The organism is Bacillus sp. G402 (genome assembly GCF_051172515.1).
GTDB classification, from domain to species: domain Bacteria; phylum Bacillota; class Bacilli; order Bacillales; family Bacillaceae; genus Bacillus; species Bacillus altitudinis.
This window is the reverse complement of record NZ_JBPIZC010000001.1, coordinates 743,378-800,396: the sequence shown is the minus strand read 5'-3', so window position 1 is coordinate 800,396 and position 57,019 is coordinate 743,378. Positions and strand designations below refer to the sequence as shown.

Annotated in this window: 59 protein-coding genes (2 of these 59 cut by a window edge); 47 read left to right on the top strand and 12 right to left on the bottom strand. The window is 38.4% G+C overall.

What is annotated here, in order from left to right; all coding sequences use genetic code 11:
• The 3 genes from ACSBQP_RS04290 to glnA all read left to right on the top strand — a co-directional run.
• Positions 1 to 627, top strand: the final stretch of a protein-coding gene (locus ACSBQP_RS04290; RefSeq protein WP_048002222.1) for an aminotransferase class I/II-fold pyridoxal phosphate-dependent enzyme. The gene continues 654 nt to the left of window position 1, outside the view; 627 of the gene's 1,281 nt are visible here — the last part of the coding sequence; its start codon lies off the left edge, out of view; it ends in the stop codon at positions 625 to 627.
• Between the two features lie 91 nt (positions 628 to 718).
• A complete protein-coding gene (locus tag ACSBQP_RS04285) occupies positions 719 to 1,129 on the top strand; it encodes a MerR family transcriptional regulator (RefSeq protein WP_007499423.1) in 411 nt (136 codons plus the stop codon).
• A 60-nt stretch (positions 1,130 to 1,189) separates the two neighbouring features.
• On the top strand, positions 1,190 to 2,524 hold the full coding sequence (gene glnA, locus ACSBQP_RS04280; protein WP_007499421.1) for a type I glutamate--ammonia ligase: 1,335 nt from the start codon (positions 1,190 to 1,192) through the stop codon (positions 2,522 to 2,524).
• 122 nt (positions 2,525 to 2,646) lie between these two features.
• Here the strand turns inward: glnA and ACSBQP_RS04275 are convergent, their stop codons facing one another.
• Both ACSBQP_RS04275 and ACSBQP_RS04270 read right to left on the bottom strand, forming a co-directional pair.
• Entirely contained in the window at positions 2,647 to 2,907 is a 261-nt protein-coding gene (locus tag ACSBQP_RS04275) for a YesK family protein (RefSeq protein ID WP_125588815.1), read from the bottom strand.
• Positions 2,908 to 2,941: 34 nt separating this feature from the next.
• The gene (locus ACSBQP_RS04270; protein ID WP_024720408.1) at positions 2,942 to 3,361 is read right to left on the bottom strand and encodes a hypothetical protein; all 420 of its coding nucleotides are present in this window, start codon (positions 3,359 to 3,361) and stop codon (positions 2,942 to 2,944) included.
• 191 nt (positions 3,362 to 3,552) lie between these two features.
• On the opposite strand from ACSBQP_RS04270, the gene ACSBQP_RS04265 reads away from it, so the two are divergent.
• The 4 genes from ACSBQP_RS04265 (at position 3,553) to ACSBQP_RS04250 (ending at position 7,186) form a co-directional block, all read left to right on the top strand.
• Complete coding sequence (locus ACSBQP_RS04265) at positions 3,553 to 4,398, top strand: SMI1/KNR4 family protein (RefSeq protein WP_435028217.1); 846 nt, start codon at positions 3,553 to 3,555, stop codon at positions 4,396 to 4,398.
• 405 nt (positions 4,399 to 4,803) lie between these two features.
• On the top strand, positions 4,804 to 5,913 hold the full coding sequence (locus tag ACSBQP_RS04260) for a RapH N-terminal domain-containing protein (protein WP_046526677.1): 1,110 nt from the start codon (positions 4,804 to 4,806) through the stop codon (positions 5,911 to 5,913).
• Positions 5,914 to 6,130: 217 nt separating this feature from the next.
• Positions 6,131 to 6,376, top strand: coding sequence for a hypothetical protein (locus ACSBQP_RS04255; protein WP_017367298.1), 246 nt, complete (start codon positions 6,131 to 6,133; stop codon positions 6,374 to 6,376).
• 474 nt (positions 6,377 to 6,850) lie between these two features.
• On the top strand, positions 6,851 to 7,186 hold the full coding sequence (locus ACSBQP_RS04250; protein WP_050827287.1) for a hypothetical protein: 336 nt from the start codon (positions 6,851 to 6,853) through the stop codon (positions 7,184 to 7,186).
• Between the two features lie 131 nt (positions 7,187 to 7,317).
• On the opposite strand, the gene ACSBQP_RS04245 is transcribed toward ACSBQP_RS04250, so the two are convergent.
• Complete coding sequence (locus ACSBQP_RS04245; RefSeq protein ID WP_136944349.1) at positions 7,318 to 8,304, bottom strand: YhdH/YhfP family quinone oxidoreductase; 987 nt, start codon at positions 8,302 to 8,304, stop codon at positions 7,318 to 7,320.
• A 112-nt stretch (positions 8,305 to 8,416) separates the two neighbouring features.
• Between ACSBQP_RS04245 and ACSBQP_RS04240 the strand changes: the two genes are divergently transcribed.
• On the top strand, positions 8,417 to 8,836 hold the full coding sequence (locus tag ACSBQP_RS04240) for a MarR family winged helix-turn-helix transcriptional regulator (protein WP_435028216.1): 420 nt from the start codon (positions 8,417 to 8,419) through the stop codon (positions 8,834 to 8,836).
• A 634-nt stretch (positions 8,837 to 9,470) separates the two neighbouring features.
• On the opposite strand, the gene ACSBQP_RS04235 is transcribed toward ACSBQP_RS04240, so the two are convergent.
• Positions 9,471 to 10,349 (bottom strand): LysR family transcriptional regulator, encoded by an 879-nt coding sequence (locus tag ACSBQP_RS04235; protein WP_435028214.1) that lies wholly within the window; start codon positions 10,347 to 10,349, stop codon positions 9,471 to 9,473.
• 261 nt (positions 10,350 to 10,610) lie between these two features.
• Between ACSBQP_RS04235 and ACSBQP_RS04230 the strand changes: the two genes are divergently transcribed.
• From ACSBQP_RS04230 to ACSBQP_RS04210, 5 genes are all read left to right on the top strand, one after another.
• Positions 10,611 to 10,889 carry an ArsR/SmtB family transcription factor gene (locus ACSBQP_RS04230; RefSeq protein WP_146270291.1) on the top strand — a complete coding sequence of 93 codons (279 nt, stop codon included), beginning with the start codon at positions 10,611 to 10,613 and terminating at the stop codon, positions 10,887 to 10,889.
• A 354-nt stretch (positions 10,890 to 11,243) separates the two neighbouring features.
• Positions 11,244 to 11,810, top strand: coding sequence for a flavin reductase family protein (locus ACSBQP_RS04225; protein ID WP_146270293.1), 567 nt, complete (start codon positions 11,244 to 11,246; stop codon positions 11,808 to 11,810).
• 308 nt (positions 11,811 to 12,118) lie between these two features.
• Complete coding sequence (locus tag ACSBQP_RS04220; protein WP_435028311.1) at positions 12,119 to 13,267, top strand: MFS transporter; 1,149 nt, start codon at positions 12,119 to 12,121, stop codon at positions 13,265 to 13,267.
• Between the two features lie 202 nt (positions 13,268 to 13,469).
• A complete protein-coding gene (locus tag ACSBQP_RS04215; protein ID WP_435028213.1) occupies positions 13,470 to 15,395 on the top strand; it encodes a T7SS effector LXG polymorphic toxin in 1,926 nt (641 codons plus the stop codon).
• Positions 15,396 to 15,400: 5 nt separating this feature from the next.
• Entirely contained in the window at positions 15,401 to 15,883 is a 483-nt protein-coding gene (locus ACSBQP_RS04210) for an immunity protein YezG family protein (RefSeq protein ID WP_008343959.1), read from the top strand.
• 69 nt (positions 15,884 to 15,952) lie between these two features.
• Here the strand turns inward: ACSBQP_RS04210 and ACSBQP_RS04205 are convergent, their stop codons facing one another.
• Entirely contained in the window at positions 15,953 to 16,414 is a 462-nt protein-coding gene (locus ACSBQP_RS04205; protein ID WP_435028212.1) for a macro domain-containing protein, read from the bottom strand.
• 165 nt (positions 16,415 to 16,579) lie between these two features.
• Here ACSBQP_RS04205 and ACSBQP_RS04200 point away from each other — a divergent pair, with 165 nt between their 5' ends.
• Together ACSBQP_RS04200 and ACSBQP_RS04195 are read left to right on the top strand one after the other, a co-directional pair.
• Positions 16,580 to 17,122 (top strand): GNAT family N-acetyltransferase, encoded by a 543-nt coding sequence (locus ACSBQP_RS04200; RefSeq protein WP_035391969.1) that lies wholly within the window; start codon positions 16,580 to 16,582, stop codon positions 17,120 to 17,122.
• 140 nt (positions 17,123 to 17,262) lie between these two features.
• Positions 17,263 to 17,844 carry an undecaprenyl-diphosphatase gene (locus tag ACSBQP_RS04195; protein WP_035391967.1) on the top strand — a complete coding sequence of 194 codons (582 nt, stop codon included), beginning with the start codon at positions 17,263 to 17,265 and terminating at the stop codon, positions 17,842 to 17,844.
• Positions 17,845 to 17,902: 58 nt separating this feature from the next.
• Here ACSBQP_RS04195 and ACSBQP_RS04190 read toward each other — a convergent pair whose 3' ends face one another.
• Positions 17,903 to 18,274: an iron chaperone gene (locus tag ACSBQP_RS04190; RefSeq protein WP_046343602.1), complete on the bottom strand. Its 372-nt coding sequence runs from the start codon at positions 18,272 to 18,274 to the stop codon at positions 17,903 to 17,905.
• A 384-nt stretch (positions 18,275 to 18,658) separates the two neighbouring features.
• Between ACSBQP_RS04190 and ACSBQP_RS04185 the strand changes: the two genes are divergently transcribed.
• The 5 genes from ACSBQP_RS04185 to ACSBQP_RS04165 all read left to right on the top strand — a co-directional run bounded on the left by ACSBQP_RS04185 (position 18,659) and on the right by ACSBQP_RS04165 (position 22,917).
• On the top strand, positions 18,659 to 19,312 hold the full coding sequence (locus tag ACSBQP_RS04185) for a CotZ-related putative spore coat protein (protein ID WP_035392640.1): 654 nt from the start codon (positions 18,659 to 18,661) through the stop codon (positions 19,310 to 19,312).
• Between the two features lie 74 nt (positions 19,313 to 19,386).
• Positions 19,387 to 19,731: a DUF3992 domain-containing protein gene (locus tag ACSBQP_RS04180; RefSeq protein ID WP_008343952.1), complete on the top strand. Its 345-nt coding sequence runs from the start codon at positions 19,387 to 19,389 to the stop codon at positions 19,729 to 19,731.
• A gap of 44 nt (positions 19,732 to 19,775) precedes the next feature.
• Positions 19,776 to 20,876: a BclA C-terminal domain-containing protein gene (locus tag ACSBQP_RS04175; protein WP_435028211.1), complete on the top strand. Its 1,101-nt coding sequence runs from the start codon at positions 19,776 to 19,778 to the stop codon at positions 20,874 to 20,876.
• Positions 20,877 to 21,120: 244 nt separating this feature from the next.
• Positions 21,121 to 22,233 carry a tetratricopeptide repeat protein gene (locus ACSBQP_RS04170; protein WP_008343950.1) on the top strand — a complete coding sequence of 371 codons (1,113 nt, stop codon included), beginning with the start codon at positions 21,121 to 21,123 and terminating at the stop codon, positions 22,231 to 22,233.
• 462 nt (positions 22,234 to 22,695) lie between these two features.
• Positions 22,696 to 22,917, top strand: a complete 222-nt coding sequence (locus ACSBQP_RS04165; RefSeq protein ID WP_008343948.1) for a hypothetical protein — start codon at positions 22,696 to 22,698, stop codon at positions 22,915 to 22,917.
• 39 nt (positions 22,918 to 22,956) lie between these two features.
• On the opposite strand, the gene ACSBQP_RS04160 is transcribed toward ACSBQP_RS04165, so the two are convergent.
• Together ACSBQP_RS04160 and ACSBQP_RS04155 are read right to left on the bottom strand one after the other, a co-directional pair.
• A complete protein-coding gene (locus tag ACSBQP_RS04160) occupies positions 22,957 to 23,652 on the bottom strand; it encodes a YoaK family protein (protein ID WP_008343947.1) in 696 nt (231 codons plus the stop codon).
• Between the two features lie 34 nt (positions 23,653 to 23,686).
• Positions 23,687 to 25,552 carry a DNA ligase D gene (locus ACSBQP_RS04155; RefSeq protein ID WP_335358077.1) on the bottom strand — a complete coding sequence of 622 codons (1,866 nt, stop codon included), beginning with the start codon at positions 25,550 to 25,552 and terminating at the stop codon, positions 23,687 to 23,689.
• A 115-nt stretch (positions 25,553 to 25,667) separates the two neighbouring features.
• Between ACSBQP_RS04155 and ACSBQP_RS04150 the strand changes: the two genes are divergently transcribed.
• Positions 25,668 to 26,516, top strand: coding sequence for a Ku protein (locus tag ACSBQP_RS04150; protein WP_008343945.1), 849 nt, complete (start codon positions 25,668 to 25,670; stop codon positions 26,514 to 26,516).
• Positions 26,517 to 26,544: 28 nt separating this feature from the next.
• Here the strand turns inward: ACSBQP_RS04150 and ACSBQP_RS04145 are convergent, their stop codons facing one another.
• A complete protein-coding gene (locus ACSBQP_RS04145) occupies positions 26,545 to 26,988 on the bottom strand; it encodes a DUF2188 domain-containing protein (protein ID WP_007499382.1) in 444 nt (147 codons plus the stop codon).
• Between the two features lie 159 nt (positions 26,989 to 27,147).
• On the opposite strand from ACSBQP_RS04145, the gene ACSBQP_RS04140 reads away from it, so the two are divergent.
• The 13 genes from ACSBQP_RS04140 to ACSBQP_RS04080 all read left to right on the top strand — a co-directional run bounded on the left by ACSBQP_RS04140 (position 27,148) and on the right by ACSBQP_RS04080 (position 39,626).
• On the top strand, positions 27,148 to 27,621 hold the full coding sequence (locus ACSBQP_RS04140) for a VOC family protein (RefSeq protein ID WP_008343944.1): 474 nt from the start codon (positions 27,148 to 27,150) through the stop codon (positions 27,619 to 27,621).
• 48 nt (positions 27,622 to 27,669) lie between these two features.
• On the top strand, positions 27,670 to 28,083 hold the full coding sequence (locus ACSBQP_RS04135) for an Rrf2 family transcriptional regulator (RefSeq protein ID WP_008343943.1): 414 nt from the start codon (positions 27,670 to 27,672) through the stop codon (positions 28,081 to 28,083).
• A gap of 135 nt (positions 28,084 to 28,218) precedes the next feature.
• Positions 28,219 to 29,070, top strand: coding sequence for an SDR family oxidoreductase (locus ACSBQP_RS04130; RefSeq protein WP_255835939.1), 852 nt, complete (start codon positions 28,219 to 28,221; stop codon positions 29,068 to 29,070).
• A 253-nt stretch (positions 29,071 to 29,323) separates the two neighbouring features.
• Entirely contained in the window at positions 29,324 to 29,722 is a 399-nt protein-coding gene (locus ACSBQP_RS04125; protein ID WP_435028210.1) for an uberolysin/carnocyclin family circular bacteriocin, read from the top strand.
• Between the two features lie 70 nt (positions 29,723 to 29,792).
• Complete coding sequence (locus ACSBQP_RS04120) at positions 29,793 to 30,449, top strand: YIP1 family protein (protein ID WP_435028209.1); 657 nt, start codon at positions 29,793 to 29,795, stop codon at positions 30,447 to 30,449.
• A 39-nt stretch (positions 30,450 to 30,488) separates the two neighbouring features.
• Positions 30,489 to 32,087 carry a M48 family metallopeptidase gene (locus ACSBQP_RS04115; RefSeq protein WP_435028208.1) on the top strand — a complete coding sequence of 533 codons (1,599 nt, stop codon included), beginning with the start codon at positions 30,489 to 30,491 and terminating at the stop codon, positions 32,085 to 32,087.
• 83 nt (positions 32,088 to 32,170) lie between these two features.
• Complete coding sequence (locus tag ACSBQP_RS04110; protein ID WP_435028207.1) at positions 32,171 to 32,695, top strand: stage II sporulation protein M; 525 nt, start codon at positions 32,171 to 32,173, stop codon at positions 32,693 to 32,695.
• A 43-nt stretch (positions 32,696 to 32,738) separates the two neighbouring features.
• Positions 32,739 to 34,427 (top strand): hypothetical protein, encoded by a 1,689-nt coding sequence (locus ACSBQP_RS04105; protein ID WP_309173070.1) that lies wholly within the window; start codon positions 32,739 to 32,741, stop codon positions 34,425 to 34,427.
• Between the two features lie 10 nt (positions 34,428 to 34,437).
• The gene (locus ACSBQP_RS04100; protein WP_142155163.1) at positions 34,438 to 35,178 is read left to right on the top strand and encodes an ABC transporter ATP-binding protein; all 741 of its coding nucleotides are present in this window, start codon (positions 34,438 to 34,440) and stop codon (positions 35,176 to 35,178) included.
• A gap of 328 nt (positions 35,179 to 35,506) precedes the next feature.
• A complete protein-coding gene (locus ACSBQP_RS04095; protein WP_035700904.1) occupies positions 35,507 to 36,223 on the top strand; it encodes a (Fe-S)-binding protein in 717 nt (238 codons plus the stop codon).
• Between the two features lie 21 nt (positions 36,224 to 36,244).
• The gene (locus ACSBQP_RS04090; RefSeq protein ID WP_435028206.1) at positions 36,245 to 37,669 is read left to right on the top strand and encodes a LutB/LldF family L-lactate oxidation iron-sulfur protein; all 1,425 of its coding nucleotides are present in this window, start codon (positions 36,245 to 36,247) and stop codon (positions 37,667 to 37,669) included.
• Positions 37,666 to 38,388, top strand: a complete 723-nt coding sequence (locus tag ACSBQP_RS04085) for a LutC/YkgG family protein (protein ID WP_025207389.1) — start codon at positions 37,666 to 37,668, stop codon at positions 38,386 to 38,388. Before ACSBQP_RS04090 ends, ACSBQP_RS04085 begins: the two co-directional genes overlap by 4 nt.
• A 329-nt stretch (positions 38,389 to 38,717) precedes the next feature.
• Entirely contained in the window at positions 38,718 to 39,626 is a 909-nt protein-coding gene (locus ACSBQP_RS04080; RefSeq protein ID WP_435028205.1) for a DMT family transporter, read from the top strand.
• Positions 39,627 to 39,679: 53 nt separating this feature from the next.
• Here the strand turns inward: ACSBQP_RS04080 and ACSBQP_RS04075 are convergent, their stop codons facing one another.
• Positions 39,680 to 39,823, bottom strand: coding sequence for a hypothetical protein (locus tag ACSBQP_RS04075; RefSeq protein ID WP_169476029.1), 144 nt, complete (start codon positions 39,821 to 39,823; stop codon positions 39,680 to 39,682).
• Between the two features lie 114 nt (positions 39,824 to 39,937).
• Here ACSBQP_RS04075 and ACSBQP_RS04070 point away from each other — a divergent pair, with 114 nt between their 5' ends.
• The 8 genes from ACSBQP_RS04070 to ACSBQP_RS04035 all read left to right on the top strand — a co-directional run bounded on the left by ACSBQP_RS04070 (position 39,938) and on the right by ACSBQP_RS04035 (position 51,937).
• Positions 39,938 to 42,154 (top strand): RNA ligase, encoded by a 2,217-nt coding sequence (locus ACSBQP_RS04070; protein ID WP_254001271.1) that lies wholly within the window; start codon positions 39,938 to 39,940, stop codon positions 42,152 to 42,154.
• Positions 42,155 to 42,218: 64 nt separating this feature from the next.
• Positions 42,219 to 42,929 carry a DUF421 domain-containing protein gene (locus ACSBQP_RS04065; RefSeq protein WP_017359590.1) on the top strand — a complete coding sequence of 237 codons (711 nt, stop codon included), beginning with the start codon at positions 42,219 to 42,221 and terminating at the stop codon, positions 42,927 to 42,929.
• Between the two features lie 228 nt (positions 42,930 to 43,157).
• Positions 43,158 to 43,739, top strand: coding sequence for a TetR/AcrR family transcriptional regulator (locus ACSBQP_RS04060; protein WP_017359589.1), 582 nt, complete (start codon positions 43,158 to 43,160; stop codon positions 43,737 to 43,739).
• A gap of 21 nt (positions 43,740 to 43,760) precedes the next feature.
• The gene (locus ACSBQP_RS04055; protein WP_136944339.1) at positions 43,761 to 46,904 is read left to right on the top strand and encodes a bifunctional cytochrome P450/NADPH--P450 reductase; all 3,144 of its coding nucleotides are present in this window, start codon (positions 43,761 to 43,763) and stop codon (positions 46,902 to 46,904) included.
• Between the two features lie 383 nt (positions 46,905 to 47,287).
• On the top strand, positions 47,288 to 48,196 hold the full coding sequence (locus ACSBQP_RS04050) for a trypsin-like serine peptidase (RefSeq protein ID WP_008343827.1): 909 nt from the start codon (positions 47,288 to 47,290) through the stop codon (positions 48,194 to 48,196).
• A gap of 146 nt (positions 48,197 to 48,342) precedes the next feature.
• Entirely contained in the window at positions 48,343 to 50,337 is a 1,995-nt protein-coding gene (locus tag ACSBQP_RS04045) for a glycosyltransferase family 39 protein (protein ID WP_435028204.1), read from the top strand.
• 227 nt (positions 50,338 to 50,564) lie between these two features.
• On the top strand, positions 50,565 to 50,945 hold the full coding sequence (locus ACSBQP_RS04040) for a NucA/NucB deoxyribonuclease domain-containing protein (protein ID WP_230677017.1): 381 nt from the start codon (positions 50,565 to 50,567) through the stop codon (positions 50,943 to 50,945).
• Between the two features lie 143 nt (positions 50,946 to 51,088).
• Positions 51,089 to 51,937, top strand: a complete 849-nt coding sequence (locus tag ACSBQP_RS04035) for an STAS domain-containing protein (protein ID WP_008343823.1) — start codon at positions 51,089 to 51,091, stop codon at positions 51,935 to 51,937.
• Between the two features lie 34 nt (positions 51,938 to 51,971).
• Here ACSBQP_RS04035 and ACSBQP_RS04030 read toward each other — a convergent pair whose 3' ends face one another.
• Positions 51,972 to 52,514 carry an IseA DL-endopeptidase inhibitor family protein gene (locus tag ACSBQP_RS04030; RefSeq protein WP_008343822.1) on the bottom strand — a complete coding sequence of 181 codons (543 nt, stop codon included), beginning with the start codon at positions 52,512 to 52,514 and terminating at the stop codon, positions 51,972 to 51,974.
• Between the two features lie 296 nt (positions 52,515 to 52,810).
• Here ACSBQP_RS04030 and ACSBQP_RS04025 point away from each other — a divergent pair, with 296 nt between their 5' ends.
• Positions 52,811 to 53,254: a hypothetical protein gene (locus ACSBQP_RS04025; RefSeq protein ID WP_008343821.1), complete on the top strand. Its 444-nt coding sequence runs from the start codon at positions 52,811 to 52,813 to the stop codon at positions 53,252 to 53,254.
• A 47-nt stretch (positions 53,255 to 53,301) separates the two neighbouring features.
• Here the strand turns inward: ACSBQP_RS04025 and lexA are convergent, their stop codons facing one another.
• Entirely contained in the window at positions 53,302 to 53,922 is a 621-nt protein-coding gene (gene lexA / locus ACSBQP_RS04020) for a transcriptional repressor LexA (protein WP_007499350.1), read from the bottom strand.
• 159 nt (positions 53,923 to 54,081) lie between these two features.
• Between lexA and yneA the strand changes: the two genes are divergently transcribed.
• The 4 genes from yneA to tkt all read left to right on the top strand — a co-directional run.
• Positions 54,082 to 54,393 carry a cell division suppressor protein YneA gene (yneA, locus tag ACSBQP_RS04015; RefSeq protein ID WP_007499348.1) on the top strand — a complete coding sequence of 104 codons (312 nt, stop codon included), beginning with the start codon at positions 54,082 to 54,084 and terminating at the stop codon, positions 54,391 to 54,393.
• A gap of 17 nt (positions 54,394 to 54,410) precedes the next feature.
• Positions 54,411 to 55,058: a YneB family resolvase-like protein gene (locus ACSBQP_RS04010; RefSeq protein ID WP_017359583.1), complete on the top strand. Its 648-nt coding sequence runs from the start codon at positions 54,411 to 54,413 to the stop codon at positions 55,056 to 55,058.
• 69 nt (positions 55,059 to 55,127) lie between these two features.
• On the top strand, positions 55,128 to 55,358 hold the full coding sequence (locus ACSBQP_RS04005) for a DUF896 domain-containing protein (RefSeq protein ID WP_008343816.1): 231 nt from the start codon (positions 55,128 to 55,130) through the stop codon (positions 55,356 to 55,358).
• A 188-nt stretch (positions 55,359 to 55,546) separates the two neighbouring features.
• Positions 55,547 to 57,019 carry the 5' portion of a transketolase gene (tkt, locus tag ACSBQP_RS04000; protein WP_435028203.1) on the top strand. It continues 531 nt past the right edge of the window, so only the first 1,473 of its 2,004 coding nucleotides appear in the window; it begins with the start codon at positions 55,547 to 55,549; its stop codon lies beyond the right edge, outside the window.

The following is a 57,019-nucleotide window of genomic DNA, read 5'->3' as shown; positions in this document are numbered from 1 at the left end:
GAGCCGTGTCATGTGGGTGCAGACCTTATGGCAGGTTCTCTCATTAAAAACCCAGGCGGCGGCCTTGCCAAAACTGGCGGCTACATCGTCGGAAAAGAAAAATGGGTAGAAGCTTGCTCTTATCGAATGACATCTCCAGGCATCGGCAGTGAAGCGGGTGCATCGCTGTATGCGCTTCAGGAAATGTATCAAGGATTTTTCTTAGCACCGCATGTTGTTGCACAAAGTTTAAAAGGCGCCGTGTTTACAGCGCGTTTTCTTGAAAAACTCGGGTTCCAAACAAACCCGGCGTGGAATGCGAAAAGAACCGACTTGATTCAATCTGTAGAATTTGGAGACCCTAAAAAAATGATTGCATTTTGTCAGGCGATTCAATATGCATCACCGATTAACAGTCATGTCACACCGCATGCAAGCTATATGCCGGGATACGAGGACGATGTGATTATGGCAGCGGGCACATTTGTCCAAGGAGCCAGCATTGAATTATCAGCTGATGGTCCGATTAGACCGCCTTACACAGCCTATGTTCAGGGCGGTCTCACGTATGCCCATGTGAAAAATGCCATTTGCAGTGCTGTAGATGCCTTACTAGAGCAAGGTTTTATTGAAGTGCCTGCTCGATAAAAAAATCCATGTTAATATTCCTAACATTTCGTTGACACATAATATAACATGACATATAATAAATTTAAGCAAAGAGGAGGAGACAGTTGAGATGAGTGATAACATTCGCCGCTCAATGCCTTTATTCCCAATTGGGATTGTCATGCAGCTAACAGAATTATCTGCAAGACAAATTCGCTATTATGAGGAAAATGGTTTAGTATTTCCAGCTAGAAGTGATGGGAATCGCCGATTGTTTTCTTTCCATGATGTTGATAAATTACTAGAAATCAAAAACCTCATCGAACAAGGTGTAAACATGGCAGGCATCAAAAAACTTTTTGCCAAAGCTGAGGCAGAAAATCCATCGTCTGAAACAAAGACAGAGGAGAAAACCACAGCGAAACACAACTTGACAGATGATGAACTCAGGAAGCTACTGAAGAAGGAACTCATTCAGGCTGGACGTTTCCAACAAGGAACGACCTTTAGGCAGGGGGATATGTCAAGGTTCTTCCGTTAACCAATTAGCAAAAGCATTGCTATACACATTTTACCTTTTGTAGGGGAGGAGTTTTACGAAATGGCAAAGTACACAAGAGAAGATATCGTAAAATTAGTAAATGAGGAAAACGTAAAGTACATCCGTCTGCAATTTACAGACATTCTCGGAACAATTAAAAATGTTGAGATTCCTGTGAGCCAGTTAGAAAAAGCTCTCGATAACAAATGTATGTTTGATGGTTCATCTATTGAAGGGTTTGTACGTATCGAAGAATCAGATATGTACCTATATCCAGATCTAAACACGTTTGTTATTTTCCCTTGGACAGCAGAAAAAGGTAAAGTTGCACGCTTTATTTGTGACATTTATAAGCCAGACGGAACACCATTTGATGGAGACCCTCGTAACAACTTAAAGCGTATCTTAAAGGAAATGGAAGAACTAGGATTTAGTGATTTCAACCTTGGACCTGAGCCAGAATTCTTCTTATTTAAATTAGACGAAAAAGGCGAGCCAACGCTCGAACTAAACGATAAAGGTGGATACTTTGACCTTGCACCAACAGATTTAGGTGAAAACTGCCGCCGTGACATCGTGCTTGAGCTTGAAGAAATGGGCTTTGAAATTGAAGCTTCTCACCACGAAGTAGCACCTGGTCAGCATGAAATTGACTTCAAATATGCAGGCGCTATCCGCTCTTGTGATGACATTCAAACGTTCAAACTCGTTGTGAAAACAATTGCGAGAAAGCACGGACTTCATGCGACATTCATGCCAAAACCATTGTTCGGTGTAAACGGATCTGGTATGCACTGTAACCTATCATTATTCAAAAATGGCAAAAACGCATTCTTTGATGAAAAAGCAGATTTACAATTAAGCGAGACAGCTAGACACTTTATCGCAGGTATCGTGAAGCACGCAACAAGCTTCACAGCGGTCACAAACCCGACGGTGAACTCTTACAAACGTCTTGTTCCTGGCTATGAAGCACCTTGCTACGTAGCATGGAGTGCACAAAACCGCAGCCCATTGATTCGTATTCCAGCATCACGCGGCATTAGCACACGTGTAGAAGTACGCAGTGTAGACCCATCTGCAAACCCATACCTTGCACTAAGTGTATTACTTGCAGCAGGTCTAGACGGAATCAAAAACAAACTAGACGCACCAGCGCCAATCGACAGAAACATCTATGTCATGGACAAAGAAGAGCGCCTTGAAAACGGCATCGCTGACTTACCTGCAACACTTGCAGAAGCACTTGAGCTGCTCAAGTCAAACGAAGTCATGATCAACGCACTAGGCGATCACTTATTCGAGCACTTCATCGAATCAAAAGAAATCGAATGGGATATGTTTAGAACCCAAGTACACCCATGGGAACGCGATCAGTATATGTCTCAGTATTAATCAAGAAAACCCCTTGGAGCCATTGGCTTCAGGGGGTTTTTTGTTTTAATTAGTATATTTTTATGCATATTTCACTTTTAATTAATCGAAAGAGCCACTTCTTATGCAGAAGTGGCTCTATGTTATTTATGACTAAAATAACTCAAGGTACTATGAATAATTAAGGTGATCACAGATGCAATCAGTAAAGATATACTGATTGCACCCAGTCCTAAACCTTCCCACTTTCCTACGAAAAAACTGATTAATAATAAGATCATACTGATGAAGATGAGAATTGATGGTATTCCATACTGTAAAGGTGCATTCTTTCTTTTAAAGATAACAGAAACAACAAGTATAACGATCGTAAGGATAACTGTTAGCAGCCAAAATGATGACATTTATTGACCTTCCTTCTTCTAAAAATATATGAAATTATTTTATTTCCTCATCCATTACTTTCTTATACTTTTCAAATTCAGCATCTTTCATTTCACCGTTCATTTGTAATAAAAAGTTTCCTTTTGAATAGGTGTGAGAGAAGAACATAGATCCAGCATTGCCTAACTCATCATAATAGGATTTCGCCTGCTGTAAATCAGTTTCATTTCCAAATTTAAAAATCCTTCCGCCAGCATTTTCACCTAAGGAAGGAACGAGAATTCTTTTTCCTTCTTCTCTTATATTTCCAAACTCTTTTTGTTTAAGATCAGATGGTTTTTCTGCTTCAAGGCCAGCACTTTTAAAAGCTTCAATAATATTGGCTGTCGTGAGCTGTTTTTCATTTGATGCTGCGCTACTGCAAGCTGTTAGCATCATTAAACAAATAAAAATGAATATAGATAATTTCTTCATATTGGATCCTCCTGATTTTTAGGTGCAAAGGAAATTTTACATGAAGTACCTTCTTTTTACTATCGTTTCGACAAAAATAGACAACGTGAATGACTAAGTAACTAAGGTTCTTCTTTTATTTTGCCTAAATTGTTAAATATACTCAGCAAGATGGTATACTTATGTGCATATTTTACTAGGAGGCATTCATCTTGAAATCATTTTGGGAAATAGACGAGGAAGGTTACTATACGTTAAAAAAGATCAACGAAGCAGAAATAGCTAAAGCTGAAAAGAAACTTGGTGTCACTTTGCCAGATACATATAAAAAGCTCATATTAGAGCAGAATGGTGGTAATACCATTCATAATGCTTTTCCAACCACTCACTCTAATTCATGGGCTGAGGATCATATTCAATTTAACCACCTGCTGGGAATTGCTGCAGGTGAAGGAATTATGGATAGTGCTTATTTGATAAAAGAGTGGGAGCTGCCAGAAGGGCTTGTTTTGATCAACGGGGATGGCCATACTTGGGTAGCGATGGATTATCGAAAGACGAAAGTGAATCCTACAATTCATTATTTTGATGTTGAGATGGAAGAAGACTTTAAATTAGCAGATTCCTTTGATGAATTCATTGAGGGGCTTTATACAGTTGAGTACAGTGTTGACGAGGAAGTAGCAGAGGGTGAATACGAAGAAGAAGAAGAGGAATATATAACTAAAGCAGAACTTGAAGCGATCTTAGAGAAAGAAGCACCTGATCCAGTCGATATTCATCAAATTACTAAATATCCGTTACAAGATTTAGAAGAAGTAGAGTGGTTCTTTAAAAGAATAAAAAGCTATATTGAATCTGTTAAAGATGAAGACGTTCTTTATGAAGTAGCTGCAAGCATTGACACAATCCTTATATTAAGAGTAGATACAATGCCAAGTAACGATATTATAAAAAAGACATTATTTGAAATTGTAGTCATTTTTGAAAAAACTGAAATTCCTCAGATAACTGTAACAGCTGGAAATTTCGCTGTTAATATTGATTCTTTAGATTAAGGCAAAATTAGAGCATGTAGAGTGTACTGTATAGGGTGAATTTTCAAAGAGTGAATGAGAACGGATGTTTAATTATCTGTTTTGTTTTGATTTCATTATAATATAATTTAGATTGACCGCTTCATGAACTTGGCTGAAACTCAGTCAGGTCTTTTTATATCAATTTCAAAACAATATTTTGTGAATTTCTTTTTAAAAAATGAAGGTGGTCAATCTAAAAGAAATAAGTATCAAGTCCTTTCTGGCTACTCTCTCTTTTAACCAACTCTTATAATTGCATACCATTCAATTATTATCAGATTTGCGGGATACCGAAAATTTCTATTATGAGCAGATTCACTTTACATATGTTGTAAAATGCGTGTTAGAATTATACTAGGGATTTGTTTAGAAGGGGGTAAAGGAATGTCAGGATTAATTGCCTCTCAGGAGGTAGGAAACATGTTAAACACTTGGAATCTTGCGATACAAAAAGGGGATTTATCGGCAGCTATAGAAATGCAAGATGACATAGACAGGGCAATTGATTTAATGGAAGAAAATCAAGATATTCTTTTGTACTATCAACTGTTGAGCTTTAGGCTTAAGCTGAAACTTCAGAATATTAGCAGAAATTTAGATAAGCCATTCTTTCAGCGGAATGCTCCAGACGAAAAAGAAGAAAAAACAAATAAACTAATGTCATATTACTTCTACTTTTATAATGGGATCTATCATGACTACTTACAAGATTATGATAAGGCATTAAGTTACTTCAGAATAGCTGAAAAAAAGTTGGCTTATGTTGATGATGAAATAGAAAAAGCTGAATTTCATTATAAAATCGCAGTTCTATTTTATGATTTGAAAATGACCTTTTTATCAAAATATCATGCACAAATTGCGTGTGACACATTTAATGCCCATGAAACATATATCAAAAGACAGATTAACTGTAGGATGCTACATGCGTTAAACTTAATTGATCAATTTGAATATGATAAAGCAAGAGCTCTTTTTAGTGAAGCTGAGAATATGATCGAAAGTATTAATGACAATCATTTAATCATTCATCTATATTACAATATGGGTTTTCTAGAAAGCAAAAAAGAAAATTTAGAAGAAGCATCAGCACTATTTAGGCGTACGTTGAGTTATAAAGAGATCGAAAATCAAGATTTATTGAAGTTGAGATGTTTATATGAACTTTCTAGAATAGAAATCTCCAGTAAAAGTAATGACGCGATTGAATGGATTGATCTAGGCATTTCTTTATCAGAACAAGTCAACCATAACGTTTTTCAAATAAAATTTAAATTGTTAAAAGAACTATTGTATGAAAAAAATCAATCTCAATTGAACAATATAAACAATCTGTGTTTAGAGCTTGAAGAGAAAAGAGTATGGGTTGATTTAGAGGAAATTCTGGTTGATGTGGCGAAATATTTAGAGGGGAGAGGCTTGCTGAAACAATCATTAAATTACTATAAAAGAGCCTTACTCGCAAGCCAGTATGTAGGAAAAGGAGTGAATTAATTGAAGAAGTCGGTTTTTATTACATTTTCACTAGTTGTGGTAGCTCTAGGTACACTTTTCTTTACAAACGGTTTGACTCAACCTCTACATGAAGATGTCCAAACAGTTGCATCAAGAGGTAGCTCTGGAGGTTAATTGGTTAAAAAACGATAAAGTGGATTAAAGCGTCAAGCTCCTTATGGTATAAAAGAATATGCCATAAAGGAGTCTTTTTTATATGAAAATATTAGATGCTCCATTTGCTTTGATGGCAGCGTATAGAGATACTAAAAAACAAATGAATGTATTAAGCTTTTTGAAGAGGAAACTTTTAGTGTCCGTTAGAGGAACGCTGGCTATTACCCAATTTCACTGTATATATTTATGCGAGAACTGTATAAAGCATGGGATTCTGAAAAACCGAAAAAAATTTATGGAGAATTTCAGGATGTTTTTTATGAAGAAAGAGAAGAAAACAATTTGAGATAAAAATAAATATAGTACATACTTTCAATTTTGTTACTTAAATCCTAAATATGGAACTGACTGTAGAATGTTAAGACTGATTGTTTTATAATTTCACGGTAACATAACGTAATTAAAAGTATAAAACGTAAGTGAAAGTATATCGGGGGATTTGTATGATAAAAAAAGAAGTTTTTCAAATAGTTTTGTTTACAGTCCTTTTGGCAATTTTTCTTTATCAAGGTGTACAAAGAGATTTTCCTTTTGAATATCTGATTACCTTAGTTGTGTGCTATGTTGCTGTAATAGTTTATAGAATTATAAAAGTAATGAAATATAAAAAGGAGTAAAGTACCGTTAAGTAGTTTGAGCTATTTTTGTTTGCGGTGTACGCAATCACTATTTGGATCAGACGTTTGAGGTCATGGCTCTTTAGCATGTTGACATTAAGAATTATATAATGAACTAAATTTAACTTCGGAGGTGCTTTTATATGTCTATTCAAGTGGATGATGATGATGTTTTAGAGATGTGTAATATATATGCTCAAGAAACTCATCACAGAGAAGCATTGATTTTAGGAAACAGGAAGGGTCTATTGGAATTAAAAAATGCGATAGATCAGGCTTTAAAAACCGGTAGTGCTGTTGCAAATTTATACCCATCTGATTTTGAAGGGTATGAAACTTGTATTGCTCTAGTGGATGATGAAAAGCAGTTTGAGAAATTAATTACTCCTTATGTAGAGGAATATACACAAGATGATGATGCGATTGATCCAATTGATATTATTAAAGAGTACGATTCCAAAAAAGAAAAACCCTTATAATAGAGTTTTTCTTTTATTATTTAGTGGAGTATAGTTTCACCTTTTTTAGCTTTGTGTTTACTTGGTATTGATGCTCTAAGAGCATGGGGTATATGGATTGGTAGTCTTGTATAATATAGTTCAAATAGAGTTTAATATTTAATAATTGTTCTTCCTAAATGTTGGCCATTTTTAATGGCTTCAATTGTTTCAGGTAACGTATCGAGAGTAATCTCATTGACTAGAGTCGTTTGGGCGATATTCCATTCGTTTGCTATCTCGTTCCAAATGACTTTGCGTTTATTGATTGGTACATTTACAGAATCGATCCCTAGAAGGTTGATCCCTCTTAAAATAAAAGGTAACACAGTTGTTGTTAATTTAATTCCACCTGCATTCCCGCACATGCTCATGCTTCCACCATAAGAAATTTGAGGGATTATGACAGAAGCCACATCTCCTCCTACGGTATCTAAGACGAAGTCATATTTTTGCTTGTTTAATGGTTTTTTGAGCTCTCCTAACTCGTTTGCAAAAATGACATCAGTTGCTCCTAAAGATTTTGCAATGTCAACTTGATGATCTTTACGCACTAAAGCATGAATATTTTTGTACCCAATTTTAGATAATAATTGTATCGCGATGCTACCAACTCCACCAGTTGAACCTGTAACGAGTATATGAGGTTGATTTTTTGTATTCATTCCATTTTCCTGTAAAGCCATGATCGAAAGAGCGGCTGTAAAGCCTGCTGTTCCAAAAGTCATTGCTTCTTTTAAAGTCAAGTTATTTGGCAAAGGAACAATCCAATCCGCAGGTACTCTAGCATATTCTGAAAAACCTCCAGTGTGGCTCATGCCCATAGCGAAACCTGTGACAATCACTTGTTGACCTTCTACGAAACGATGATCTGTTGTATGAACGATCGTTCCACTTAAATCAATTCCGGGAATCATCGGATAGTTACGAATAACACCTCCATTTTTTTGAACAGCCAGCATATCTTTATAATTGATTGAAGAATATGCAACTTTAATTAATACTTCTCCTTCAGATAGATCATTCACACTTACATTTTGAAGATCATAACTAACTTGATCATTTTTTTCTGTCACTAGAATCGCTTTAAATGAATCCACTATTTATCTTCCTCTCTAAAAATATGTTATGACAAAACATTTCTGGTGCAAAAGTATTTCAATTAAAAAACTACCATGATATTATAGGTGAAGTCAATGTGGGGGAGATAAAATGGAATTATCAGAGTGCATAAATTTTTTACTAAGTGTTAGTCAAAATAAAGTGTTTAAGTACTTTAGTAAGCTTTTAGAGGAATATGATTTGACACCCGCTCAATATGGTGTGTTGAACTGTTTGTGGAGAGAGGGCCAGCTATCTCCCAAACAAATTGGAGAACTTGTGTATTTAGAAGCCTCAACAGTTTCTGGAATTTTAGATAAAATGCAAAAAGCGGACTTAATTGAACGCACAATAGATCCAAAAAATCGAAGAAATATTTTAGTAGAGGCGACTCAAAAATCTTTAGCCATTAGAGAAAAAGTTGAAGCAGCAACAATTGAGCTGAACAATACAGCGCTCCAAAACTTGTCAAATGATGATAAGGTTGTGCTAAAGAAAGCATTGTATACAATTATCAATAACTTTCAATGATGGATTTTTATAAACAAATTTCATATCAAATCCATCACTATCACAAGGCTCCTTTACAGGAGTTTTTTTTCGGTATCTTTTCGGTCCTTTGTAAATTCCTGCATGTGATAATACATGTAATATAAGGGAATAAGGGATGGATAAAGTTCTTTTTCCACATGTAGGTCTGAAAATAAATGAATGAGATGGCATTTCAAGCCCAACATAATATTCAAAAAGGAAAGTGTCTTTATGAGTATTAAAAAAAAGATGGTTATAAGCTCTATTATCTTTTTAGGTGCGGGTGTACATGAAGTATCTAGTATCATGGAAGCAGCACCAAACCCAAAAAATTGATCGAAACACAACTTCTCAAAACGTTTAGTCAACACAAAACAGACCTAAAAACTTCGAAAAACCAAATGAGAACAAATGCTCTGTGTTGATATAATAAGAATCAGATTAACCCCTTCATGAACCTGCCTGAAACTCAGTCAGGTCTTTTTTTATAACTGTTGATCAATAATAAGACGATTAAGAAAGACAGCCATTTAAATGACAAAATGGCTGTCTTTCTTAGTTATACAAACTGAATAACGATGGATAAAAGCCCATTTATTTAAGTGGTCTTTTATAAACTTTTATCAAGCGACATTTAAGCGTCTTTGTTAGCAAAAAGAGTAAGAGCTGTTTGAATAAAGGCATCTGTTGCTTTGGATATATCTTTCATATCTAGCACTGCTATATTGATATCTCTGAACGTATCTGGTTTTAATTCACGAAACACAACTTGGTCTGGCAGTGACAAAATATTTTTTTTAGTTGTAATGGTTATTCCGAGCCCTTCTTGTATCATACTTAATCCTGTCTCTATATAATCCGTTTCAAAACGTACTTTAGGAGTGACGTTATACTCTTTAAATAAAGCATGAAGCTGTACCTCATACCCACCTTTTCCGATTAGCATATCTTCACCTTGTAAGTCGGGAATACTTATTGTTTCTTTCTGGTATAAAGGATGGCTTGAGTGCATGAGTACAATCAGTTGATCTTTCATTAAATGAACAGTATCAAACTCTTTATCGGGAGGTATAATAATACCCACATCAATGCATTTAGAACGTAGCCACTCTTTAACTTGGTCAACACTTCCTTCCGAAAGTTTGATTTCAAGACCAGGATATTGATCCTCCATGGCACGTATGATTTTAGGAATAAATCTAGTACAAGCAGTTCTGTATGCTCCAATGTGAATCTTCCCAATCTCTAAGCCCTGTTCAGCTGCAACGATTTCATCTACTTTTTGTAATTCACTCAGGATCTTTCTGAAAATAACCAATACACGCTCTCCAACATCTGTGAAACATAACCCATGTTTCTTGTCTCTTTCAATTAACTTTGTTCCTAATTCTGTTTCAATATTTGCTACAGCACGACTTACCGCTGGTTGTGTCATATGTAGTTCTTCACCGGCTTTTGTAAAACTTCCTGTTTCTGATATTTGGACAATAAGTTCCATTTGTGCTTTGTTCATATCAATTTTGTTATCTCCTATATGATTAATATGCATTTCATTTTTATTAAAGTCTAATGTATCATGAAAAAGAATTAAATTTCAAGAAATGAACTGAAGATAATTAGGATGAGCGATCGCACTCTTTAAAGTGCATTTAGCTTTAGAATACTCCATACTCATCCATCAAGACAATGAGATATCAATAGTATACTTGCAATTAAAATGTTAGCTTGTCTTCATATGGTATATCTAGTTCATTCAGAAAAAGAGGTGCTAACAATGGAGGATAACCCGAAGTTACTGCAGGCGACAAAAATATATAAAGCACTCGGTGAACCAACCCGATTAAAAATTGCACGTTTGCTTGCTAATGAAGCAAATTTATGCTGTTCAGACATTGGAATAAAACTTGAATCGATTGCTGGATCAACTTTATCTCATCACTTAAAACAATTATCTGATTGTGGACTTCTGAGTACTCATAAAAAAGGCACGTATATATATTACAGTCTAGACCGTGAGTTGATTGGAAAGTATGCTCCATATGTGATGGAGTAATTTCTCTTATTTCTATATTTCTATACTTAAGGAAATATAGAAATAAGAGGTATGATTTTTCTTGTCTGGATTATGGCTAAATTACTCGATAGGTATCCTCATCTAAATACGGAGTATACCCATTACTAGTACTTTAGATAAAAAGTTAAAGCAAATCATCTATCGTTATCATAAACGCGTTAAATTCATGGTGTGTCAATTTTATAGAACATTTTTAAACAAATTGTAGAGGTCACTTTTTCTACGTGCAAAAATCAGTTCTTTACAGCTACTTTTTTAAACACTAGGTTCATTTATAAAATTAAATCTATATTTCTAGAAATATAGAAATATAAAACCAAAAGGAGCAAGATGATGAGAAAAAATCTTGGAGCAAAATCTTATGTGTTACCACAACCAGTTTTTATTATTGCAGCGTATGACGAAAATGGAATTCCGAATGCAATGGCTTCTACATGGGGTGGAATTAGTAATGAAAATGAAATTTCAATCTGCATTAGTTCAGAACGAAAGACATTAAAGAACATCATGCTGCGTGGTGCATTTACCGTAAGTATGTCAGATGCATCTTTTCTTGAGGCATGTGACTATCTTGGAAATGAAACCGGAAATGAGGTTCCCGATAAATTTGAAAGAGCTGGATTTCATGCAGTGAAAGCGGATTTTGTCGATGCACCACTGATTCAGGAACTTCCATTTGCATTAGAGTGTAAAGTGAAAAGTTACGATGAAAAAGAATGGCGTATGATTGCTGAAATCGTGAACATCAGTGTTGAAGAGGATATATTAGATCAGAAAGGTAAAGTCAATCTGGATAAATTCAGTCCGCTTGTATTTGATCGGGGGAGTAGAAATTATCATAAAATAGGAGAAAAAGTAGGGAATGCTTTTGAGGATGGACTGAGTCTTAAGAACAAGTAAAAATCAGTTTTAAAAAAGGGGCCTTTCTCTCACGGGGAGGGCCGCCCATATTTTTACCAATTATGTTCGAGAGTTACATTTTCAATTCCACAGCTCTTTAGAGCCTGTAACTGAATTTGAACTTGTTCCTGTCTCCTTTGTAAAAGCCGTATAAAATCGGCTGTTCAAAGCAAAGTATAAGCAGCGTAACGCTTTAAGCTCTTTACAGTTAATTTTTTTTTAAAAACGTTCGGTTTATTTATGAGCTTAAATCTATATTTTTAGAAATATCGAAACAAAAACAAAAGGTGTGAATAGTTTTGTCAAATATGTGGAAAATTTATTTGTTAGCTGCCATTAGTTTTCTTAATGGCACATCAGAATATGTGATTGCAGGAATCTTAGACAAAATTGCTGAGGCCAATCACATTTCAGTTTCATCAGCAGGACAGTTAATCACTGTGTTTTCAGTAGCTTTTGGTGCAGGGACGCCCTTTCTAATTGCTATGTTTGCTCGATTGGATCGAAAAAAACTTCTTGTCTATGCTTTAACCGTTTTCTCTGTCATTAATATTCTTATTGCGATAATAACAGGGTATGAAATGCTAATGGCAGCTAGAATCATTTCTGCCTTAAGTGCTGGTGTTATGCAAGTCACAGTTTTAACCCTTGCAGCAGTTTTAGCGGCACCAGGAAAGCAAGGGGGTGCGATTGCTACAGTTATTATGGGACAAAGTTCTGCTTTGGTTGCAGGTGTACCTATAGGAAGAGTTGTAGCTTCACATTATGATTGGAATGTCATATTCATTGGACTTGGGGTCATAGGATTACTTTTCTCTGTCTTAACGTTGTTCTCTATACCAAAAACAGTTGCTGAAAAACCCGTACCTTTGCGTGAGCAGTTTAAATTTTTTATGAAACCTCGTATCGCAGCATACCTGCTTATTACTTTTTTATGGTTAGGTGCATATTCGGTTGTATTTACGTACATTTCACCATATTTCCTAGATATTTTCGGAATGAGTAACCATGGGGTAACGACAGCACTCTTTATATTTGGAATTGCTAGTGCTATTGGAGCGCAATTAGGAGGTTTTAGTACAGATAAGTGGGGAGCATTTCGTACTTTAACTGGAGGAATGTTGCTCCACGCTATTGCACTATTGCTATTCCCGTTTATTGGTCAATTTGCTTTTCTTTTCTATTTGTTGCTCATTTTCTGGGCGCTTGCAGCTTGGTCTTCCGGCTCGCCAATACAATTTCAGCTAATAAGCCTTGCTCCTGCAGCATCAAGTATTGTGCTTAGTTTACACAGTGCTTTGGGACAACTTGGTATGGCGGGTGGAGCTGGTATCGGTGGTATTGCTGTTAAAAATAGTTTGTTGAATTATCTTCCTTGGATTGGAGCTTTTACCCTTGCTGTGGCTGTCGTGGTTACAGTTGTTGACAACGTTCTATCTAAACGAAAAACAGTCTAAAGAAATTCAGAGCACTCTTTATATAAAATAAATATCTATGATCAAATTGTTTGATTCAACGTCTATATGAAGATGTCCAAACAGTTGTATCAAGAGGTAGCTCTGATAGATAATTGGTTAAAAAACGATAAAGTGGATTAAAGTGTCAGGCTCCTTATGGTATTCTAGTAAAAGAATATGCCATAAAAGGAGTCTTTTTTATATGAAAATATTAGATGCTCCATCTTTACTATCAGCTGTAGAACAGAGATCAAAGGCCTATCATGAGCTTCAAGAAGAAATGAAACTTGTGAAAAAAGCATTAAAAAGTGTGTCGGTCTTAGGTGATGAATTTACTGGAAAAGGTGCAGACAATATCAAATCTTTTTATGAGGATCTTGCGCTGTACACAGACACATATCTTGATTTTATCGATATGCAGAAAGCTTTTTTAGATGGGGTGAAAGGAAAGCTTGATGATGAATCATTAGGCGGGAGTACTTTTATTGATGAGCACTTTTTAGACACTCAATTGAAACAAGGGATTCAGAACAATAAAGATATGGTCAAAGAACAAAAAGAGGCACTTTCCACTATTTTTGACGATATCAGTGATTTAATTGAATTACATACTTTTTCAAGTAAAGAGGTCAATGAACATTTAGACGATGCGAACAAAAAAAGAAAAGAGACCATTGAAGTTTTACATCAAATAGACAATGATTTAAAAACGGAATACGCAAAGTCAGAAGCGGTTGAGAACCACCTCAACACTTTTTATGCAAAGATGATGGCTGCTACTGGAAAAGGAAAGAATGCGCAGCCAATGTATTATGATGCAAAAGCATTTCATGAGACAGACGTGTACAAGAACCATGATCAAATTGATGCTCAAGTAAAAGCCTATTTAAAGGTGAAAAACGAAGAAAAAGAAAAACGAAGAATCAAAGAATTGAAAGAAAAGCTCAATGATCCTTCGTGTCTATCAGAAGCGAAATACTTTGAGATTGTAGACGAGATCGGATATGAGAATCTCACATATGATCAAAAAATGTATTACAGCCAGCTTCTCCAAATCAAAGCTCAGGAAGAGGCCTCGGAGGTATTTATTGATAGTGTCAAAGGTGCTGCAGTTGGTCTATATGATGTGGCAAAAGATACAGTAGTTGGCATCTACGATCTTGTGACAGATCCTGGAGGTGCCGTTGAATCTGTCGTAACGGCTGTTTCTCATCCAATTGAAACGTCGAAAGCGATTGGAAAATCTATTTCTGATTCATTCCAAAAAGAGGTCATTGAAGGTGATGCCTACTCGAGATCACACTGGTTCGCCTATGCGACTGGTTCTCTAGCAGAAATTGTCTTTGGGTCTAAAGGGGCAGGAGCCATCACAAAAACAGGGACAACAGCGGCCAAAACAACAGTGAAGAAAGGCCTTGAACAAGGAGCAAAATCATTAGATAGAGTCTCTATTCCTGGTCTATTGCCATATTCACCAAAGTTTCAAATGGCTGGTGGATCGAAGCTCCCGTACAATGTATTTGATGGAGAAAATCTCAAAAATAAACTCCTCTCCATGGCAAAGCGTCTAGACAACAACTCAGGATACGGTACCTCTCAGACAGGCAGAAGATTACCAGCACCTAAATCACCACCGACCGTTGTCAGTTACGGAGAGCACTATGTGCGATGGAAACGCAAAAAGGTATTAAAACCGAATGTCGTTTATTCAACAAAGCAAGGTTACACCTACACAACAGATCACTATGGCCGCATTGTCAAAGTCGAAGCAAGTGATTTAAAATATGGAGAGATGAAAAGAAACCAATATGCTCAATCCAATTCAGGAAAGCCGGATCGATTACTGGATGATGATGGAGGGCATTTAATTGCATCTATTTTTAAAGGGTCTGGGGATATTGATAACCTACTTCCGATGAATTCCCAGATTAATCGTAGTGGCGGGAAATGGTATAACATGGAGCAGGAATGGTTGGCTGCACTCAAAGAGATTCCACCTAAACATGTAGAGGTAAGTATTGAGCCTATTTATCAAGGTGATTTGCTAAGACCTGATAGTTTTTTTGTGGAATATAAAGTAGGAAAAAGTTATGTTCAAGAATTTATCAAGAATCAACCTGGAGGTTAAAGATAATGGAATCAATAGAACACTATTATAAAAAGATAGCAGAATCAATTAATGAATTAATACCATATGATTGGGATAAAGTTTGGATGTATGCAGAAATCCTTGATGATTCGGCTGGAATTACATTTTGTTTCAACGAGACTAATAGTGAAGAGTATGTTTATGGACATGAAATTCCACTTAAATATAATGTAAGTAAGTCAACATACATTCATTTATTATACGAACTAAGTAAAACTTTTGAAGAATTGAAAAAAGCATATATACAAAATGATTTAGGTGCTTGGACAACAGCTACCCTACAATTAGATAAAACAGGGAAATTCTCGATTGATTATGGCTATGAAGATATTTTATCTATAGGGCTTTATGGTATCCAGAGAAGAGCCGTATGGGAGTATAAAACGTTCGGGTTTTTACCAGAAGACGAGAAAGATAAAGAAGCTGTGCTAAATTATTTGAAAAATAAAGAAGAAAATAGCAAATAGCAAATGACCCTCCAAATGAATGAAGGAGGGTTTTTGTAATATTTGTTTCATAAGAATTTCCCATTTTACCTATTTAAACTGATAAACCGTCACTTCACACTCACCAAGGACCTCTTCTATCATCTCTCGAACAACCGTCCAATCGCCACCTGCCAAGCCGCAGCCGATCCCATAAGGAATGGCGATAGAATGAAGGAGGTTCTCTTCATTTGGATTTGTCACTGTCTGTTTTAGATGTTCAAAGCAGCTGCGTAATGCGTCGTCATCTGTTTGTTTTGTTTTTCTTCCGTATCCAACTTGAGCGAATAAGTTGGCAATGGTTTTTCCGTCGTTTGTTGTGATGAGCTGGACGGAGCTTAATAAGTCATCTCCTTGTTCTGCACATAAACGTTTATAGTCTTTATACACATTTGGGTATTTGCTTTTGATTTGCTTTGCTAACCCTGCTCCCATGACACCCTTACAATTCACTTGGTGACAGATGATGTCTTCTTCTGCGTCTAAGATATTGCCTTCTACCGTTTTGATCATTTCAAGTCATCCCTTTTCAATAAAATGCAAACTTATGTTCTATTATACCAGTTTTGATGACATTATGTTTAAAAAAATGGATACGTTCATACGATCAAATTGGCAAAAACAGTCCATGACATCTAAAATAGTGAAAGATAAAGAAAAAGTAGTAAGGAGAGTCTTATGGATAAAATAGAAACAAATCGGTTAATTCTTAGACCATTTCGTGATGAAGATGCACCCGGAATGCTTGCATACTTGTCTCAACCAAGAGTGAATTGTTTTCTGGATGATCAAATCTCTACATTAGAAGAAGCGGTAGCTAAGGTGCAAAAAAGAAAAGCAGATCACTCTTATATGGCGGTTTGTTTAAAAGAAAGTCAGTTGATTATCGGTGAACTGTTTTATCTAAAAGATGAGCCGGATACGTATTCGATTGGCTGGAATTTTCATGCGTCATATGAAGGGAATGGATATGCCCGTGAAAGTGCAGAAGCTCTCTTGTCGTATCTATTTGTCAATCAAGGAGCAAGGCGCTTATATGCATATGTAGAGGATGACAATGATCGATCTCAAACATTATGCGAACGTTTAGGTATGAGGAAAGAAGGCTTCTTTCTTGAGTTTGTTTCATTTACTACAAATGAGGATGGCACACCTAAATATGAAAATACCTATCAATATGCTTTGCTGAAAAAAGAATGGGAGCAGTTTCATTCTAAATAGTGCTTTGTTTCTTGGTATCCGGATGACAATGAAGTGACAAAAATGTGAGATGATCCCTTTATTTTGTTCGCTCGATCGATGTCACGGTCTTCTTTTTTCATTTATCCTTTTCCTAAACGAAGCAAAAGGAATGAAATGAGATGCAGGAGTTTAATGAACGGGTATTTCGGTCGATTAATCAACTTAGTATGAATCACGATGTCTTAAATCCAGTTCTTATTGGATTGGCTGAATATTCAGTGATGTTCATTGCGATCATGTTTTTGATCATGTGGTTTCAAAATCGGAGCAGAAGAAACAGATGCATGATGATATCTGCTGGGTTGACCTTTATCTTGGCAGAGATGCTAGGGAAAGTCGCTGGGCTCTTTTATTCCAATCAGCAGCCCTTTGCAGAATTGAATCAAGTCAACCTTTTAATCGAAAAGGAAGTGAACAACTCTTTTCCGAGTGATCACACCATTTTTATTTTTTCCATTTGTATGGTCTTTTGGCTTTTCCACAAGCGTCATATTTATTGGCTTTTCATTGCCTGCGCTGTAGGATTTTCAAGGATTTGGGTAGGTGTTCATTATCCATTTGATGTGTTGGCAGGTGCTGTGATCGCCTGTTTAACGGCGGTAACGGTTGTTTATTTGCCGCTATTCCAAAAGGGCGTTAATGTACTTCTGTCGTGCTTTGAATGGGTGGAGCAGAAATGGGCCGGAGAGAGAACCAAATAAAATGTAAGTCTCACGAAAAAACACCCCAATCTGTTATGAAATCAGATCGGGGTGTTTATTATTTTCGCCAAAATGTGGAACAATCTGCTTTGTCTTCAATGTTAAATTCAATGATTTTTTTAAGTAGAGGATAGTCAATCGGTAAGCTTTCCTTCATCCGAAACATCTTTTTTCCATGGTCATAACCAGCTTGTACAATATCTGGTGAAAAGTGTTCAATTCCTTTACCTTCTGGTGCGACAGAAATGTGATGTTTTGCGACGCTAAATCCGATAATAAATGTGCCATGATCTGTGAACATGGGCTGATTCCAAGCAATTTTTGGCTCTAATTGAGGGAATGTGTCTGAAATCCATTGTAAGATGTCTTGCGTGCGCTGTTTCAGCTCTGGATTACCGATATTGCTTACATATTCTTCAAAAACCTGCATTGTTTTCATCCTCCATATTCATCAAGCCTCAGACGGGATTCGAACCCGCACTCCTTTCGTAAGCATAGGCTAGGGGGCAACACGCTTCCCTACGGAATTTCACCGACAGGAGTTTCACCTGTCTCAGCTCATTTGCTTTTCGGTGCTTCTGAAACCCTTGCCTTGCGACCCGCTAGCTACAATTGTTTTACGGCGCTCTTCCCTTCTAGAGCTACTGAGGCACGGAAGTTCTTGTTCATATTATATAGAGAAACTTGAAAAATGAAAAGCTATGCTCATCATCTAATCCAATCGCACAAAATAGTCAAAGGCACATATGATAAAAGACCATATAGTTATGTATACAGCATGGAATTGGGCTGATTGAAAGTGACAAACCTGTTGATGAGTAAACTAAAAGAGATAAACAATCAAACAAAATTAGAAGGCTTTACTCACAAACGTTCGATGAGTTCTCCCTTTTTGCTCACCATGGAAGATGGGGAACCTTTTTACTCATGGGTGTTTTTTGAAAGAAGTGTGTTTAAGACTTGCTATTTTTCTTTGAGCTCTATCAATGAAAAGCAGAATTGTGTGCTGTTGGAACTTCTTGTACCGTGCTGCAATAGATCAACATGCTGTCAAAAAGTTTTGTATCGATCCAGTTCGAAAATTCTTGTAGATCTTTCTTTTTTATGTGGAATGATTGAAGTAGAGCTTCCTGTATATGATGCGCTTATTTTAAAGAATATAGAATCTCACCACATCTTTCTTTGTTTTTCCACAACGCCCAGTTCGGTGGAAGTATGGCGGAATGGAACAAAATTTCTCAATACGGCAACTGTTGTGTTGCATCATCAAGATCATCAGGATGTACCAGTCGCAATTAGGATTCAAACTGGTACATTTTGTTATGATCTTCTTGTCCAAAAAGGAGAAAGTCGTGCGATTACTGTGAAAGATGTGAAATTTATCTTGAAATCTCCATCAACTGAAAGTGTGCAAGCACGATTAGACATGCAAATCAACATGGTGCAAAGAAGAAAAATAAAGCTTTGAAGCTGTGATAATCGCACAATCTTCAAAGGTCAATGGATCATAGTCTATCAAGACTAGGTTGAAGGAGGGTTAAAATGGCTATTTTAGGCGGATGTAGTAATGAACAAGCGGGCTTTGTAAATGATGCAGTATGCTTCACACTTGATTTAGCAGCAGCAGCTGATGCAGTTGTCGTCTGGACAGATGGAACACCTTATGTCATAAACGGAACCATCATGGTGGAAAACAATGGGATTGTGGCTGTAGCACCTACCGTGGCTTTAGAGGTAAACGGTACAGCTGTTCCTGATTTCACGGTACCGCCAGGAGAGAGTCGATCCATTACGCTCAGTGATCTGAACTCGATTGGGATTTTAGCTACTGGTGGAACCTCGACTGGAAGTATTGTCGTTTCGTTTTCTCTCAATTATCAGTATTAGTGTGTGTGTCTTGAAGATTCCACAGTTTGAAAGTAGTGTGAGACATGTGCGCCCAACTTAATATGTGTGGAGGAATAACCGGTCCAACGGGAGCCACGGGTTCAACGGGAGTAACTGGCCCGACTGGAGCCACGGGTTCAACGGGAGTAACTGGCCCGACTGGAGCCACGGGTTCAACGGGAGTAACTGGCCCAACGGGAGCCACGGGTTCAACGGGAGTAACTGGCCCAACGGGAGCCACGGGTTCAACGGGAATAACTGGTCCAACAGGAATAACCGGCTCAACGGGAGTAACCGGTCCAACCGGCCCGACTGGAGCCACGGGTTCAACGGGAATAACTGGTCCAACAGGAATAACCGGCTCAACGGGAGTAACTGGCCCAACCGGAGCCACGGGTTCAACGGGAGTAACTGGCCCAACGGGAGTCACGGGTTCAACAGGAGTAACTGGCCCAACTGGTGCAACGGGCTCAACAGGAGTAACTGGTCCAACGGGAGCCACGGGTCCAACAGGAATAACCGGCTCAACGGGAGCCACGGGTCCAACAGGAATAACCGGCTCAACGGGAGTAACCGGTCCAACCGGCCCGACTGGAGCCACGGGTTCAACGGGAGTAACTGGCCCAACGGGAGCCACGGGTTCAACGGGAATAACTGGTCCAACGGGAGCCACGGGCCCAACGGGAGTAACTGGCCCAACGGGAGCCACAGGTGACACAGGTCCAACCGGTACTAGTTTAACAACTAACTCGATGTACGCATCCAATACGTCGGGAAGTACGGTGCTGGTTGTTTTGGGCGGAACGGCAGTGACGCTGCCTAATAACCAAAGTTTAGATGGATTTACCGTAAGTGGTGGTAATACGGTGTTTACTGTACCTGTTTCAGGACGATATTTCATCACGTATCAAGTAAATACAAACGCTGCACTTCTGGCAGGAACAAGAGTAATTAACAACGGAACCCCCATAGCAGGGTCTATTTTAACACCTGCTTTATCTACATCTACCTACAATGTATCTCTCATTACAACACTTGCAGCAGGGAATCAAATTTCTCTTCAAATATTCGGTTTAGTCGCAACCGTAGTATTACTTGGCGGGGGATCTGTTGGAGCGGCATTAACCATTATCAGATTGGAATAAATCCAAAAAGCCCAATAAGGGCTTTTTTTTCAATTCAACCGTGCCTTTAATAGAAAAAAGACGGAATTTTTAGTGTATACATCATTGACTAGGAGAAAGAAACGCAATAACAAAGGAATCGGTTATTGAAGATTCAAGTGATTCATATTAAAATGATGTCAAATGGACGAATTAGCAATTGCTAATAGAAGTTCCATATTTAGTGAAATCATGTGGTGTAGCTGAAGGTGATTGGGGGTGTAGAATGAGCAAAGTTCCTGTGGCGGAATTGGCATCACTATTAAATGACTGGAACATGGAAATCAAAAAAGATCATGCAGATGAGGCAGAACGGCTATTTGCTAAAGCGAAACAGGCAGTAGAGGAAATTGATGATGCTGACATCCTCATGTATTATTCTCTTCTAGAGAAAAGGCATCATATTCTGATGTACAATTTAAGAGGGCAAAAAGGCAATGTTTCAACGAAAAGTATAGAAGGCCATTATGGGAAAAAAGATGATGATTTGTCTAATCGCCTTGCTTATTATTTTGATTTTTATGAGGGTGTGTATGAACAGCATCAGGGGAATTATGAGGTTGCATTACAGATGTATCAAAGTGCGGAAAAGCTCTTAGATAAAATTCCGAGTGAAATTGAACGCGCTGATTTCGATTTTAAGGTCGCGTGGCTTTACTATCGCCTGAGTCATATTATGCTTTCATTAAGTTATATTCGCAGGGCTCTACACGTCTATAAACGTCACAAGCAATATGAAAGAAGAACTGCACTTTCATATTCTCTTATTGCAGCCAACCTTACAGAGATTGGCAGGTACGAAGAAGCGCTTGAGAATTATCGTTTGGCGGAAGAGGTGTTGACGAGCGAACAGGATGATTTTATGCTGGCTCAGCACCATCATAATGTGGCCATTTTATATTCATTTTGGAATAAACCGAAAGAATCCATCAGCCATCTTGAAAAAGCATTGTCTCATCAAGAGTATTATGATTCAGATTTCTTTTTCCATTCTACGTATCTGATCAGCCGGGAACTCTGTGTGATTGGTGAAAAGCAGCGCGCAAGCCAGTATATAGAGGCTGCATATGCACGAATAAAAGATGCTTCTCATGAAGTGTTTCAGCTCAAAATAGGCATCGTACATGATCTTTACTTAACGAATGTGCCACAAAGATTTCAGCAAATTAATGAGAAATTAAGAAAGTTAGAAGAAAAGAATGAATATCATGAAGTGAAAGAGCTTTCTCACTTTGCTGCAAAGTATTGTGAAAAGCAAGCACTTTATGAGCAGTCTGTTTTTTACTTGAATAAAAGTTTAGAAGCGGATTTACATATGAAAAGAATGGGGTTGATATAAGATGAAAACAGGATTAAAAGTATTATTCGTTGTGGGTTTAGCGGTCGCTGCGGCTGTTTTAACTGAAAATGTAGCGGGTTCTTTCGAAGTAGCAGAAAAAATCATTGGTGGTTAATCACCCAATCATATCTCGCCCTTGTTGATGATCATCAGCAAGGGTTTTTTATATGGGTGAAAATAGGCTCTTCTTATTAAACGCTGCAAGAACGTTTAATAAGAAGAATTCGCAACAAAGGGGGTGTGCAAATTTGTTACCTGCTCCATTATTCTAAATAAACATAGGGCAGAGCAACAAGTTAAAAAGGTCACCTTTCTTTGCTTAATTTAATTTTTTGCAGGACTTTTCATTCAAATTTCATCAAATTGGTCTATAGTACATAGAAATTGTTACAAAAGAGGGAACACCGCTCCATTTGTCACGCATATGATGAGATGAAGTGTAAGTTGAAGGCAGGTGATTGTATGGATCCACGGGTGTATGGAGGCTTTCATGGCGGCGGTTTTAGCGGCGGAGCAGTGGGACCTCATATTGGCTTTGGCGGGTATTATGTGAGCCCTGGCGTGTTCTCGGGCTTAGGAGGTTACCCTGGATATGGAGGGTTCGGGACGTTTTCTGGATATTCTCCATATGGCTCCACATTCATTATGGGGCGTCCTCCTGGTTTTTATGTAAGAAGTTATTAATGTTTCATCACAGTGATTGAAATAGCCATCTAAGATTGGCTATTTCAATTGGTGAAAGTGCTTAAATGTAGCTGTGATCACAATAACCCCTAGGATGCAAATAGGCAGCCAAATGATGATAAACGGATCGTAAGCATCTGTATACGCAGCTAAAGCAGCACCTAGGCAGTAAAAGACAATAGAACCGATTCGCAGCAAGCTCACATGCTGAATAGGGGCTTTTCTTTTTTCCCGATTTGATAAGCGTTGCGCCAAATCTTCAAATAAGTTAGCAAGTGTACTCGTTAAAACTGTTGTAGAAATGCCAGCGACATTTAATTTGCGTGCGGCCGCCGTTTGCATGCCCATCGCCATACTTAAAAGGATAATCAGCATAAAATAAGCACCTTGCGTATAAGGAAAAATGGTCATAAGAGCAAATAGAAGCAAGATGATGACTTCTATGATAAAGATGCGTGTAACGGCTTTTGGCCAAAATGTTTTTTCTTGTTTTCCACCTATGACAACAGCTAGTAAAACACCTAGAACAAATCCGCTAAGTGCCGTGATGGAATGAAGAGCGGTTAACTGCAATGAACTGCCTGCTGCAATGCCAAGCAGTACAATATTTCCCGTCATATTTGCTGTAAACACATGCCCAAGGCTTAAATAGCCAATAACATCCACTATTCCTGCGGTAAGACATAAGAACATCAGTGCAATGTTTCGTATTGAGTGTGCGGTCAAAATAGTCATCCCTTTCTTCCTCTCTAATGAATAAGTGTAACGCTTAATGACCGCGTGTGTCCATTTTATGAGCTGGTAATATGTCCTGCAGCTGATATAAAACTTGTCGAAAAGAATCATCATTCACATGGTGCCTCATTTGACGGAATGGATCGCCTTTTTCCTTTAGACGTTTCATAACAGCCGGCATCGTAAATAAAGAAGGATGACATTCTTCGCTATTTAATTCTTCCCATTCAATCGGTGTTGCAACAAGTCCAAGCTCGTTTCCTCTCGGGGAATACGGGGCGATGATTGTTTTTCCAGCATCATGTTGAAGGTAGTCTAAATATAAACGGTTGCCGCGGTTTTTCTTTAGACGCTCTAGCGTAAACAGCTCGGGTGCTTGTTCGCATAAAAATTGGCAGATGAACGCAGTGAATTGTCTAGTTTGTTCATATGTGAAGGCATTTTTCTTCAATGGGATATAAACTTGCAGCCCTTTCCCACCACTTGTTTTAATAAATGCGGTGAGAAAGAGTCCATCTAAAATGGCCTTGATTCGTTTGGCTGCTTCTATTGCTAGGTGAAACTCTTTAACAGAAGGCGGATCTAAATCAAATACAATTTCTACAGGCCGATCTGTATCTCTCGTTTCAAAAGGAATATGAAATTCCATCGCCAGCTGGTTACCAAGCCAAAGCAACGTGTCAGGATCATTACAGATTGTGTAAGAAATATCGTTCGCTTGATCTGTCTCAACAAAATCAGGCGCATAATCGGGCGTTGCCTTTTGATAAAAAGATTCTCCACCAGTGCCATGAGGAAAGCGTATTAACGTAAGACGTCTTTCACGTAAAAAGGGTAATAAAAAGGGAGCGGCTTGCCTCAAATAAAGTAAGTAATCTGCCTTTGTGATATGAAGGGCAGGTACAACCGGTTTCTCTGGGTGGGTGACGTCAATCATAGCTGGGAGCGGATAAAGTTGTTTGAGCATGTGTTGAAAGGTACACGTTGCTGGATCTGCATCGAATAAAAACGAAAAGAACCGGGGCTCTCGTAAGGCTGATCCATCAAAAGAAATACAGGCGATCTTTGCGACAATGGATGGTGGGATTTCATAATGTGATGCTCCAGTCATTTGACCTTTGGTTAGAAATAAGGTGCGCAGGGTTTGTTCTTCTTCTTTAGAAAAACCATGCTTAAATTGGACAACCTCTAAGAGATTCGTTTCTTGATAAAGACATCCTTGAAAATAGCCATTGTCTTTATCAAAACGAGTCACGATGACAGATACATACCGCCAATTTTTGATTTTGAGCCATTCTTTCGAGCGGGTATGTTCCTGCCATTTACTCATCTTCTTTTTAGCAACTAATCCTTCCGCTAAATAGGTCAGCATGATTTTTTTCATGTCATCAGGGCTGGTATCGGTTTGGATGATTTGAAGAAGAGAGGGGTGATTCAGCTGAACGGAGGGAGGAAGATTTGCAGCTTGGAACACCTCATGCAGCTCAGCTTTTCTTTCAATCAGCGGTAAATCAACGAGGGATTTCCCTTTGCATCTCAATAGATCAAATGCAATCAAATGACATGGAAACCGCTTAGCCTGGCGTTGAATGGTTTCTGTGTTTTTCAGGCGGCTTCTTTGCTGAACCTTTGTAAAGTCGCTTTCTTGTTCACTCAGTAAAAAGACCAATTCTCCATCTAGGGTCAGCGGTAAAAAAGGTGCAAGCTGCTTTGTTAGTTGCTGGCACTGATCAATGACTTCAGGAAATTGTTTGTTTAATCGTTTTCCCGCTCTGCTCTCTAAATGGATGGCGTCTTTTTCCCATATAAGAATGGCCCTAAAGCCGTCATATTTTAATTCATACAGCCAGTCTGCTCCAGCAGGAATATCATGTGCAGACGTTAAACGCATCGGTTTCATTGTGTTTTTCACTTCCTTACATCATGTGTTCTTATGGTGGGATGAAATTTTCATAAACATACATAACTCTGATGAAAACATTACATAGTAAGAAGAAAAGAACGGAGGCGTTACGATGCATACAGTATGGAAGGGCGGCATTAGCTTCGGACTGGTCAATATTCCAGTCAAGCTGTTTACCGCTACAGAAAACAAAGATATTAAATTAAGACAGCTTCATAAAGAATGCCATACGCCGATTAACTACAAAAAGGTTTGTGCTAACTGCGGCGAGGAGGTAGCGCCAGAGCAAATTGTAAAAGCGTACGAGTATGCCAAAAATAAATTCATTGAATTGGATGAGGAAGAACTCGAAAGGCTGAGAAAAGAAAATGAAGAAAAAGCCGTCGAAATTATTGATTTTGTGAAGATAGAAGAAATCGACCCCATCTATTATGAAAGAAGTTATTTTCTATCTCCAGATACCGGCGGAGCAAAGGCTTATTCATTATTAAGAAAAGCGTTGCAAGAATCAGGGAAAATCGGTGTAGCCAAGATCATGATTCGCTCAAAGGAGCAATTAGCGATTGTTAGGTGCTACGAACATATTTTACTAATGGAAACCATTCATTTCCCTGACGAAATTAGACAAGTATCAGATGTCCCGAATATCCCGCAAGAGGAAAACATCGTGAAGAAAGAATTAGATACGGCACTCCTTTTAATTGAGCAGCTGACCACCACATTCGATCCAGCCGCTTATCGCGATGAATACAGAGAGCAGCTGATGAATGTCATTGGAGACAAAATCTCTGGAGAACATACCGTTCAGCCAGAAACGACAGGTAAAAAAGAGGCTTCATCCAATGTCACCGATTTAATGGCCGCTTTGCAGGCTTCTATCGATCGATCAAAACCGGCAAAAACGAAAAAAGCAGCACCTAAGAAAAGAAAAGCACCCGCTAAAAAAGAAAAGAATGCATAAAGAAAAGACCGCTCGCCAAAGGGCGGTCTTATTTTGGCTTCACCACATCCTGAATCGTCCCGTCTGTTCGGTGGATGACAACTGCTGTTCCTTTTTTAGATGAAATCTCTTTCGCGCGGTCGATGGCTTCCTGTTTCGTTTCTTTTACCTCACTTGCACGCTTCGCTTTTTCAGTTTGAACCGCCCAGCCTTCATCATGTTTCACGACATGCTGCGCATGATCCATGAGCTCAGGTCGTGCAGAGCTGCTTTTCTTAGAAGGAGTCACAGAACCATGAGAGTGAAAGTCCTCCATTTCTTTTTCCGTCGCATTCTTTTTCCACTCTTTCGCTTGATTGATCGCAATTGGAATCGCTCTACCTTCTTCATAGCCTTCCTGCACCATTTTGTTGGCAATCTCAAGTGCTTTTTTTCGAATGACTTTGTCTAGTGATTGGAATGAAGCTGGATAATCTTCCATTGTCCAAGGCATATTGAACGCTCCTTTCTTTTATTTGAACACCTTCCCCCATATGCAATGGATCAAACATTTAACCATCTCAATCCAATGGCTTGGTTGAAATACATCGTTTTGCTGAGGAAGAATGTTTTCAATTCCTGCACAATAGAAGATAGTAAAGGAGTGATTGAAATGATGATGAAAGGCTTGTATGAAGCACATTTACCTGTGAGTGATTTGAAGGCATCCATTTCTTTTTTTGAAAAATTGGAATTAACACTTGCTCATGAAAATGAACGAGTGGCCTTTTTATGGATTGAGAAAGGAAAGAGCTGGCTCGGCCTTTGGAAGGTTGATATGTCCACTGTTCCATATCATCCAGCGACGCGACATGTGGCCTTCCAAATAGAAACATCCAACATTGAGCAGATCAAAGAATGGCTGATAGAAAAAGGGATCAGCATTCATCCGATGTTTGGTTATTCGGAAGAGCAGCAGCCTTTAGTTCTTGATAATCCGCCACAATTTCATGCCGCGATTTACTTTCTTGACCCAGATGGCAATTTGCTTGAATGCATAGCACCGCTTGAAATTGATGCAGGAGAACATCATGAGATGATGACATTTGAAGATTGGGAAAGAAAGAAACATCCGTTTATTGATTGACAAATGCATTCATTGTAACTATATTGATTACAACGGTGGTGAAGGAATGTGAAACAAATTAGCAGCAGGTATACCATTGCTGTTCATATCTTGTCATTTATTGCGGGTGTTTCAAAAGAGTGCACAGGGGATTTTATTGCAGAAAGTGTCAATTCAAATCCAGTCATTATCAGAAAAATGATGGCTATGCTCAAAAAGGCGGATCTCATTGAGATTCGCCGAGGAGTTGGCGGTGCTTCCTTAAAAAGGCCGGCAGAGGACATTACTCTACTAGATGTGTACCGGGCTGTGGATGTAAGCGCAGATGAAGAGTTATTTAACTTTCATCAACCAGTCATTGCATGTCCAATTGGTCAAGCCATGGATACGAGACTGCGGCAAGAACTTAAAGAAGCACAGTCCGCACTTGAGCATCATCTTAAACAAGTGACAATTAAGCAATTATTAATCGAGGCGGAGTAGAAAAAGCTCATACATAGAGCTTTTTTTACCCCTTTGTTGTAACCATTTTGATTATAACGAATGATCTGATGCAAGAAACCAGCTGCTTCATACATGAAACATCACCGTTGAACGAAAAATGAGGAGGTCAAATCAATGACATTATTAGTGACAGGTGCAACAGGACAACTTGGATCGCTCGTCGTCAAACATTTGCTCGCAAAAGTACCAGCTGAACAATTGGCGGTCAGTGTTCGAGATCCGCAAAAAGCAGTCCATCTAAAGGAAGCTGGGGTGGATGTGCGCAAGGGAGACTTCACACAGCCGGATACACTTCAATCAGCGTTTCAAGGGATTGATCGCCTTTTGATCATTTCGTCTGGGGATGGAGACCGCGTGAAGCAGCATATCAATGCCATCCAAGCAGCGAAAGCAGCGAATGTGTCATTTATTGCTTATACAAGTGTTGTCAATGCAAGAGAAAGTCAGCTTAACCTAGCACATGACCATGCAAAAACAGAAGAAGCAATTTTGGCCTCTGGCATACCTCATGTTTTTCTAAGAAACAATTGGTATGTGGAAAATGAAAAAGATACGATTCTGGCATCAGTGAACGGAGCGCCGTTTATCAGCCCAATTGGTGAAGGTAAAGTCGGCTGGGCAACAAGAAATGACTATGCAGAAGCAGCAGCAAATGCGTTAACACTGCCGGCACATGATCAGGAAATCTATGAATTGTCAGGACCGCTTCGCACACACACTGAACTTGCACAAATGGTCAGCAAAGTGAGCGGGAAAGAAATCAAAGTAGAGCACATGGATGTAGATACATTTGGAGAATTTTTAGCGTCAAATGGTGTACCGAAAGAAGCTGTTCCATTTGTCAAAGCGATGCAAAGCGGAATTCGCGATGGGGCATTAGCAGTCGAAAGCCATGATTTCGAAACCTTATTAGGTAGATCCTTAACACCTATCAAAGAAAAAATTCGTGAAATGATTTCAAAATAAATCTTCTCAATCGCCCTTAAAGGGCGATTTTTTTCATGGAGACTACATGTTTATATAAAAAATGATACATTGAAAGGGCTATTAATTATGTTGAAGAGACATTTAATGACGCATGACGTAACCTATACCCGTAAGAGTTAACAATCTTTTAACATTGAAAATAGTTAAATAGTATCTATTTTTTTACATGATAATGTTGAACTCTAATTTTATTTATTGTAATATTAGATAATAATAGGAGGAGGTGGTAATTATGGGAAAAATTAATAGTAAATATTCTAAAATCCTAGCCGCTTTTGGGATGGTCTTTTTATCTGTTTTAGTGATGTTTGGAACTATTGGGTCACCAGTGAAGTATAATCAAAACGAATTTAGTAATTCTAATATCCAGAATTTAGAAAAATCATCATTAGAAGTGAACCTTGCCAAAATCATTAATAAACATAGTAAAAAGACTACTTGGAACCAGGCTCAAAAAAAGGCATCCAAAATTGTCAACATGGTGATGACGGGGTCTGACGTTGCTACGGCAATATCTACAGTGTTAGGTCTCTTTTCATTTGGAACCATAACGGCTATCGCTTGGGCAGCAAGGATGTCATTAAAGTGGTATATCAAACGAAAAGGTAAAAAAGCAGCTGTTACATGGTAAGTAATGAAGAGTAGTTATGATTCTCATAACTACTTCTTCTTTACTAATTACGTATAAGGGGAGCCGTGTGGTGAAAGGAATTGTAGAGGGCGTCAAATCATTCGTATCTGTATTATTTGAACCAGTAGCTTTATTTAATAAAATAATTGAAAGACCCAAGAATTTTTATCCGTTCATTTTAATTATGCTAATCGGAATATTTTTAGTGCTATCCACTTCACAATTTTTAATACAGGAAATTTCTCACCTGTTTGAACTAGAAGACAAGTTGTCTAATTCAGCTATCATTATTGGTATTTTCACTTTTATTATAAGTGGAGGATTACTTATAGAGTGGCTGATTCAATCAATTGTCATCTATTTTATGGTATCACTGTTTTCTACTGAAACCCGGGAATTAAGAGCGGTATCCAGTATTATCGGTTATAGTTGGGTTCCTATAGCCATTAAGGTGTTTTCTTTCTCGTTATTAGTTATGTTTTCTGGAGAATTGTACGAGATTAAAGGATTTTCTGGTATATTAAAAGATACCGATAATTCTCTTTTAAGCAGCTTTTTAAAAAATATAGATTTTTTTGTCATTTGGCAGTACATAATCATGTATTTAGGTGTGAAAATTTTGTTAAGGGGTTCTAGTAAGTGGATGTCCATAATGATTATCGCTTTCACCTTCTTACTAAACACAATTTTAAAAATAATTCCAGAGATTTTCACTTCATTTATGTAATTGTTTTAACCCTATAATCAGTTAGTAGGATGTGATGAAATGTTACGAAAAGCCTCACTTTCTTATTTTATTGCAAGCATTATTACAATAATAGTCATTTTGATTGAAGTTGGTATCCGTTCAGCAGTTGTTTCTCCATTTGTTCTACTTGATTCGAACAAAAATAACAATCCAAAAGTGTTAATCTCCCATTCCCTTTATCAAGGTGATTTTTTATTAACCTATCAAGAAGATCCCTTCAAAGATCGATCAGAAGCAGCCTTTCAATTGGGGGGAAAGCAAATACATTTCACGGAGATTCCATCTAGGGATGGAATTAGCACAATTGAAACTGAAAAATTAATAAAAGATAAGGCAACAGTTTTTCTAAGAAGAGGTTTTGAACCTATTCATGATGATAAAATCAAGATGGAACAGGTATCGCAAAATCCTTTTTTCTCTAAATACAATCTAATGAATTTAACAGAAACTACTAAGGTCAAAACAGGTTTTAAGCATAATACCATATATATTATATTAATTACGTTAATGGGAATTCTTTTTCCAGCTATGTTATTTTTATTTTTTAATCTTCATGAATCTATGAAAAACCTATTCACATTATTTATTCCCTTTGTTTTAGCCATTTTTCTTCCCTTGGGATTAAATTATTATTTCTTAATGGGATATGTGCTATCAATAACAGGCTCTTATGTATTAAGCATTATTCTCTCTATACTTGTACCTAGTTTCCTGTCAATTTTATTGACAGCTTATTCATTTGAGTATACTACAAAAGATACGCCTGAAGATTTAGAAGAAAATGAAGGCGCGTCAGGAAATTCGTTCTTAATGAATGTTAGGGAGCAAGTTGTTTTGTTTGGTGCTGTCACCTTATCTTTGTTATATTTCGGATCATATTTATTACTTCCTTTGTCATTTCAAGCGAAGATCATGGATAACCTTTTTCTATTTTGTGGCTGGTACTTCGCCCTAATCATATTATTTATTTTTGGTTACTCAATCATTCAAAAAATAATAAACAAATATGAACTTTTAAATACGGAAGCATTCATGAATATTCGCAAGGATATTGAGAATAAGACAAACCAAAAGGTAAATATTTGGGTCAAAAAAGACTCTAAACAGGATGTGAATGCCTGGATATATTCTTTTAAACTTCCATTTAAAAGAAGAGTCGATGTGTATGTGACAGAAGGGTTGTTAGATAAGTTTGAAAAAGATGAAATTCGCGCCATCTTATACCATGAAATGGGGCATGCGAAGTTAAAACATGCGCATTATACCATGTTTCTAACTTTGATCGTAACATTATTTATGGGCATCAGTATGTATTATGCCAGACAGGTGATGCTTGCTAACGGATGGTGGCAATATGTTCTTATTTTCCCAGTAGGAGTAATTCTCATGATCTTTATTACGGAATGGTTGCCAAAGAAAATCAGCCGGTTATTTGAGATTCAGGCTGATAACTTTGCTGTTTCCCATCTTGAGAATAAAACACTGTATCTCAATACTTTGATTAAATTAAGCAGTCTTATTGAAGAAGAAGATGGAGATTATGGAAGAAAGTCTGAATGGCGTGAAAGTCACCCCTCTTTTGAAAAACGAATTGAGAACATAAAGAAAACCAATTGAGTCAACAAGGTGATTATATGAAGATTAAACTGTACCATTCCAATTATAATTGGCTAAAACTATTTATAAAGAGAAATTTCCGGGTGTTGAAGCTAGCTTTATTAGTTGTTTTTATTAGCTTTTTCGGTACTGTATTATTCTTATCGATTAACAATGATATGAACGTGACTACCATTCCCCTTTTGGAGGAAGGGATTAGTGATAGTGAGAATGATGTTTTTGCTGTTTGCTTCTCAATTTTTTCGCATAATTTCATTATCTTGCTGCCAGCGTTAATTGGGGTTTTTTCACTCGGTTTTTTATCAATAATATATGTTTCCTTACAAGGATATTTACTTGGAGTATCCATCTATAGCATCTCTCAAACAATGTCAATTTCAACTGTAATTAAATTCACAATATTTCATGGGATTTTTGAGATGATTGCTATAGCTCTAGTCACTGCATTTGCTATAAAACCTGCTGAAATAGCGATTGAATCCATTCGTGGAAATCGGAAATTTATACAGAAGCAGGACTTAATAGATATGGTTGTCCTACTTACTATGTATATTATTTTTTTATTCGCAGCGTCATTGATTGAAGGATTAATACTCCTAAATATATGAAGTTAGTTTTAAATATCATTTTGATGTTTAGAGGTAGATGGATATGAGAGAAATTTATTTGATTAACAAATATAAATTTAGAAGTATCTTAAACAGGTTTTTGTATAACCATAAAAATGGGGGAATGCATAGTGTTTATCTCCCATTTCTTGTAGGAAGTATCATCATCACTGTTACTTTGACTATTGTTAATTTTTTTACTTCTTATACAGTTGAATTTATGCTTGAGAATTTAGAACCATTAACTAGAAAAGAGCAAAGTGAATGGGCCTATAGACTATTTTCATTAATAATATTGTTCATTCTGACTAGCAATGTTTATTCTAATGTGTACCGTATGCTAGATCTTAAAGACTTTAAGTTACTATCTTCTATTGTTCCATCTGTTAATAAAATAATACTCAGTAAGTTAATTGGGCGTGAATTATTTAAACGTTTACTACTCTTCGTAATATTCGTGCTCTTTTTCATTCATATAGCCACAAAGCTGAACCTTAGTTTAGCAACTGGGATGTTTTTATTTCTTTTTATAACTCCTATAATATTAATTGTAGCAACGTTAAAAATCTATATAGTGATGAAAATAATTTCTGCTAAAGTAAGTAAAAGAATTGGATTGAATTATAGCCTGTTTCTTTTATTCACAAGAATAATAATAATTATACTCTTTTTTTCTGTTCTTTTTCCTTTTGTTGAATATATACCTAGTAGCTTGGTGAGGGAAAAATACTTATTAATTTACAACCATTATATTATCCAGTCTTTACTAGTATTCTTTAACCCATTTCATTTTATAAGTGATAAATGGACAATTCTCTCTATCTCCCTTTTTATAGGGATTTGTATTTGTTTGTTAATGGGTAAATCTTTAAAACATTTAGAAGTCTATACATATATTGTTTTTTTTCAGCGGAATAATTCCAATGTCTCTGGAACAGAGATAAGAAACAGCTTATTTAACTTGTATTTGTCCAGATTGCCTATGGTTCTAAAATATCTTAAATTTATTTCATTTTTAACAAGGAAAATTGTTGAAAAAGATTATAAACATTTTCAAAGAATCCAGATGTATAGATTTAATCAAACATTTTTATTAATTACCTTTCAATACATATTGATATTTATACCTTATTATCTTTTAGCCTCCAAAAATATTTCTTTTATAGAGGGAAATCATTTATCGATCTTTGCTATTCTCCACCTTTCAGGAGCCGTCATGGTAATCCATAGACTCTTTAATAGATTTTCGCCCGACTTTGAAGGAAAAAGTTTCGTTTACCTTTTACTTACTCCTGTGAGAGTAGAAGAAATTTGCTTAGCGAAGGTGCTTAGTTTGTTAGGAGTTGCACTGCCTTTTTCAATTATTGTTAGTTCAGCAACCTGTTTAGTATTTCACGTCAATTTCTTATTAATTCTTCCTTTAAATCTATTAACTACGGTTGTTACAATACTGATTGCTCTAGTCTCCAGTATTACCTTCCCGAATTATGAAAGAGAAACCTATCTGGATTTGCCTAGTACAAGGTCCAGTATCATGAGTAAATTTTTGTCGAGTTTATTTATTATCATTGGGAGTTTAATCATCATGCTCTCCAAAAATTCTTTGTTAACCGTAATATTATTTTCATGCATGGCATTTATGATTAGCTCAATACTCTTCCACTTATGCTGTAAAAAATTAACTAATTCAGAATTTAAAAACTTCGCATCTTTAAGTGAATTTAGTGAGTAAGGATGATTATATGTTAAATGTAGTGAATATTTCAAAGTCATATGACAATATACCTGCGATTAAAAAAATAAGTTTCCACATAAGTTCCGGTGAAATTTTAGGCTTATTGGGTTCAAATGGTGCGGGTAAAACGACAACTTTATCTATATTATCAGGATTAATGAAACCTGACAGCGGATTTGTAAGTTTATATGAAGTTGAGGATCCCAATGAATATAAGTCTCAGATTGGCTGTGTATTTGATGATTTAAGTCCCTATGATTATTTAACAGGTAGGGAATACGTAACCTTCATGGGTGAATTAAGAGGAGTTCCTTCTAATCAAATTGATCTTTTTATTTCCGAACTGTCCCAACTACTCTTTCTTGAAAGAAAAATTGATTTCTTAATCAAAACCTATTCAAAAGGTATGCGTCAAAAAATTATATTAATGGGTGCCTTAGTTCATAATCCGGTTCTTTTAATTATGGATGAACCATTTACAGGATTAGATCCAGAAAGCATAAAGGCGATTAAAGATTATTTAAAAGCCTTTACTAATAAAGGAAACTCCATCATCTTCAGTACTCATATACTTGAAGTAGCAGAAAAGTTATGTGACAGACTAGTAATAATTGAAAAAGGAAATTGTATTGCCACCGGTAGCTTGGAGGAAATAAGATTACAAGACAGTCAAATGAATGAAAATACTCATAGTTTAGAAGAAGTTTTTCATATGTTGACACATTCTTATAGTAATTTTAAAGAGTGATTGGTTTGAGAAATCACATAATAACATTGAATACAACACTAGTAAACGTAGTAAGTACCTTAGATACATTCTTCATAAATAGTAATATAATCCTTTGGGAGCCTTTTTTCATTAACATCTATAATTAATACCAAAAAATAAACATCCAAACGCCCTTTTCATAGGGTGTTTTTTTCATTTAGTCACACAAGCATGATGTCCAAATTTTAGACAAATCCGTTCGTTGAAATTTCAGAAATTTGGGATTAAAATGAAATGAAAGTCTATTATTTAGTCGTCAGATGACCAGATATAAATCAAGGTGCAGTAAAAGAAAGGAAGTTCGCCGATGAGAGTCAGTTTATTTGTCACCTGTATCATTGACACGATGCAGCCACATGTAGGAAAGGCGACTGTTGAGGTATTAGAGCGGCTTGGTGTTGAAGTGGAATTCCCTGAAGAACAAGTGTGCTGCGGGCAGCCCGCCTTTAACAGCGGCTATACAAAAGAAACAATCAAAGCGGCCAAAAATATGATGAAAGCCTTTGAATCAGCTGAATATGTCGTCACACCATCAGGTTCTTGTAAGGCCATGTTTTTAGAATATCCGCACCTTTTTAAAGAAGACCGAGCGTGGTTCGCCCGTGCTCAGGCACTTGCTGCGAAAACATATGAATTAACGGAATTTATTGTTGATATATTACATGTAACAGATGTAGGAGCGAGTTTGAAAGGAAAAGCCACCTATCATACCTCCTGCCATATGACGAGACTGCTTAGAATTAAGGAAGCGCCTTTCACACTGTTATCAAATGTCAAAGATTTGGTGATGGAACCATTGCCTCGCGCTGAAAATTGCTGCGGATTTGGAGGAACTTTTTCAATCAAAATGACACCCATTTCTGAGCAGATGGTCGATGAAAAAGTACAAAGCATAGAGGAGACAGGCGCTGAATATATCATCGGTGCTGACTGTGGATGTCTGCTGAATATCGGGGGAAGGCTGAATCGTCTTCATAAGCCAGTTAAAGTGATGCATATCGCAGAAGTGTTGAATAGCCGCTGAAGCTAAGAGGGGGAACGGCACATGAGTATGAAAATTGGAAAGAAGGCTTTTAAAGAGCGGATCGGCGAAGGATTAGAAGACGATGTGATGAGAAGAGCTGTTTCCTCTGCACAGGAGCGTCTGTATAAAAGACGGATGACTGCAAGTGAAGAGCTTGGAAACTGGGAAAAGTGGCGTGAACTTGGAGAGGACATCAGGCAGCATACACTTGCCCACCTTGATGACTACTTATATCAATTAAGTGAGAGCGTGAGTAGACGTGGAGGTCATGTGTTTTTTGCAAAAACAAAGGAAGAGGCATCGGCGTACATTCAAGATGTCGCACAAAAAAAAGCAGCAAAAAAGATCGTGAAATCAAAATCAATGGTCACAGAAGAAATTGAAATGAATCAAGCGCTAGAAGAGATTGGCTGCGAGGTAGTTGAAAGCGATCTTGGAGAATATATTCTTCAAGTTGATGACCATGAACCACCTTCACATATCGTGGCACCAGCCCTTCATATGACGAAAGAACAAATACGGGAAGTTTTTCACGAAAAGCTTGGATATGATATGTCAGAGACTCCTGAAGAAATGACCAAATTTGTAAGAGCTTTGTTACGAGAAAAATTTCTTGAAGCAGACATTGGTGTGACGGGCTGTAACTTTGCTGTGGCTGACACAGGATCGATTTGTCTTGTGACGAATGAAGGGAATGCGGATCTTGTCACGTCCATTCCAAAGACACATATCGCAGTCATGGGGATGGAGCGGCTTGTACCAACGATGGAGGAGCTCGATGTCCTTGTCGGTCTATTGTGCCGAAGCGCAGTAGGTCAAAAGTTAACAAGCTATATCTCTGTCGTGGGGCCAAAAGGAGAAGAAGAAGTTGATGGGCCAGAAGAGTTCCATTTGGTCATTGTGGATAACGGACGGTCAAACATATTAGGGACAGAATTTCAGCCAGTTTTGCAATGTATTCGGTGTGCAGCCTGTATCAATGTGTGCCCCGTTTATCGGCATGTTGGCGGTCATTCGTACGGATCAATTTACCCGGGTCCGATTGGTGCTGTTCTTTCGCCGCTACTTGGAGGATATGACGACTACCAAGAGCTTCCTTTCGCCTCAAGTTTGTGCGCAGCCTGTACAGATGCTTGTCCAGTGAAAATTCCACTTCACGAATTATTAATCAAACATCGACAAGTCATCGTTGAAAAAGAGGGGAGAGCGCCTAAAGTGGAAATGATGGCAATGAAAATGTTCGGAATGGGCGTATCCACTCCTAGAATGTATCGATTTGGCACAAAAGCAGCCCCTGTGCTCTTGAAACGTATGGCTTCAAACGGACAGATTTCAAAAGGTGCGGGTCCTTTAAAGAATTGGACAGAAATTCGTGACCTCCCAGCGCCAAGCAAAGAAAGGTTTCGGGATTGGTTTAAAAAGAAACAAAAGGAGGAGCGGCAATGAAAGGAACCATTTCTCATCGGGATTCATTTTTAGCACATATCCAGCAACAATTAGGCAAAAGCTCCTCCAAGCCTGCATCTATTCGGCGTCCGGTTTGGAAGCATCGAGTCAATTGGGAAACAAATGAAGGTCTGTCGAAAGAAGAATTGGTAGAGCAATTGAAGGTGCAATGTCAGCAAATTCATACGAGAGTGGTAGAAACAACACCAAAAGAAGCACCCTCAACGTTACGATTATTGATGAAAGAGTATGGAGAAGGTCCTGTGATGACTTCGAGCGATAGACGTTTTGCACAATATGAATGTCATCCTATGTTTCAAGCCTTGCAGAAAGAAGGAATCTCAGTCACTAGCTGGAATGCAGATACATCAAGAGAAGAAAATATAAGGCAGGCAGAACAAGCGAAATATGCAGTGGTATTCAGCGATTACACACTTGCAGAATCCGGAACCGTTGTTCTTTCCTCCCATCAAGGTCAAGGGAGAGCACTTCATTTTTTACCGATGATGTATATCGTATGTATTGAAAAAAGCACAATTGTCCCGCGGATGATTCATGCTGTTTCAGCTCTTCATCGCCTAGTAGAAGAAGGAGAGCAGACGAAAGGCGCCATTCATTTTATATCAGGTCCAAGTAATTCTGCCGATATTGAAATGAATTTAGTGGTTGGTGTTCATGGGCCGGTGCGGGCTGTTTATGTATTAATAGATGATGAATAAGGGCTTTCGTGAAGAAAGCTTCAGCGTATAGGCAAACCCTCGCATTCGGTGTCAGTCCTGTGCTTCGGTGCTCACGATGTTAAATTCGCTCCGCGCCGATGCTCGTCCTTCCTAGGGCTGCAAAGGTTTTCTATCACGCTGAAAAGAAGACAAAGGGCTAAAATAAAGTTCATTTTAGCCCTTTGTCAACAATCTGGGGCTTTCGTGAACAAAGCCTTTTTTATGTAAACATTCTTAAAATTCATCTTGCCTCTAGGCGAATAGTCATAGTAAGATGACGTCATACAAGATGAGAAGCTCATCTACTGCTGATGTAAAGGAAGCTGCTAATGGAAATGAAGACAAATGCTCCAAAGAAGTCGATTGCGGTGCCGCTTGTGATCTCAATCATTGCGATTTCGTTTTCGGCCATTATTGTGAAGTGGTCAAGTGCGCCTGCTGCTATTTTAAGTATGTATCGAATGATATTTGCGGCGGTTTTGATGCTTCCCTTTATTCTGCCGCGTCAAAAAGAGTTTGTCTCGTTAAGGCGGAGAGACTGGTTTTTCTTATGTATGTCAGGTTTCTTTTTAGGGCTCCATTTTGTTTTGTGGTTCGGCTCATTGAAGCTCACCACAGTGGCGAGCTCTACAATCATCATTGCACTTCAGCCGATGGTGTCATTATTAGGCGGATTTCTCATTTTTCGTGAACGAACAACGAAGTCAGCCATTTTCACAATGTGTGCGGCGATTGTTGGTGCGCTCATGATCGGATGGGGGGATATCGGACATAGCCAAGACGCCATTATAGGAGACATTTTATCCTTTTTCAGTGTAATCGCTGTTGTTTGTTATTTATTAATCGGTCAACAAGCTGTGAGAAAGATATCTCATTGGATTTATAGTTTTTGTGTATTTGGTTTTGCCGGCCTTTTTTTAATTTTATTTAACCTTATACAGCAAACGCCTTTTGTGGGCTATTCGGGTAAAGAATGGGGGATTTTTTTACTGCTCGCCATTATCCCTACCATGTCCCATGTCATTAACAACTGGCTGTTAACCTATGTGAATGCGACAACTATTTCAATGAGTATTCTAGGCGAACCTGTTGGGGCAACGATACTCGCTGTTTTACTGCTTGGAGAGAAAGTCACGCTGATGCAAATGTTCGGTGGTCTTCTTGTCCTTTTAGGTGTCTTTTTCTTTTTGATGCAGCAGCGACAAGGAATCGTGATGAAAACAAAAAAATCCGGTTAACTCCCGGATTTTTTTACTCTTTTAAATGATTTTTTTCAATTACTTTGTTTAATCTAGCCTCGACTTTCTTCAATTCCACTTGTTTTCTTCGTATCATTCGAATCGCGATGACAACGATGGTCACGATCAATGCAATAAATAGAAGAGAAAATACTTGAATACGATATCCCCAATGTTGAATGCAGTATTCGCTTCATTAGGCATGTGTAACCCTCCTTATATCTATATATTGCCATAAAAAATAAAAGATTGAGATTTATCCATAATTTATCTATAATAGGTAAAATATCACTCATTAAAGGAGAACCATTATGAGAACTTTAGTCCTTTTACGAGGTCTCCCAGGTGCAGGTAAATCAACTTGGATCAAAGAACAAGGCTTAGAACCATATACATTATCAGCGGATCAGATCCGTCTGTTAACCCAGCCTCCGCAGTTATCAGTCAATGGGAAGCCGGAAATTTCAAGCAAACATGATCATAAAGTCTGGTCTTTATTATTTGAACTCCTCACAGCCCGAATGGAACGAGGAGACTTTACTGTCATTGATGCAACACATGTCACAAGTAAGTCCATTTCGCAGTATAAATCATTAGCTACTTCATATCGCTATAGAGTGTATGTTGTCGATTTTACGCAAGTGCCTCTTGAAACATCCCTGCTGCAAAATCGCGGTCGAGAGCCGCACAAAGTAGTGAAGGAATCTGTGTTATATCAAATGAATGAACGGTTAAAGACAGAGAAGGTGCCTTCATGGGTAACCGTTTTGATGCCTGAGGAATATCCAGCTATTATGACTTATCAGCCCAGATCTTTTGATCAGTATGAGGCCATTCATGTCTTCGGTGATATTCACGGCTGTTACACAGCTCTAAATACTTATTTGCAAGGAGACTTGAAAGAAAACGAGCTTTATATCTTTGCAGGTGATTTGCTTGATAGAGGAATAGAAAACAAGGAAGTGTTAGAATGGATGCTGGCACATAGAGAATGCCGCAATGTGATCGTCATTGAAGGAAATCATGATCAGCATCTTTACAAATATGCACATGAAGAAAAAGTGAGAAGTAATATGTTTAACCGTCATACTGCGCCTGAAATTGCGGAAGCAGGTTTTGACCTAAAAGAATTAAGGAAGTTTGTCAGAACATTTCATCAGCTCACCTATTTTACGTATCATGGTCAGACATTTCTTGTCACCCATGGTGGGCTTGCTCATTTGCCAGAAGAGCTTCTGCATGTCTCAACGCAGCAGCTTATTCACGGAGTAGGTGAATATTCAGATGACATTGACCACTTATTTGTGCAAAACACTTCTGGATTAGATATCATTCAAATTCATGGTCATCGCAATTTATATAGACTGCCTATCCAAGCGGCGGATAGATCTTATAATCTCGAAGGTCAGGTTGAATTTGGCGGACAGCTGCGTGTGTTAAAAATCACAGCAGGCGGGATTGAGACACATGAAATTGACAATCCTGTCTACAGAGCTTCTGAAAACAAGCAACCGGTCTTTGTTCAGCCCAATGTGACGCTGGATGATTTTTTAGCCCATTTAGATCAGCATGAATATGTACAGGAATTAAAGCTGCCACACGATATTTCATCTTTTAATTTCACCAAAAAAGCATTTAGTGAAAGACAATGGGATGAAATAAATGTCAAAGCAAGAGGGTTGTTTATCAATATGACTTCAAAGCAGATTGTGTCTAGAAGTTATAATAAGTTCTTTAATATTGATGAACGTCCTGAAACCAGAATGCAGCATTTAGTGAATCATCTTCAATTTCCTGTGACGGTCTTTGATAAAGCAAATGGATACTTAGGCACGGTTGGGTTTAACGACATAAAAGATGAGCTGGTGTTTACGTCCAAATCGTATACGTCACATGTGAAGCAAAATCAGCATGCTGCTTGGGTCGAAGAGCTATTTTATGCGACCTTTGACGATGTGCAGGTCGATTACATCAAATCATACGTACGCGACAACCATGTATCCCTTGTATTTGAAGTCATTTTGCCAGGGAAAGATCCGCATATTATCACATATGATCATGATCAACTCATTTTACTTGATATCGTGAAGCGTCAGCTGAGCTATGAAAAAGAACCATTTGCTGAAGTGAAAAGGCTCAGTGAACAGCTTGGCATGCGGTGCAAACAGCAAGTGGCAGTGTTTCATGATTGGACCTCTTTCTATAAATGGTATCAATCTGTATCACATGATGACACAATCAAAGAAGAAGGCTATGTCATTGAGGATAATAGCGGCTTTATGACCAAGTTAAAGCTTCCTTATTATCAATTTTGGAAGCAAATGCGATCCATTAAACAGCGTGTTGCAGATAAGCGCTCCACCCAAAAATATATGCAGGCTTTGCAAACAGCAGAGCGAGCAAGATTTTATACATGGCTACTCGAGCAAGATCCAGTAAACGTGAGAAACAGCTCAATCATTGAGCTGCGTTCACAATTTGAGCAAACGGAAGCGGGCCATTTGAATAATGACGGAATAAATGCATAGTCTAACAAAGAGTCTTTTCTAGAGAAAAGGCTTTTTTTCATGAAATCGAAAGGTGGAAGCTGAAATGCCAGATCATATTGAAGTCATACTTCGAACCATATTTGCTTTTGCTATTTTATTCGGCGGTGCCCGTCTTCTTGGAAAGCAAACCATTGCACAAATGAATATTTTTGATTTCATTGCGGCGATCAGTCTAGGTTCAATTGCGGCGAACTTGGCGTTTAATACTACGCTTCCGCTTCATCACACAACCATTTCTTTTGTGACACTTGTGATCATTATTTATGTGATTTCTTTACTTGCTTTAAGAAGCCGGAAGGTGAGAGGTTTTATGGCCGGTAAACCAACGCTTGTGATTCAAAATGGCAAAATCCTTGAAGAGAATATGAAAGGAATGAGGTATACACTTGATTATTTAAATCAACAGCTCAGAGAAAAGAATGTGTTTGACATTAGTGAAGTTGAATTTGCAATGATTGAAACAGATGGGCATATGTCGGTGAAAAAATACCCTTCATTTGATTATGTCACGCGAAAAGATCTTAACCTATGGATGCAGGCAGAGCGTTACATGCCCATTGAAGTCATTATGGACGGAAAGCTCATTTTGAAAAACCTTCATGAAAACCAATTAACGGAGCAGTGGATATATGAAGAAATTCAAAAAAGGCAGCTGTCTTTAAAAGACATTGTTTATGCGGTTCGTTCAAGTAATGGCAGTTTATATATTGATACATATGACGATCACATCCATTCTCCAATTGACCAAGAATGAACATATAGTTCAGTCGACACCCGCGCGTCACAGAACTGCCAATATTTATAAGTCGTTTGGATGTCATCTATCTAGGTATCATTTCTCAATTATTATTATTTTCAGAAAATGTAGTGACGGAGAAAAATAAGTATGTTTAAGTATAAATAGAAGAATTTAAAATATTAATATAATATACACCAAGCGGAATGAATATTCATTCCTGATAAAACGAAAGGAGAGGATGAAATGCCCGCAGCAACTACTGATAAACAGGAGCAGATTATGAAGGCTTCTCTGGACTTATTTATTGAACGGGGTTTTGACGGTACAACGATGCCGATGATTTCGAAAAGAGCCAATGTTGGAGCAGGAACCATTTATCGTTATTTTGATAGTAAAGAGGCTCTTGTGAACATTTTATACCAGCGAAGCCTGACTGCATTTATCGACAAGGTGAATACAAACAGTCCAGACCCTAAAGCAAGCATTAGGGCTTATTTCAAACATGTCTTTTATTGCTTAGTGCTCTTTACAAAAGAGAATCCAAGTGGTCTGTACTTCTTAGAAATTGACAAACGCTCACACTATTTAGATGAGAAAAGTAAAGAGAAGATGCAGCAGCTATTAAATGAGCTATTTCATATTTTTGAAGAAGGCAAAAAGGATGGAATTCATCCAAATCTTTCAGGGAGAACGATTTTATCCATTGTATTTGGAGCGTTCGTTCAGCTTCATAAACAGATTCTAGCAGAGGAAATTGAACCAACGATTGAATTTTTAGAAGATATTGAGCAATGCTTATGGCGTGCCATTAGCGTTGCATCATAAAGAAATAAAGGGAGTGGGCACATGCAACAAACATCAATCATTCCAAAACCAAAAACATACGGACCTTTAAAAAATATTCCTCATATCAAAAAAGGAGAGCTTTCTCAAACCTTTTGGCGGCTGGCAGATGAATTAGGGCCGATCTTTCAGTTTGAATTTTCAAAAGCAACAAGTATTTTTGTTTCCAGCCATGAACTTGCTAAAGAAGTATTTGATGAGAGGCGTTTTGATAAATTCATTGGAAGCAGTCTCAATAAAGTGAGAACATTTTCAGGGGATGGGTTATTCACAAGTTGGACAGAAGAGCCGAATTGGAGAAAGGCTCATCACATCTTGATGCCGGCGTTTAGCCAGCAGGCCATGAAGGGCTATCATGAGATGATGCTCGATATTGCCACACAGCTTGTACAAAAATGGCAAAGAACGGGCCGTGATGAAGAAATTGAAGTAGCAGAAGATATGACAAAGCTCACTTTAGATACGATCGGGCTATGCGGCTTTGATTTTCGATTTAACAGCTTTTATAAAGAAAATCAACATCCATTTATTGAAAGCATGCTGAATGGTTTAAATGAAGCGATGGATCAAGCAAGCAGATTGCCGGTCGCAGATAAATTAATGATCAAAAGAAGAAAAGAATTTGAACAAGATGTTGATTTTATGAAGCAATTAGTAGATGACATTATTCAAGAACGGAAAAAACAAGATAAAACGGGCAATGATTTACTTTCTCTCATGCTACATGCAAAGGATCCTGAAACAGGTGAACGCCTGTCGGATGAAAATATCCGTTATCAAATCATTACCTTCTTAATAGCAGGTCATGAAACAACAAGTGGATTGTTGTCATTTGCGATTTATTTTTTACTAAAGAATCCAGACAAATTAAAAAAAGCCGTACAAGAAGCAGACAACGTGCTACAAGGCGGACTGCCGACATTTAAGCAGGTTCAAAAACTAAGTTATACGCGTATGGTCTTAAATGAAGCACTTCGCCTCTGGCCGACGGCGCCTACGTTCTCTCTTTATGCGAAAGAGGATACAGTCATTGGAGGAAAATATCCGATCCAAAAAAACCAAAGTGTCAATGTGCTGCTTCCTAAATTACATCGGGATCAAGCGGTTTGGGGGGAGGATGCAGAAGAATTCAAGCCTGAACGTTTTATGCATCCTGAAAAGATTCCACAGCATGCCTATAAACCGTTCGGAAATGGCCAGCGTGCATGTATTGGGATGCAATTTGCCCTTCATGAAGCCACGATGGTTCTGGCGATGGTTCTGCACAACCTTGAACTGATTGACCATACGTCGTATGAACTGGATTTAAAAGAATCTCTGACCATTAAGCCGAATGATTTTAAAATCAAAGTGCGGCCAAGAAAGCAGCAATTCTTTATGGCGCCTCCGAAAGAAGAACCAACAAAAAGCACGGCATCTGCTGAAGCAAAAATAGCGAGTCATGGAACACCGCTATTGGTCTTGTACGGATCAAATCTGGGCACAGCAAAGCAGATGGCAAACGAATTTGCTGAAGACGGGAAAGCAAAAGGGTTTGACGTGACAACGGCACCGCTTGATGATTATACTCGAAAGTTACCAGAGTCAGGCGCAGTTTTAATTGTAACGGCTTCATACAACGGTCATCCGCCTGACCATGCGAAACAGTTTGTGGATTGGGTGACGCAAGATGAGGAGCAGGATCTATCAAACGTGACATTTGCAGTCTTTGGGTGCGGAGATCGAAATTGGGCGAGCACATATCAGCGTATTCCTCGTCTGATTGATGAAGCACTTGAAAGAAAAGGGGCGAAGCGTGTAACGGATATTGGTGAAGGCGATGCGGGCGGTGATATGGATGAAGATAAAGAAACATTCCAGAAGACAGTCTTCGATGAGCTTGCAAAAGAATTCAATTTAACCTTGCAGGAGAAACGCCAAGAAAAGCCAAACCTATCCATTGCATATACGAATGAGCTAGTGGAACGTCCTGTAGCTAAAACATACGGTGCCTTTTCAGCTGTTGTATTGAAAAATCAAGAATTACAATCTGAAAAAAGTACCCGCCAAACAAGGCATATCGAACTTCAATTACCTGAAGGCAAGCACTATAAAGAAGGAGATCATATCGGAATCGTGCCAAAAAATAGTGCAACACTCGTTCAGCGAGTGACCGATCGTTTTAAGTTGGATCCCAAGCAGCACATGATACTCTCTTCGGAAAAAGAAGCAAGTCATTTACCATTAAATCAGCCAATTCAAATCGGAGAATTGTTGGCGTCACATGTAGAGTTGCAAGAGCCTGTGACACGTACTCAGCTAAGAGATCTTGCAAAATATACGGTATGCCCACCTCATCGTATTGAACTTGAACAAATGGCGGGAGAAATTTATCAAGAAGCTGTATTAAAGAAGCGTGTGACCATGCTTGATTTACTAGAACAATACGAAGCATGTGAACTGCCATTTGATCATTTCTTAGCCCTATTACCAGGATTGAAGCCTCGTTATTACTCGATCTCCAGTTCGCCAAAGGTGGATGAAAAGAGGCTTAGTATCACAGTAGCTGTTGTGAAAGGAAAATCATGGAGCGGACGCGGTGAATATGCAGGCGTCGCATCAAACTATTTATGCGGACTGCAAGAAGGAGATGAAGTGGCCTGCTTCCTCCATGAAGCTCAAGCAGGATTCGAATTGCCGCCTTCTCCTGAAATACCAATGATCATGATTGGACCAGGAACAGGTATCGCCCCGTTTAGAGGGTTCATTCAGGCAAGGGAAGCATGGCAAAATGAAGGGAAGTCGTTAGGTGAAGCCCATCTTTATTTTGGCTGCCGCCACCCGCATGAAGATGATCTGTATTATGACGAAATGCAGCTTGCAGAAGAAAAAGGAGCCGTCACCATCCACCGTGCTTACTCTCGCTACGAGGAGCAAAAAGTGTATGTCCAGCACTTCATTAAAAATGATGGAGCCAAGCTCATTAAATTGCTCGACAAAGGCGCCTACCTGTATATTTGCGGGGATGGAAAGGTCATGGCACCAGATGTCGAGGCAACACTTATTGAACTGTATCAGACTGAGAAACAGTGTGCGAAAGAAACAGCTGAACAATGGTTGACATCTCTAGCCAATGACAACAGATATGTAAAAGATGTATGGAGCTGATCATGTTGAAACCGCCAAATTGGCGGTTTTCAGCATGTAGACAAACCCTCACATTCTTTGTCAGTCCTGCGTGCTGGTGCTCACGAATGTCAAATTCGCTCCAGTACTCGTCCTTCCTAGGGCTGCAAAGGTTTTCTATCACACTGAAAAGAAGACAAAGGGCTAAAATAAATCACATTTTAGCCCTTTGTCAACAATCTTGAAACCGCCAAATTGGCGGTTTTTTCTGTTTTCAAAGAGAGATCGCTAGAATAAATATTTGGAAGATACAAAACACCTAATTTACAAATGAAATATTTTGTAAAAAATAAGAATATTCTCTCATTTACTCCAATATGAAACAATCGTATCATTTTTGATATAGGACATAAAGGAGGAATATGATGAAAAAGGTGAAAAAATTAATCCCTTCTCTACTCGTTTTTGGTGCTTTAAGTGTGCCTAGTTTTGCCCATGCAGCATCTGATTCAGTACTTACGTCTGACTATGACATGGTGACTTCTGACGGAAAGGTGATTTCTTCAGCTGACTTCCACAACGATATGAAAACCCCCTCATCCTTTGACAAAGTGGATGATCTCTCTTCTACTATTGGCGAAAAAGTAAAACCACTCACAAAATATTTAAAAGACTTTCAAACAAAAGTAGTCATTGGAGACGATGGTAGAACAAAAGTGACGAATACAAGAGTAGCCCCCTATAATTCTATTGCTTATATTACATTTGGCGGATCTAGCTGCACCGGAACACTCATTGCTCCAAACAAAATATTGACAAACGGACACTGTGTCTACAATACAGCCACAAGAAGCTATAGTGCAAAAGGGTCTGTCTACCCAGGCATGAATGACAGCACGGCCGTGAACGGCTCAGCAAACATGACCGAATTCTATGTACCAAGCGGATATATCAACACGGGGGCGAGTCAATATGATTTTGCCGTCATTAAAACAGATACGAACATTGGAAATACGGTCGGCTACCGCTCTATTCGTCAAGTGACAAATCTAACAGGTACAACGATTAAAATTTCTGGATATCCAGGTGATAAAATGAGATCGACTGGCAAAGTGTCACAATGGGAAATGTCAGGTCCAGTCACGAGAGAAGATACGAATCTCGCATACTATACGATCGATACATTTAGCGGAAACTCTGGCTCTGCGATGCTAGATCAGAACCAACAAATCGTTGGGGTCCATAATGCGGGTTATTCAAACGGAACGATCAACGGCGGACCAAAAGCGACTGCTGCTTTTGTTGAATTTATCAACTATGCGAAGGCGCAATAAAAAATAGGGCATTCAGCTTGTTTCCTTTACAGGGGACAGGCTTTTTTTATCGTCAAATGCAGAAAAGTTTCTTTTTTTGTTCATCACTATTTCATATTTAAAAGCTATGCTGAATGAAATAAATGAAAAAGAAAGAAGAGATATGAGTGAAAAATAAAAAAATAGATATGATATTGTTGTTGATTTTACTGATCGCAGCTTTTCTCTACACTTATCAAATTTGGCAGAATGACAGTGCCAATCAATATTATTTAGCTGCAGTCAAAAGTATGTCCAAAAGCTTCCATCACTTTTTTTATGCCTCGTTTGATGCAACTGGATTCGTATCAATTGATAAACCACCCTTCGTTTTATGGATTCAAACCATCAGTGCACTTATTTTTGGCTTTCATACATGGAGTGTGATATTGCCGCAGGCGCTTGCTGGAGTGGGGTCTGTTCTTCTTCTTTATCTCATGATAAAACCGGCTTTCGGTCAAGGTGCTGCAAGGGTGTCAGCGGCCGTTATGGCTCTCACACCAATTGCCGCAGCTGTGAGCAGAACGAACAATATCGACAGTATGCTCGTCTTCACATTACTTGCGGGTACGTATTTCTTGATGCGTGCTGTAAAAAGAGGGAAGTTGCGCTGGCTTCTTATTGCCTTCGCTTTGGTAGCGGTAGGATTTAATATGAAGATGCTGCAAGCGTTTATGGTCGTTCCAGCATTTATTTTCTACTATTTCATTGCTGCTCGCGTACCGTTAAAAAAGAAAATTTTCTCTCTCTTATGCTCTATGGTCGTATTAGTCTGCTTATCTCTATCGTGGGCAGTTGCTGTAGATATGACAGCTGAAAGTGAGCGCCCTTATGTGGGAAGCAGCCAAACAAATTCAGTGTTAGAACTTGCCTTTGGTTATAACGGCACGGAACGGCTGCTTGGTCAGACGACAGGGAAATCCTTTGGAGACATGAACCAGCAAGCAGGTATGGTGATGCCAGATCATTCTGGATTAGGCGATTCGTCAGAGGATCAGTCAAACAGAAATCAGCCGCCTCCATCCCAAAATCAAATGATGCCACCTCAACATGGTCCAGGTGGTGGTTCTCCGCCTGGAAGTGCTGTAGGTCAACAAAGTATGAATATGAATGGCACTGGGAATCCCGGCGTATTTCGTTTATTTCAATCTGCATTGTCAGGTCAAATCAGCTGGATGCTGCCGTTTGCTTTGTTTGGGCTTTTAGGGATGATCATCAGTTGGTGGAAGGAGAGAAAAGCTCAATTAAATGAATGGAAACAAACGATGTTTTGGACAGCATGGCTGATTCCTGCTGCCGGATTCTTTAGTATTGCGGGTTTCTTTCACCATTACTATCTCATTATGCTTGCCCCGCCTATCGCAGCACTAAGCGGCATAGGAGCTAAGAAGATGAAAGAGTTATTTAAGGCAAACAAAGGAGTATCTGCGTATTTGCTTCCAGCAGCAATCGCTGTTACAGCCATCTTCCAAGGGTATATTTTGAGTAACTATACGACTCAAATCAGTAGTATTTGGATGTATGCCATTGCGATTGCGGGAACAAGTATCGCTATCCTATTGCTGATGTATAGAGAAAAACAATTGATAATGAAACGACTGCTCATCACTGCTTTGACAACGCTGTTACTGTTTCCAGGTTTTTGGTCCGCCACCCCAATCATCTATGGTGGAAATGCTGTTCTTCCAGAGGCAGGTGTACAGCTGGCTAGTTCACGAGGAGGGAACATGTTTACATCTAGTGTCGATCAAGGCTTACTCACTTATTTAAAGGCTCATCAAACAGGTGAAACGTATTTATTTGCAATGCTTACGACTGTTACCGCAGCGCCATATATCATTGATGAAGATGAGAATGTCATGGCATTAGGTGGTTTTAATGGGACAGATCCTATTTTGACTGTCAACAAATTAAAAGCACTTATTCAACAAGGAAAGGTGAAATACTTTTTATTACCAGACAATCAGTCATCAGCTAACAGCAAATTGGTTAGCTGGATTAAATCACATGGTACAGTCATCTTATCTGAAGAATATAAACGATCCTCATCAGCTGAAGAGGGGATGCCGTCCGAGATGTCTTCACAAAACGAAACATTATATAGAGTAGATGAAATATCTTAAGTAGAACAAGGCGAATGATGAAGAGATCATTCGTTTTTTCTTATGGATCAGTATCTAGGAAGATTCAGCTCATGTTTTTCACATGTCATCACTCAGCCACTCATACATTAAAAATGACTCATTCCCTTCAAGTCAACATCATTTCATCAAAAGTATGAGGAGGTCACGAGCTTTTGAAGATGAGAAAAGGCTGGATCGCTGCTGTCGTTCTTTGTTTTGTCATTTGGATGGGTGCGTTATTAGGTGGTTTTGGAGAGGATCGTTTCGCAAAAGGGGCAGATCGTTATGATCATGTGATTCAATTTCCTAAGGAACGGTATCCTGAAACAGGCAGTCATATTCAAGAAGCTATTCGAAAAGGACACTCAGACGTGTGTACCATTGACCGAAATGGGGCAGATGCCCGCAGGCAAGAATCATTAAAAGGAATTCCCACAAAACCTGGTTTTGACCGGGATGAATGGCCGATGGCGGTGTGTCTTGAAGGAGGAAAGGGGGCGAGCGTTCAATATGTCAGTCCATCAGATAATAGAGGCGCTGGTTCATGGGTCGGGCATCAAATCAGTGGGTATCCTGACGGGAAACGAATTTTATTTATTGTCAAATAAACATAGACAAGAGGCTCCTTGAGAGGGGCTCTTTTTGTTCAACAGGAGCGTATTCGAGCTAGCAGGTACAAAAGATTCAGTGGTACAATCAATCCATCAGGTACAAAGACTGACAAGTAGAAAATGTGAAGGGACATATGCTTATGGAAAAGAACCGTGCATTATACGATTTTTTCATGCAACATGCAGAGAAACTGACTGAAACATGGTATGAATCAATTGAGGATGATGATCCAGAATCCATTTATCGTTCAACAGATTCCAGCATCATAGCAGAGCTAAAACGGCAAAATCAAGATTATTATCAGCATTTTATACGCGCACTTATTGAAGACAAGACGTATTTACATACGAAATTTAAAAAATGGTCTGAAGACTTAGCAAGTGATCCGAAGCACTTGAACACGCCATTAGATTACGTCGTGAGAGAATATATGTCCAATCAAAGAGTGGTTCTTCATTACTTAAAAGAGTTTATAAAACAGCATCAAGGTGATATTGACATTGACCGAATATTTTATTGGTATGATTTGATATCTGAGGCATTTAACATTTCAATTCATGTCTTTATTCAGCAATATGTGAAAAATACCACCAAAAAACTCGTTGCACAAAGAGACATGATTTATGAGTTGAGTTCCCCAGTCATTGTGTTAAAAAGTCATGTTGCCTTATTGCCTTTAGTTGGAGATATTGACACTGCGCGAGCAAAGATTATCTTAGAAAATACATTAAAACAGTGTTCGCAAAAAGGTGTTCAACATTTATGTATTGATTTATCGGGTGTCGTCATCATTGATACGATGGTAGCACATCAAATCTTTGATCTTGTCACGTCACTTCGGTTAATCGGGGTTGATACGACCATTTCAGGTATTAGACCAGAAATTGCTCAAACGGCTGTACAGCTTGGACTTCCTTTTAATGAATTTCAAACGGCTTCATCACTTGCTCACGCTTTAGATCGTATGACTGAATTTTCACCAATATAAAAAACCAGGCCGTTTACTAGGCCTGGTTTTTTATTTAGATCACAGCGTCAATTTTTGTTACTTTCCAATCCTTTTGTACTTTCTCGAAAGTGACAGTACGTTTTACTTTGCGTCCATCAAGTGTTGGGACTGTGAATTCGTATGTGCGGATTGTATTTTTCTTAGAGACGAGTTTAGGTGTTGCCTTATCCCAATTAAGCATATTGTCTCCGTCACCAACTGGCACAGCCATTTTTCCTTTATGAACGATGAACTGATAGTCTTTTAAACCGTGAGTAATGGCATCTTTTGTGAACACTTGAGATAGATAGCTGTTTAGTTTTTTCTTTGTATCAAATGTGTTAGACAGGTAGTTGTAAGTCATGTCTTTATAAGTAAATGATTTTAATTTGTAATCTGAATGCTCTTTAATGTTGTAGCCTGACATCGCACTCCAAAAGTGTTCTCTTGCATCAAGGGCAATATGTAACGCTTCTTTATTTGTCAAAGCGGCTGATTTTTTGGAAGCGGCCAGTGTTGTTGTTTGTAATGAGATCATAAGCATAATAGCGGTTAATAAAACAAATAATTTTTTCAAGGCGATTGCCTCCTTTTCTCAATGAAAACTTCTTATGTTACAAATGTTACAATAGTTACAGAGATATTACAAGTATTAAATCTAAATGTTTTTTATTTCTTTTCTTTCTATCTATATAACGTTTGAGGGAGACAAAAAGTTTTCATTTTTTTATTTTTTTCTTCCTCATTAGTATTTAACCGTTCTAAAGAAGAATAAAACGTCTTTTGGAAAGATTTCTATTTGTCTCCTCAACACTCTTTTTTTATGTATGACATATACTGTCGTGATGAATGTCTAAGAAAGTGGTGTTTAGTATGTATAATCCATATGAAGGTACGTGGAATGGGTACTTGTACGATCGGCAGGTACAAAGCATGCCGGCGTTTCCTATTTCTCAAGTTGGAGGATTTCCCGGCTTGCCATTCGGAGGGACTGGGCAAGGGCAAGGTGCAGGAGGACAATCGGTCCCGCCAGCCCCGCCGCAGCATATCATCTCGCAATATCAACAAGCAGTCTCTCAGCCTCAAAGTATGCAGCCGCTCATTGCAGGGCAGAGTGTAGGCGGAAGCCAGCAAACGGTTCAATTTGCAGCTGGATGTAATAGAAGGTGGACCATTGTGTTCCTTAGAAACGGTCAAGTATTTCTCATGTATGTTCTTTCGTCGCAGCCTTTTGGCCGTACAACAGGTTTCATATGGCCGAACTTTACATTCGGCTCGTTCCCAAGCTCCAGTATTCTTGCATATTCTTGTTCATAAAAGACAAAGCCGGCTCTCATCAGCAGTTGATGAAATACCGGCTTTTTTTAATGAATATTTCTAAATACGCCAATCACTTTACCTAGTATACTCACATTCTGTAAAATAATCGGTTCCATTGATGGATTCTCGGGCTGTAATCTAAAGTGTGTATCTTCCTTATAAAAACGTTTCACTGTTGCTTCATCTTCTTCTGTCATAGCCACCACGATATCTCCATTGTTGGCAGTGCTTTGCTGACGCACAATGACGTAGTCTTTGTCCAAAATACCTGCATCAATCATACTTTCTCCCATAATTTCAAGCATAAATACTTGTTCATCTGGCGCTGCAAAAGTTTCTGGAAGTGGGAAATATTCTTCTACATTCTCAACAGCCGTGATAGGCAAGCCTGCTGTGACTTTTCCGATGACTGGAACATTCATTACAGCGCTCTTTGGAATATTCATTTCCTCTTCATCTAGTACTTCGATCGCTCTAGGTTTTGTTGGGTCTCTTCTAATTAAACCTTTCGTTTCTAGTCTAGCTAAATGTCCATGGACAGTTGAACTTGATGCTAGACCGACAGCTTCGCCAATTTCACGAACGGATGGGGGATAACCCTTGCTTTTTACTTCTTCTTTTATGAATTTCAGGATATCGAGTTGTCTTTTTGATAGCTTCGTCATCTTTTGCACCTCAAAACGTCAATTTTAAAGAAATTATAGCATGTTTTTCCTAACAGTACAAACATAGGTTCGAAAAAAACGTTTGACAGAAACGTTTGTTCGTATTTATAATGAGTGACAGAAAGAACGAACACACATTCTATTAGGAGAGATGACATTATGAGGTTAAAGGAATCTATTATTTTTATTGGGCTATTCTCATTCATCGTTGGCATATTTCTCTCACTTATTGCAGTCACTAGCCATAATGATCCAAATCAATATGTTAAAATAGAGGTTCAATCAGGTGATACTCTTTGGGGATTAGCTGACCAAGTAAACGACAGTAAATCAATCGATAAAAATGCTTTTATTGACTGGGTAACTGAACACAATGATCTCGCTTCAACTGACATCCAGCCTGGAGATATCCTTGTCATTCCAGTTAAAAAAGAGCATCCAGTCGTATATCAACTTGCAACAGTACAGTAGAAAGGTCGATTGAAGACATGAATGCAATCATTTATGCGAGAGTAAGTACTGCCAAAGAAGAGCAAGAAACCTCGCTTAAAAGACAAGAAGAAGAACTGCTTGCTTTAGCCGCAGCGCACAAGATGAATGTAGTCAAAGTGATTAAAGAAAAAGCGAGTGGATACGATCTTGATCGTGACGGTGTTTTTGACATGCTGGCTGCGCTGAAAGAGGAAGAAATCGATGCTGTTCTCATTCAAGATGAGACACGCCTTGGAAGAGGGCAGGCGAAAATCGCTCTTCTCCATTGTCTGTTTAAAGAAAAAGTCAAGGTGTACAGCGTATTTCATAGAGGAGAGCTTGAGCTTTCAGAAGCAGACGAGATGGTCATTGAAATTGTAGGCGTTGTAGAAGAGTATCAGCGGAAAATTCATAATTTGAAAATTAAGCGTGGGATGAAAAAAGCTGTTGAGCGAGGGTATCAACCCGAACTGAATTTAAAACACCAAGAACAGGCGCCTGGCCGCGAACGTATTGAAGTACCAATTTCTGAAATTGTTCGATTAAGAAAAAACAACATGACATTTGCTGAAATTGCAGTGACATTGCAGGCACTTGGTTTTGACATTTCAAAAGCAACCGTCCATAGAAGGTACCAAGAATATGAAAAAGGGCTTGCGACTTAAAGCGTGATTTGTTGTAAAAATGACTGATATTTAGTAGTATGTAGAGAAAATGTTTTAAAGGAGTTTGTCATGATTTCTAAAGAACAGCTTGCAAGAATCAATGAGCTTTCAAAAAAGTCGAAAGAGGCCGGTTTGTCGGACGCTGAGAAAACAGAACAGAAGCAATTAAGAGAGGAATATTTAAAGGCTTTTCGTTCTTCTATGAAAAATACACTCAAAACCGTGAAAATCGTCGATCCAGAAGGAAACGATGTCACACCAGAAAAATTAAAAAGAGAAAGAGACCAGAATCTTCATTAAAGGTCATCATTTCTTTATTTTTGAAAAGATGGGAGGAATATTCTCATCTTTTTTCATATTTGCATAAGTTTTTAGGTGATCGATAAACTAAATGTGACAAAATCCTTCTTTTTCGGCGTGAAATAGTTGTGAAAAAAGGACAGTAGATTTATGATAATGGTGTACACAAGATACGGAAGGGGATTTATATGGAAACGATTGAATTGAAATCTATTGCAACAATACGTACTCTCTCCATAGACGCAATTGAAAAAGCGAATTCCGGTCACCCTGGAATGCCGATGGGCGCTGCACCAATGGCATACGCTTTATGGACGAATCACTTAAACGTAAGTCCGCAAAATCCAAATTGGTTTAACAGAGACCGTTTTGTGTTATCTGCGGGACATGGCTCTATGCTTTTATATAGCATGCTTCATTTAAGCGGATACAATCTGAGCATCGAAGATTTAAAACAATTCCGCCAATGGGGAAGCAAAACACCTGGACATCCTGAGTTTGGACATACAGAGGGCGTAGATGCGACAACAGGTCCTTTAGGACAAGGGATTGCAATGGCTGTTGGAATGGCACTTGCAGAAAGACATCTTGCAGAAACGTATAACAAAGACAATTTTAATGTTGTGGATCACTATACATACAGCATTTGCGGAGATGGAGACTTAATGGAGGGCATTTCCTCTGAAGCTGCTTCACTTGCTGGTCATTTAGGCTTAGGCCGTTTAATTGTTCTTTATGATTCAAACGACATTTCTTTAGATGGCGACCTTGATCGTTCTTTCTCTGAAAATGTGAAGAATCGTTTTGAAGCGATGAATTGGGAAGTTCTTTATGTAAAAGACGGCAATAACATTGAAGAAGTGACGGCTGCCATTGAAAAAGCCAAACAAAGTACAGACAAACCTACACTTATTGAAGTGAAGACGACAATCGGTTTCGGTTCTCCAAACCGTGCGGGAACGTCTGGGGTGCACGGTGCACCGCTTGGCAGTGAGGAAGCGAAGCTAACGAAGGAAGCTTATTCTTGGACGTTTGAAGAAGATTTCCATGTACCTACTGAAGTGTACGATCATTTCAAAACAGCTGTTAAAGACGCTGGACAGAAAAAAGAATCAGCGTGGAATGAACTGTTTGAGCAATATGAAAAAGAATATCCAGAACTGGCAGCTCAGCTGAAGCTCGCGATTGAAGGAAAACTTCCTGAGAATTGGGATCAAGAAGTTCCTGTTTATGAAGCAGGTTCAAGCCTTGCCTCTCGTGCTTCTTCTGGAGAAGTATTAAATGGCATTGCAAAGCAAGTACCATTCTTTATTGGTGGGTCTGCTGACCTTGCTGGATCAAATAAAACAACAATCAAAGATACAAATGACTTTGGTAGAGAGAATTATGCTGGCAGAAACATTTGGTTTGGTGTGAGAGAATTCGCAATGGGTGCAGCATTAAACGGTATGGCACTTCACGGCGGACTTCGTGTATTCGGTGGAACATTCTTTGTTTTCTCAGACTACTTAAGACCTGCCATTCGTCTTGCTGCATTAATGGGACTTCCTGTCACTTATGTATTTACGCATGACAGCATTGCGGTTGGGGAAGATGGACCAACGCATGAGCCAGTTGAACAGCTCGCTTCATTACGTGCGATGCCTAACCTTTCTGTTATT

What these genes read in the sequence shown, in the direction of transcription:
- ACSBQP_RS04285 (WP_007499423.1), top strand. Translation starts at nt 719, where the DNA reads ATGAGTGATAACATTCGCCGCTCAATGCCTTTATTCCCAATTGGGATT.
- glnA (WP_007499421.1), top strand. Translation starts at nt 1,190, where the DNA reads ATGGCAAAGTACACAAGAGAAGATATCGTAAAATTAGTAAATGAGGAA.
- ACSBQP_RS04275 (WP_125588815.1), bottom strand. Translation starts at nt 2,907, where the DNA reads ATGTCATCATTTTGGCTGCTAACAGTTATCCTTACGATCGTTATACTT.
- ACSBQP_RS04270 (WP_024720408.1), bottom strand. Translation starts at nt 3,361, where the DNA reads ATGAAGAAATTATCTATATTCATTTTTATTTGTTTAATGATGCTAACA.
- ACSBQP_RS04260 (WP_046526677.1), top strand. Translation starts at nt 4,804, where the DNA reads ATGTCAGGATTAATTGCCTCTCAGGAGGTAGGAAACATGTTAAACACT.
- ACSBQP_RS04255 (WP_017367298.1), top strand. Translation starts at nt 6,131, where the DNA reads ATGAAAATATTAGATGCTCCATTTGCTTTGATGGCAGCGTATAGAGAT.
- ACSBQP_RS04250 (WP_050827287.1), top strand. Translation starts at nt 6,851, where the DNA reads ATGTCTATTCAAGTGGATGATGATGATGTTTTAGAGATGTGTAATATA.
- ACSBQP_RS04240 (WP_435028216.1), top strand. Translation starts at nt 8,417, where the DNA reads ATGGAATTATCAGAGTGCATAAATTTTTTACTAAGTGTTAGTCAAAAT.
- ACSBQP_RS04235 (WP_435028214.1), bottom strand. Translation starts at nt 10,349, where the DNA reads ATGAACAAAGCACAAATGGAACTTATTGTCCAAATATCAGAAACAGGA.
- ACSBQP_RS04230 (WP_146270291.1), top strand. Translation starts at nt 10,611, where the DNA reads ATGGAGGATAACCCGAAGTTACTGCAGGCGACAAAAATATATAAAGCA.
- ACSBQP_RS04225 (WP_146270293.1), top strand. Translation starts at nt 11,244, where the DNA reads ATGAGAAAAAATCTTGGAGCAAAATCTTATGTGTTACCACAACCAGTT.
- ACSBQP_RS04220 (WP_435028311.1), top strand. Translation starts at nt 12,119, where the DNA reads ATGTGGAAAATTTATTTGTTAGCTGCCATTAGTTTTCTTAATGGCACA.
- ACSBQP_RS04215 (WP_435028213.1), top strand. Translation starts at nt 13,470, where the DNA reads ATGAAAATATTAGATGCTCCATCTTTACTATCAGCTGTAGAACAGAGA.
- ACSBQP_RS04210 (WP_008343959.1), top strand. Translation starts at nt 15,401, where the DNA reads ATGGAATCAATAGAACACTATTATAAAAAGATAGCAGAATCAATTAAT.
- ACSBQP_RS04205 (WP_435028212.1), bottom strand. Translation starts at nt 16,414, where the DNA reads ATGATCAAAACGGTAGAAGGCAATATCTTAGACGCAGAAGAAGACATC.
- ACSBQP_RS04200 (WP_035391969.1), top strand. Translation starts at nt 16,580, where the DNA reads ATGGATAAAATAGAAACAAATCGGTTAATTCTTAGACCATTTCGTGAT.
- ACSBQP_RS04195 (WP_035391967.1), top strand. Translation starts at nt 17,263, where the DNA reads ATGCAGGAGTTTAATGAACGGGTATTTCGGTCGATTAATCAACTTAGT.
- ACSBQP_RS04190 (WP_046343602.1), bottom strand. Translation starts at nt 18,274, where the DNA reads ATGCAGGTTTTTGAAGAATATGTAAGCAATATCGGTAATCCAGAGCTG.
- ACSBQP_RS04185 (WP_035392640.1), top strand. Translation starts at nt 18,659, where the DNA reads ATGAGTAAACTAAAAGAGATAAACAATCAAACAAAATTAGAAGGCTTT.
- ACSBQP_RS04180 (WP_008343952.1), top strand. Translation starts at nt 19,387, where the DNA reads ATGGCTATTTTAGGCGGATGTAGTAATGAACAAGCGGGCTTTGTAAAT.
- ACSBQP_RS04175 (WP_435028211.1), top strand. Translation starts at nt 19,776, where the DNA reads ATGTGCGCCCAACTTAATATGTGTGGAGGAATAACCGGTCCAACGGGA.
- ACSBQP_RS04170 (WP_008343950.1), top strand. Translation starts at nt 21,121, where the DNA reads ATGAGCAAAGTTCCTGTGGCGGAATTGGCATCACTATTAAATGACTGG.
- ACSBQP_RS04165 (WP_008343948.1), top strand. Translation starts at nt 22,696, where the DNA reads ATGGATCCACGGGTGTATGGAGGCTTTCATGGCGGCGGTTTTAGCGGC.
- ACSBQP_RS04160 (WP_008343947.1), bottom strand. Translation starts at nt 23,652, where the DNA reads ATGACTATTTTGACCGCACACTCAATACGAAACATTGCACTGATGTTC.
- ACSBQP_RS04155 (WP_335358077.1), bottom strand. Translation starts at nt 25,552, where the DNA reads ATGAAACCGATGCGTTTAACGTCTGCACATGATATTCCTGCTGGAGCA.
- ACSBQP_RS04150 (WP_008343945.1), top strand. Translation starts at nt 25,668, where the DNA reads ATGCATACAGTATGGAAGGGCGGCATTAGCTTCGGACTGGTCAATATT.
- ACSBQP_RS04145 (WP_007499382.1), bottom strand. Translation starts at nt 26,988, where the DNA reads ATGCCTTGGACAATGGAAGATTATCCAGCTTCATTCCAATCACTAGAC.
- ACSBQP_RS04140 (WP_008343944.1), top strand. Translation starts at nt 27,148, where the DNA reads ATGATGATGAAAGGCTTGTATGAAGCACATTTACCTGTGAGTGATTTG.
- ACSBQP_RS04130 (WP_255835939.1), top strand. Translation starts at nt 28,219, where the DNA reads ATGACATTATTAGTGACAGGTGCAACAGGACAACTTGGATCGCTCGTC.
- ACSBQP_RS04125 (WP_435028210.1), top strand. Translation starts at nt 29,324, where the DNA reads ATGGGAAAAATTAATAGTAAATATTCTAAAATCCTAGCCGCTTTTGGG.
- ACSBQP_RS04115 (WP_435028208.1), top strand. Translation starts at nt 30,489, where the DNA reads ATGTTACGAAAAGCCTCACTTTCTTATTTTATTGCAAGCATTATTACA.
- ACSBQP_RS04105 (WP_309173070.1), top strand. Translation starts at nt 32,739, where the DNA reads ATGAGAGAAATTTATTTGATTAACAAATATAAATTTAGAAGTATCTTA.
- ACSBQP_RS04100 (WP_142155163.1), top strand. Translation starts at nt 34,438, where the DNA reads ATGTTAAATGTAGTGAATATTTCAAAGTCATATGACAATATACCTGCG.
- ACSBQP_RS04095 (WP_035700904.1), top strand. Translation starts at nt 35,507, where the DNA reads ATGAGAGTCAGTTTATTTGTCACCTGTATCATTGACACGATGCAGCCA.
- ACSBQP_RS04090 (WP_435028206.1), top strand. Translation starts at nt 36,245, where the DNA reads ATGAGTATGAAAATTGGAAAGAAGGCTTTTAAAGAGCGGATCGGCGAA.
- ACSBQP_RS04085 (WP_025207389.1), top strand. Translation starts at nt 37,666, where the DNA reads ATGAAAGGAACCATTTCTCATCGGGATTCATTTTTAGCACATATCCAG.
- ACSBQP_RS04080 (WP_435028205.1), top strand. Translation starts at nt 38,718, where the DNA reads ATGGAAATGAAGACAAATGCTCCAAAGAAGTCGATTGCGGTGCCGCTT.
- ACSBQP_RS04075 (WP_169476029.1), bottom strand. Translation starts at nt 39,823, where the DNA reads ATGAAGCGAATACTGCATTCAACATTGGGGATATCGTATTCAAGTATT.
- ACSBQP_RS04070 (WP_254001271.1), top strand. Translation starts at nt 39,938, where the DNA reads ATGAGAACTTTAGTCCTTTTACGAGGTCTCCCAGGTGCAGGTAAATCA.
- ACSBQP_RS04065 (WP_017359590.1), top strand. Translation starts at nt 42,219, where the DNA reads ATGCCAGATCATATTGAAGTCATACTTCGAACCATATTTGCTTTTGCT.
- ACSBQP_RS04060 (WP_017359589.1), top strand. Translation starts at nt 43,158, where the DNA reads ATGCCCGCAGCAACTACTGATAAACAGGAGCAGATTATGAAGGCTTCT.
- ACSBQP_RS04055 (WP_136944339.1), top strand. Translation starts at nt 43,761, where the DNA reads ATGCAACAAACATCAATCATTCCAAAACCAAAAACATACGGACCTTTA.
- ACSBQP_RS04050 (WP_008343827.1), top strand. Translation starts at nt 47,288, where the DNA reads ATGAAAAAGGTGAAAAAATTAATCCCTTCTCTACTCGTTTTTGGTGCT.
- ACSBQP_RS04040 (WP_230677017.1), top strand. Translation starts at nt 50,565, where the DNA reads ATGGGTGCGTTATTAGGTGGTTTTGGAGAGGATCGTTTCGCAAAAGGG.
- ACSBQP_RS04035 (WP_008343823.1), top strand. Translation starts at nt 51,089, where the DNA reads ATGGAAAAGAACCGTGCATTATACGATTTTTTCATGCAACATGCAGAG.
- ACSBQP_RS04025 (WP_008343821.1), top strand. Translation starts at nt 52,811, where the DNA reads ATGTATAATCCATATGAAGGTACGTGGAATGGGTACTTGTACGATCGG.
- lexA (WP_007499350.1), bottom strand. Translation starts at nt 53,922, where the DNA reads ATGACGAAGCTATCAAAAAGACAACTCGATATCCTGAAATTCATAAAA.
- yneA (WP_007499348.1), top strand. Translation starts at nt 54,082, where the DNA reads ATGAGGTTAAAGGAATCTATTATTTTTATTGGGCTATTCTCATTCATC.
- ACSBQP_RS04010 (WP_017359583.1), top strand. Translation starts at nt 54,411, where the DNA reads ATGAATGCAATCATTTATGCGAGAGTAAGTACTGCCAAAGAAGAGCAA.
- ACSBQP_RS04005 (WP_008343816.1), top strand. Translation starts at nt 55,128, where the DNA reads ATGATTTCTAAAGAACAGCTTGCAAGAATCAATGAGCTTTCAAAAAAG.